Below are 46,101 nucleotides of genomic sequence, written 5' to 3'. Positions count from 1 at the left end.
GGTTGTTCTCGCCGACGAAGGAGGCGACGAAGGGGGTGCGCGGCTCGGCATAGACGGAGCGCCCGCCACCGACCTGCTCGATCACCCCGGCATTCATCACCGCGATGCGGTCCGACATGGTCAGGGCTTCGCCCTGGTCGTGGGTGATGTAGATGAAGGTGATGCCCACCCGCTTCTGGATGGCGCGCAGCTCCGCGCGCATGTGCTGTCTGAGCTTCAGGTCGAGGGCGGACAGCGGCTCGTCGAGCAGCAGCACGGACGGCTCCACCGCCAGCGCGCGGGCGATGGCGACGCGCTGCTTCTGGCCACCGGAGAGCTCGGAGACCAGCTTGTGGCCGTGCTCGGGCAGCGCGATCTGGATGAGCAGGTTCTTGACCTTCTCATCCCGCTCGTGGCGCGGCACGCCGCGCACGCGCAGGCCGTAGCCGATGTTCTCGGCGACCGTCATCATCGGGAACAGAGCGAGGTTCTGGAAGATGAGGGCGGTCGGCCGCTTGTTCGGCCCGATACCCTTCATGTCCGCCCCGCCGATGCGCACCGTGCCGCGGGTCGGCTCGATGAAGCCGGAGATGGTGCGCAGGAGCGTGGTCTTGCCGCAGCCGGAGGGGCCGAGGAAGGAGAAGAACTCGCCCGGCTCGATGGTGAGGTTGGCGTCGCGCACCGCGACGAAGTCGCCGAAGGTGACGTTGACGCCCTCAAGCTCGACGGCTGCGGCCATGCGTTTTTCCTGAACTGACCTATGGGTGGGCCTCGCCCACGCGTTCGATAGGGAGCACCGTCATGCCCGGGCTTGGCCCGGGCATCCACGATGTGGAGCGGAGCATCGACGCACAAACGGGCGCGGATGGCCGGGCCAAGCCGGCCATGGCGACCTTCCTGCACCGCGCAACCGCGCCGGATCAGGCCGCCTTGAACTTCTCGGCGTATTGGGTGCGCAGCTCGGCGTACCACGACGGCTCCGGCGGGCGGCTCCACAGCTTGGAGAGGGCGTCGCCGGGATAGGCCTCGGAGAAGTTCTTCTTGGCGACCTCGGAGAGGAACGCCTCGGCGCCCTTCACTACCGGGTTGTAGCCCGAACCTTCGGCGACGGCGGCCGAGGCTTCCGGCGTGTGGATGTAGTTCAGCCACTCATAGGCCTGGTCGATGTTCTTCGCGCCCTTGGTCATCGCCCAGCCGTCGACCCAGGTGATGGCGCCTTCCTGCGGCGCCATGTAGGTGACCGGCTTGCCCTGCTTCTTCAGCGACAGCGGCGGGCCGTCCCAGGTCTGGCCGATGACGCAGCCATTCTCCATGAAGCCGGACTTGGTGTTGTCGGCCGAATCCCAGAACTGCTTGACCTGCGCCTTGTTGGCGATGGCGAAGGCGAGGATTGGATCGTAGATCTTCTTCATCGTCTCCTCGTCCTTGAACGCATCGAGCATGCGGTTGGACGGGAGCTTGCCGGTGGCGTCCATCCACAGGCCGATGCCGAGGAGGAGCGAGTGCGGGCGGCCCTGCATCTTGCCCTTGAACTCGGGCGCCCACAGCGTGCCGTAGCTCAGCTTGTCATAGGTGAGGGTGGCGAGATCGGTGCGCCAGGAGATCGCCTCCGAGCCCCAGCAGTGGGGCACGTGATAGAGCTTGCCGTCCCAGGTCCACACGCTGGTGGAAGCCTCGAGCATCGACGGCAGCAGGTTGTCGAGCTTCATCTTGTTGGTGTCGAACGGCGCGAGGACGTCGAGCTCCTTGAACTGCGGGGCGCGGTCGCGGGTCGGCTCGCACAGGTCGAAGCCCTCGCCGCCGGTGGCCTGCAGCTTGTTGATCTGCTCCTCGTTCTGCGAGAACGGGGTGGTCTTCACCTTGATGCCGGTCTTCTTCTCGAAGTTCGGGATCACCGGGTTCGGCAGTTCGTCGTCCCAGTTGAGCAGGCTGAGCTCGCCGGACGAGGAGAAGGCGTCCTTGACGATCCACGGGCCGGTGGCCGCGATGGTGCCGGCGGCAACCGCGCCCTTCAGCAGCACACGGCGGCTGAAGCTGCGCGCCGCCAGCAACGTTTCAACGGAGGAGTTGGAGGAATGGGTCTTCTTCGTCACGACACGGCTCCTCGGGCTGTCCCGCCCCCGGCGGGCGACATGGTCCGGTCTCGAAGAGCAGGAAGTATGCCAGAGCCATCAGCCTGCGAGATGGGTTCATTTCGAAAGCTGATGTAATGCGCGGCCCCCCGCCCGTCGCATCCCGGAGCAGCATCGAGCATATGTTGTGGCGCCGTTTTGATCAACGTGCCCGAGCATGAGGCAAACGTTTTCGGCGCGTTTTGGCGGCAGGCGAAATGCATTCGACTTTCGTCTGCCCGATAAACGCAAGTCATTCGCATGCACATCATCCGGTGGTGGCGCGCTAGGGTTGAACCGGCCTTCGCCTGACGTAACGTCGCCTCCCTCGGGAGCAAACGCGGAGGCAAGGATGTTCGGCGAACCGCAGAAGGAGCACGAGTGGCTGATGCAGCTGGTCGGCGACTGGACCTATGAGGGCGAATGCGACATGGGCCCCGACCAGCCGCGCGACCATTCCACCGGACGCGAGAGCGTCGAGGCGCTGGGACCGTTCTGGGTGATCGCGAAGGGCGAGGGCAGCATGCCCGGCGGCGGGCAGGCGCAGATGCGCATGACCATCGGCTTCCAGCCGGGCAAGGGCTATGTCGGAAGCTGGATCGGCTCGATGATGCCGCTGCTCTGGGTCTATGAGGGCACGATGTCCGAGGACGGGCGCAGCCTGCACCTCGCCGCCGACGGGCCGAGCTTCAAGGACGACGGCGGGATCGTGCGCTACGAGGACATCGTCACCGTCGTCGGCCCCGACGAGCGCCTGTTGACCTCGCGGGCGCGGCAGGAGGACGGCTCCTGGAAGGAGTTCCTCTGGATGCGCTACACGCGCGTGTGACGCCCCTCACCCCAGCGCCGCGGCGATGCCGGCGGCGAGCGCGTGCAACTCGTCGCGGTAGCCGCTGCGCCCCGCCGGCTGGTCGGTCGCCGACAGCATGGCGATGGTCAGCGCCCGCTCGGGGATGACGTAGATCATCTGCCCGCCATAGCCCCAGCCGTAATGCGCCGGGGAACCGGCGATGTCGCGGCCGAACCAGCCATAGCCGTAATCGTCGCCGGTGAAGCGCGAGCGGGTGCGCGGCTGCCAGGACTCTGCGATCCAGCGCGCGGGGATCACCTGCCGGCCGTCCGGCGCGCGCCCTCGGTTGCGGTAGAGTTCGCCGAAGGCGACGAGCGAGGAGGGGCGCATCGCCATGTCGTTGCCGCCGAAATAGATGCCCTGCGGGTCGCGCGCCCATGAGGCGATGGAAAAGCCCTCCACTCCGCCGAGCCAGTCGCGCGCCAGCGCCAGCGTCGGGCGCTTCGCCTGCCGGGTGAGGATGGCGGAGAGCAGATGCGTCGAGCCGGTGGAATAGAGCATCGCCCCGCCGGGCTCGTCGTCGAACGGCTCGGCGAGCGCCGCGCGCACCCAGTTGCGCGAGGAGATCCAGCGCCCGTAATTCGGCCCCGAGGTGCGCCCGAGCCCGGCCTGCATGGAGAGCAGGTTGCCGATGGTGATCTCTTTGAGCCGCGGGTCCGGGTCAGCCGGCAGGTCGGCCTCGAGCAGCGGCGCGATCTTCTGGTCGGGTCCTTCCAGCACGCCCTTCTCGATGGCGATGCCGATGAGCGCCGAGATCACGCTCTTGGAGGCCGACTTGATGTTCCCCGCCCCGTCCGCCGCATGGCCGTGATAGCCCCGCGCGGCGATGGTGCGCCCGTCATGGGCGACGCGGACGGCGTGGAGCGAGGGGAGGGATGCGGCGCGGTCGAGGATGGGGGCGAGAGCGTCCGCCGGGGCGGCTTGGGCTTGGGCGTCGTCAGGCGCGCCGGCGGGCGGGGCGGTCGCTGAGGGGGTCTCAGCCGCCGCACCCTGTGGGAAGGCGAGGCGCGGGGTCAGCAGCAGGAGCGGAGCGGCAAGCAGGGAGCGGCGGTGCATGAAAGGGAGGATAGGCAAGGACGGCCAATTGGGGTGGTCACGATCGGGGGAAACGGGTATCTCGGTGGACAGAACCATGCTATAGAACATAACGAGAACATGCAATTTTCGCGATTTGACGACTTGGGAGGGGACTTCGAATGACTCGCGATGCCAGGGAAATCGCCAACGCGATCCTTGATGTCGCTCAGGATAACAAAATCTTTTTGACGAATTTATCTTTGAATAAGATTCTATACTTTACGCATGCTTGGTATGTTGCTCTTTATGACATACCGTTGGTTGATTCGTACTTTGAAGCTTGGCAGTTCGGCCCTGTCCATCCTAAGATATACCAACAGCTTAGAGGTTTTGGAGATCGGACGATTGCCGTCCGCCTGACGCGTGTTGATCCCACAACTGGGGAGGACATTCCTTATCCCGTTGCACTTTCGCGCGAAGAACGAGAACATATCGAGAAGATGACCCGATTCTATGGCGCGAAGTCGGCCAGATGGCTGGTAAATGCCTCTCACGAGGTGGGAGCGCCATGGGATCAGGTATGGTTGGCATCTGAAAGCTCTGCCCAACCGGGGATGAAAATTCCCGACGATATGACAAGGGATTTTTATAGGGCGAAGCTGAAGAGGCGATTGTAGGACACCAGAAATGGCCGATCTGCGCCGTACGCCGTCACTGCAACATGCTGTTTGGCTCATAAAGAGCAATGTAGAAGACACAGTGGTCGAGATGCGGAAGCTTGACGCCGCACGGATCACGATATCGCTTAATCCTGCCAGGCAGGCGCTCAAGCTCCTGATGCAGGGTCACGATGTAGAATGGATAGTGAGGCAGTTCTCTCTGCTTTCCTACAAGAAGAATATCAAGCCAAATACCGATGTGGTTCGCACATTTGCGCCATATGCTGCCGAAAAATCGGTAGAGTGGTTCCGGGAATTTCGTCCAGCATCGTATCGTATCGGCCGAGGCGTATTCATACCGGTTCAACCTTCGGGTTATTGGTCCGAGGGTGGACGGCTGCACGTCTTATGGGCGCAGTGTTGGAAAGGGCGCACTCTCGACCCGCTTCAGCTCGCCATCCTGAACACGATTTTGTTGGACTCAGTCCTCGTTGATGATTTCCGAGGCGCAGAATTCGAATGGCTGGATCTGTGTGAGGTCATCCCGAAAAAGGGCAGGGAGCGGCACGTCACCTACGGCGACCAAATTGGAACGGTCACTGAAGCCGAATTGAAAACTTACTTGGACATACTCCTGACGGCATTCGAACAGTTCTCGGCTGAGAAAGCTGCGCGAAAGGCAGCCGAAAAAGCAGAGAAGAGGAAAATTATCGACCCCTCCGATTTGCCTCTCTTCAAGGAACCACCAAGCGACCCTGTCTAAGCTCACCCGCCCCCGCCCAGCACCAGATCATCCCGGTGCACCATCGCGGCGCGACCCTCGAAGCCGGTGATGGTGGCGATCTCGTCGGATGAGTGGCCCTTGATGCGCTCGGCATAGTCGTGGTCATAGGCGACCAGGCCGCGGCCGACCTCGGCGCCGTCGGGGCCGCGCAGGATCACCGCGTCGCCGCGCTCGAACACCCCCTCGACCCGCTTCACCCCCGCCGGCAGCAGCGAGGAGCCGCGGCGCAGCGCCGCCACCGCGCCGGCGTCGAGATGCAGGACGCCGCGCGGCTCCAGCGAGCCGGCGATCCAGCGCTTGCGCGAGGCGACCGGATTGGCGGGAGCGAGGAACCAGGTGCAGCGGGCGCCCGCCTCGACGGCACGCAGCGGGTTCTTCACTTTGCCGGAGGCGATCAGCATGTGGGCGCCGGCGGTGGTGGCGATCTTGCCGGCCTCGATCTTGGTCTTCATGCCGCCGCGTGACAGCTCGGTGCCGGCGCCGCCCGCCACCGCCTCGATCTCGGCGGTGATGCGCGGCACCACCGGGATGAGCTGGGCGTCGGGGTTGTCATTGGGCGGGGCAGTGTAGAGCCCGTCAATGTCGGAGAGCAGCACCAAAAGGTCGGCGCTCGCCATGCCGGCGACGCGGGCGGCGAGCCGGTCATTGTCGCCGTAGCGGATCTCGGAGGTCGCCACCGTGTCGTTCTCGTTGATGACCGGGACGACCTTCAGCTCCAGCAGCTTCGCCAGCGTCGAGCGGGCGTTGAGGTAGCGCCGGCGCTCCTCGGTGTCACCCAGCGTGATCAGCACCTGCCCGGCGGTGACGCCCTCATGGGCGAGCGCCTCCGACCAGTTGCGGGCGAGCGCGATCTGCCCGACCGCGGCGGCGGCCTGGCTCTCCTCCAGCTTCAGGGGGCGCTTGGGCAGCTTGAGGATGGTGCGCCCCAGCGCGATGGCGCCGGAGGAGACCACCAGCACCTCGCGCCCCTCGCGGTGAAGCTGCGCGATGTCTTCGGCGAGCGCGGCGAGCCAGGCATGGCGCAGCCGCCCGCGCGCCGAATCGACCAGCAGCGCCGAGCCGACCTTCACCACGATGCGGCGGAAGGAGGAGAGCTTCGGCACATCGGAGAGCGGCGTGCCGAGGGGGGCGGTGACGGCGGTCGGGCTGTTCATGGCGGTCGATTCAACGCGAGGACGGACGATGCGCGCTTATAGAGCAAAGCGTGCCGATGGTCGCGCCTTGGAGCCCATTCCGGTCAGGTGGAATCACCTGATCGATAGGAACATGCTCTAGACGCGCCGGGCACGCGGCTGCGCCGTCACGGTCGCCAGGGCTCGCGCGCCTCGATCTCGACCTCTTCCTGACGGCCCTCGTCAATGATGGCGAGCAGCGCGCGCAGGGCCTTCTGGACGCCCTCGCCGGACTGCGCGGAGAGCACCAGTGGTGTGCGCTTGGCCGCGCGCTTCAGCCGCGCGACCTGTTCTTTCAGCGTTTCGGGATCGAGCGCGTCGGCCTTGGACAGTGCGACGATCTCCGGCTTCTCCGCCAGATCGTGGCCATAGGCCTCGAGCTCGGCGCGCACCACCTTGTAGGTCTTGCCGGCATGCTCGCTGGTGCCGTCGACGAGGTGCAGCAGCACCCGGCAGCGCTCGATATGGGCGAGGAAGCGGTCACCGATGCCGACGCCCTCATGGGCGCCCTCGATCAGGCCGGGAATGTCGGCCAGCACGAATTCGCGCCCGTCCACCCGCACCACGCCGAGGCCGGGATGCAGGGTGGTGAAGGGATAGTCGGCGATCTTCGGCTTGGCCGCGGTGGTGGCGGCGAGGAAGGTCGACTTGCCGGCATTGGGCAGGCCGACGAGACCGGCGTCCGCGATGAGTTTCAGCCGCAGCCAGATCCATTTCTCCTCGGCCTCCTGGCCGGGATTGGCGCGGCGCGGCGCCTGGTTGGTGGAGGTCTGGAAATGCGCGTTGCCGAAGCCGCCATTGCCGCCCTTCAGCAGCCTGATCCTCTGGCCGACATGGGTAAGGTCGGCGAGCACCGTTTCGCCGTCCTCGTCCAGCACCTCGGTGCCGGTCGGCACTTTCAGCACCACGTCGTCTCCCTTGGCGCCGGCGCGGTTCTTGCCCATGCCGAAGCCGCCCTTCTTGGCCTTGAAGTGCTGCTGGAAGCGGTAGTCGATCAGCGTGTTGAGGCCGTCGACGCATTCGATCCAGACGTCACCGCCGCGCCCGCCGTCGCCCCCATCCGGGCCGCCGAACTCGATGAACTTCTCACGTCGGAACGACAGGCAGCCGGCGCCGCCGTCGCCGGCGCGGACATAGACCTTGGCCTGATCGAGGAATTTCATCGGTTCGGACTCACGGAAAAAGCCTCCCGCCAGGCGCAGGAGGCTGCAAGGTTACATCATTGGCGCGCTAATGGCGCCGTCCGGTGTCGTGGCGGACCGGATGGGCACTCGCGCCCCAGGCGCGCAGCGAGGCCCACAGCCGCCGCTCCAGCCGGAAGCGATCGACCGGCACCGAGGCACTGAGCGCCCGCACCCGCGTGAGGCCGGCGCCGGTCCACTGGAAGCCGCACTTCTCGACCACCCGGCGCGAGGCCGGATTGACCACCCGCGCGGCGGCGACCAGCGCCTCGAGGCCGAGCTCGCCGAAGGCGTAGTCGATCAGCGCCCGCACCGCCTCGGTGGCGATGCCCTTGTCCCAATAGGGCTCGCCGAGCCAGTAGCCGATCTCGGGGGCCGCCTCGTCGCGCCGGACGAAGCCGCACATGCCGACCGGGATGGGCGGGCCGATGGGGTTGGTGCCGTCGTTCTTCAGGAAGATCGCGAAGGTCGCGCAATCCCGGCCCGAGGGCAGGTTGGCGACGAAGGAGGCGGCGTCCGCCATGCCGTAAGGGTGAGGAATGTTCGCCGTCATCTCGGCAACCTTGCGGTTGTCCGCGAGTTCGGCGATCCAGGCCATGTCCTCGATGCGCGGGGCGCGCAGCACCAGCCGCTCGGTCTCGAGGACGGGGGTACTGCTCTCGGCAAGGGCGGACCCTAAGGTCGCTTCGACGATGGTCATGACGGTCTCCTGGTGCCTGAAGTGAAACCCTGAACGACGAAGGGGAGGCGGTTGTCTCGCCTCCCCCGGGATCACAGGGCACCTGGATTTCGACCAGGGGCACCACCGGTTCTGACGAGACCGGTGGGACCCTTGGATCTCACCGTCTTATTCGGCGGCCTCGGCGGCCGGAATGACCGACACATACGTGCGGTTGTTGGCTTTAAGGCGGAACTCAACTCGGCCATCGGCCACGGCGAAAAGGGTATGGTCCTTGCCCATGCCTACATTCGTGCCGGGGTGCCACTTGGTGCCGCGCTGACGCAGGATGATGTTGCCGGCGACGACAGCCTCGCCACCGAACTTCTTCACGCCGAGACGGCGGCCGGCCGAGTCGCGGCCGTTGCGGGAGGAACCGCCTGCTTTTTTATGAGCCATCTTGCTCTCCTATTCCTGCTGGCGGTCTCAGGCGCCGGTAATCGACGTGATGCGGACGACGGTGAAGTCCTGCCGGTGGCCGATCTTGCGGCGCGAATTCTGCCGGCGGCGCTTCTTGAAGGCGATGACCTTGTCGCCGCGGGTCTGCTTGACCACTTCGGCGGTGACCGAGGCGCCGTCGACGAGCGGGGCGCCGACCTTCGGCTGCTCTCCACCCAGCATCAGCACCGGGAAGGTAACGGTAGCGCCGTCCTCGGCGTCGATCTTGCCGAGGGTGACGACCTCGTCGGCGGCGACGCGGTACTGCTTGCCACCGGACTTGATGACCGCGAACATGTTATGTCCTTTCGTTCGAGCCCGGACTCCACGCTTTCCGCGCGGGACCGGCTTCTTTCGGTCGGTTGAGGGGTGCGCGAAATCGACACGATATCTTTCGCGCGCGAGCCGCCCTTATAGTCGCGAAGCCAGTTCTGTCAAGGAAAAGGCATCGGCGCGCGAACGCCGGATGCCTTCCACCCGGCCTCCCCTGTCGCGAGATGTTCCCGCGGCTCCACGCGCGGGAGCTGGTCCCCGACCTTGCGCGAACCAAGCGCGGGCCGGCGCGTTGTCTCGTCAGACCGCCAGGCCATAAGGAGGACATCCATGGACAGAAACCGCATAACCGGCGCCGCGCGCCAGACCGCCGGCCGCCTGAAGGAGGTGGCCGGCTCGGCCGGGCAGGACGCGGCGCTCCGCGCCGAGGGATTCTATGACGAGGCGGTGGGCCTTGGCGGCCGCATGCTCAACCGTGCGCGCGACCAGGCTGCCGATTTCGCCGACGATGCCTATGAGGTCGGCCAGCGGGTCTATGGCCGGGGCATGACAACCTTGCAGCGCCAGGCCGGCGCGCATCCTCTGGCGCTGGTGCTCGCCGCCGGGCTGGCGGGGGCGGCCATCGCCTGGATGCTGACATCCCCCTCGCGCCGCTGAGGGTGCCTTACTATTGAGGAGGCTGCTTGTAATGGCGCCGGCCTTGCCGTGAGGCGGATGGCCGCTTCGACCCTTTCTCCCGTTCTCATCGGTCTTGTCATCGCGAAGCACGGCAGGAGGTTCGGATGTGGCCGCCTGCCTGCTCGCCGAGGCTATCGTTCGGCGCCGGATCGGGGGCATCGGCGCGCTTGCGACAGCGATGATGTGCGGGAGCCGCGGCAGGAAACGGAATGGTGTGGCGCCAGGCACTTGTGTGTTGGCGGCGCCTCGTCTATTTCAGCCCGGCTCCACGGTTGCGGCCCTTGCCGCACCGAGCGCGCGGAGAGGTGCCGGAGTGGTCGATCGGGACGGTCTCGAAAACCGTTGTGCGTGCAAGCGTACCGTGGGTTCGAATCCCACCCTCTCCGCCATTCCTTCCTCTCTCAGCATCTCAGACTCTCCAGGCGACCTTTGGAATCGCTGGGTTTGCTGCCTTCCGTCCTCTTGCCCTTTCTCAAGCCCTCTCCCGCTATCCCACTCCGGAAGTGGGGCTTGATGTGGGCCCGGTAGCGGGCGCCCCACTATGGCGGAAGGACGCGCGGGATGGCTCGGAACCGCAACGAGCTCACGGCGAAGGGAGTCGCGGCGGCGTTGACGGAGCCTGGCCGGCATTCAGAGGGCGGCGGGCTCTACCTCGTCATCGGCGGCGAGGACGGGAAGGGCCCCGGCCGGTGCCGGTGGCTTTATCTCTTCCAGTGGAACGGCAAGCGGCGTGAGATGGATCTGGGCGGCTATCCCGCTGAGCCTCGCCGACGCCTGCCGGGCGCGTGACTCTCTCGATCGAGCGCGTGCGGGGCGTCGAAGGCGTTTCCGCACGGGGCGCTGGAATTCGCCATCCTGACCGCCGCGCGCTCCGGGGAGGTGCGTGGCGCACAATGGAGCGAGATCGACCTTGAAGCCGCCGTCTGGACCGTGCCGGCCGGACGCATGACGGCCGGCAGAGAGCATCGTGTCCCGTTCGGCAAGCGCGCCATCGAACTGCTTGGTGAAGTGGCGGGGTTCCGGCAAAAGAGCGAGGCCGCCGATCTGGTTTTCCCGGTTTGAAGGCTGGTCGGCCGTTGTCGGTCATGGTGCTGGATATGCTGCTCCGCCGGCTGACGATGTGACGGCCCGTGGCTTCAGGTCCGCCTTCCGCGACTGGTGCTGTGCGGCGCGGCGTAGCGTGGCCGCGGCGATCGCATCCGCCGCATTGATGGCGATCACACCCTCCCAGAACGGAAACGCCACCGGCGCGTCAGTTCTTGCAGTTCGTCTATCGCGGGGGGCTTGGCTGCCCGATGCAGAAGCGGACATGCTAAGCAAAATAGCGAGCGGAGACGTTCCATCCTTACCGAGGAAGGATCTTGCGCGGTTTATGTCAAACGGCATATCGCAGCAGTCCCGGGTGTTCACGATCACCAAGGAACGCGTGCTTGAAAATCTTGCTGCTCGAAGATCACGTCGCACTGCGCGAAATCGTGGCCGACCATCTCACGCAATGCGGCTTCGTGGTGGATGCCGTTCAAACGGGGGACGAGGCGCTCGCGGCTGTTGCTACCGGATCATATGACGCAATGGTCATCGATCTCGGGCTGCCGGATATCGATGGCATGGACGTGCTACGACAGGTGCGTGCGCATACGGGAGATCGGTTGCCCGCGCTCATCGTCACCGCCCGCGACAGCTTGCAGAGCCGTTTGCTGGGCCTCAATTCAGGTGCCGACGACTATATCCTCAAGCCTTTCGAACTTGATGAGCTGGAAGCGCGCTTGCGTGCGGTGCTGCGACGTCCCGGCCAGCGCGGTTCCGGGATCTATTCGTTCGGCGCGCTTGTGTTCGATTCCGTGGCGCGTCAGGCCTTCGTCAACGGCGCCTCCATTGAACTGGCCCGTCGTGAACTCGCACTGCTGGAAGAACTCTTGCGCGCAGCGGGGCGTGTCGTCGTGAAGGATTCCCTCGAAGACCGGCTTTATTCGATCGATCGGGACGTCAGCAGCAACGCCATCGAGGCCGTTGTATCGCGGCTGCGCAAGAAACTCGCTGCCGCTAAGGCTGGCGTGTGCATCAATACCATGCGCGGCATCGGATACCGCATGGTCTTGGGAGACAATGGTGAGGCGTGAATACAGCTTGCGTCGTCGCCTCGTGGCGGCGATGTCGCTAACGTTCCTTCTCGGCCTCGGCGGGGCCATGATCTATTATTATTTCGAGGCTTATGCTGTCGGCGATCATTTGGAAGAGCGCACACTGCAAAGCCAGGCGCGCGAACTTATCGGTTCGTTGACGATGGCCGACGACGGGCAGGTGCTGATTTCGCTGCCCAGCAATCTGGCGCCGCTCTACTCGGGCGAGGAGTCGACCTCCTTCTACACAGTGTACGACAAGGCCGGCCGCGCCGTTGCGCGATCGCCGAACCTGAACGTCGATCTTCCGCTCATCGACGCGCCGAGCTCTGGCGATTTCGGCGACCTGCTCTTCGTCAATGCGTCGCCGGGACGGGTCGCCGCTCTTTCCGTCCTGACCACCGGCGACCACACTCTCATCGTCGGCCGAAGCAAGCCCGACGAGGACGCGCTGGCCTTTTCGCTGATCGAGGAGGGCCTGGAGGGGTTTTTCATCGTACTGGTTCCGTTCGTGCTGCTTTCGCTTCTCATCATTTGGCTGATCACCGAGTGGAGCCTGCGGCCGGTGGCGCGTGCCTCTGATCAGGCGAGAGCGATCGGACCCGGCAACGCGGCGGCGCGAATAGAAACCGACTGGCTGCCAACTGAAATTCATCCGTTGGCCGATGCCGCAAATGGCGCGGTGGAACGGCTGGCGAAGGCCTATGCGATGGAACGGCGACTGACCGCCGATGCAGCTCATGAGCTGCGAACGCCGCTGGCGGTTTTGAACCTGCGGCTCCAGCAGGCGAAGAACAAGGGCGTGGTGGACTGGCCGACGCTCGAACGGGAGGCCGCGGTCCTGAACAAGCTGGTCAATCAGTTGCTCGATCTCGCCCGCAAGGAGAACGCGGAGAACGATCCGGAGGAAGCCAGGACGTCTCTGATCAATTTGTCCCGGATCGTACGCGAGGCGGCCGCGTCGGTTCTGCCGCTGGCGGAAGAGCTAAACCGCACCATCGAGATCGAAGGACCCGACAATGCGCGCATGCGCGGAAACCCCGAAGATCTCAGAGACATGATGCGCAATCTGATCGAGAACGCGCTCTTTCATGGGCGCGGTCGCGTTCGGATCAGCATCGGCACTGTAGCCACGCCATCGCATGGTTTCGTGATCGAGGTCGAAGACGAAGGCACGGCTCGGCTGGGGGACGAGCTTTTCACACGCTTCCGAAAGGGCAATCCGGCGTCCAGTGGCACTGGCCTTGGCCTCGCCATCGTTCGGCAGGTGACGCGCAACCACGGCGGAGATGCGGCGTTCGTTCCGACAGCACCGAACACTCGAATACGAGTCTATCTGCCGACCAGCCACCGCGAGCGCTGAAAGCCACGGCACAGGGGCTGTTCACGCTGGCGCCCGTGTGCCCCCCGTCACCGAATGATACTCGACAGCGGCGGGTCCGTACGTTTGGCATCGTGGAGCCGCGCGACATTGTCCTGTGTCGGCTGCTCATCGATCGGCGCGGGCGGCCGTTCGCCGGCCAGAAACCCGTAACCCACCCGATAGAAGAATCGGCCGGCGGGTTTGCCATTCTTGGTGAGTGTCTTCTCGATCGGTGCTTCCAGCGAAGTGAACTGGTCCTGGAGACCCGGATTTTCGAGCTGTTTTCGCTCCAAGGCGAACAGAATGGCCGGCCGGCCACGAACCGCACCGGCACTGAACCATTGGTCGTACATGAGACTCGCCTGACCCAATATGCCGCGTCCGACCGAATCGGCAGCACCCTTGCCATTGTAGAAGGCCAACTGGCTTGTGACCTTGTAGGTGTCCATGCCGATCAGCAGCGGCTCGCCGCCGGTCGTGCGCTTGACGGCCGCGCTGATCGATCCGGCTTCGCGACCGAACTCCTGCCACGCGGTCGGCATGTTCGCCACGTACCCCAGTTCAGGCAGGCCGAAGACCAGATAGTTCAGGCCAAGTCCATAGAGCACCAGCGTCACTGCAACGGTGGGCACCCAAAGCCGCTGTACGACCATGTCGAAGCGGGAAGGCTTGGCAACAACGGCGACGATGGCGGCGGACATGGCCGGGAGCACCGCGAGCCAGAGAGGGCCGGTCCAGTTTATCTTGACCGTGTGCGACACGCTGAACACGACAAAGACGGACAACGGCACCAAAGTGTAGATCGCAATGAAGCGCGCGCGGCGACCGGCCGAGGACGGAGCCACCAGCTCCCTTCGCGTTCCACGCCCCCCGAGAACCATCAACGCCACCGACAGCCCAATGGGGGTAAGCAGCGCCACGGCACCGACAATCAACGCGGGAAGCGCGAAGCGGGCGGGGGCTGCGATACGGCGCGAGCTCTGGAACGCGAATGATGCCCAGTCATGCTGCAGGTTCCAGTAGATGACCGGCGAAAAGATCAGCAGAGCGATCGCCGCCGCCAGATAGGGCTCGGGGCGCCTGAACCACGCCCGAGCGCGGCCATCGATCATCATGAAGACCAGCGTGGCCGGTCCCAGAAGGGCAATGGTGTATTTGGAGAGCATGCCCAGCCCGATGCATATGCCGAGACCCCACCAGGCCCGGCGGCTCTCCGCCCGCATGGCCCGCTCCAGAAAATAGAGCGCGCCCGCCCAGGCGGCCGTCAACGGCGCGTCCGGCATCATCAGCAGCCCGGTGGCGAAATAGAAAGGCAGCGCCGCGACCAACAGCAGGCAGACGAAGGCCGCCGATTTGCCGAACAGATTGCGCGCCAGTTGGAAACTGAAGAACGCGGTCGCGAACCAGCCGACATATGCCCCGATCCGCACTCCGAACTCGGTGTCGCCGAACACGCTGGTGCCGAGCCAGATCAGCCAGGCGACCATCGGCGGGTGATCGAGATAGCCGATGTCCAGATGCTGCGCATAGTTCCAGTAATAGGCCTCCTCCGGAAGCAGGTCGGCCTGTCCGAGAAACAGCAAACGGAGCACGACGACATACAAGGCCACACCGATCGCCGCGACGCGCCAGTGAATGTCGCGCGGCACGCGGGGATTGACCGAAGGAAACACGAAGAAGGCGGAGCCGAGATAGCTGACGATCGCCGCCGCGCCTATGGCGAACAGGATAGCGACCTGCGGCGGCAGCGCGAAGCCGTTGGTCGCCCCGGCCAGCACACCGCCGCGGATGGCGAGCGCGAGGAGGCACACCGTCAGGAAACGGGCGTAGTGCCCTCGCGAGCGTTCCTTTCCGGCTCCCGATGCGGGCGCGAATGCCCAGCGGGAATTCAGCAGATAGTTCGAGACCGTGGCGACGGCGAAGCTGCCGACATGGGCCGTCAGCAAGCTCGCGTTCAGGCCGAAGAACAGCTCGAATGCCAAAAGATCGACCAGCATGCCGATCAGGCCGACGGCGGCAAAACGCGCTGCGCCTCCCGCCGACACCGCGCCGCCGGCCAGAACCAGCAGGCGGCGCAGATAAGCGAGCATCTGCGCCATGCCGATCTTGGACTGGCCATAGATTCGGTCGCGGAACGTGATCGGCACTTCCGTGACCCTCAGTGCGCCACCGCCGTGGGCGACCACCTCAAGACCGATCTTGAATCCCGCCGCGTGCGGATCGATCGCCAGGAGACGCTCACGGCGAACCGCGAAGAAGCCCGACATCGGGTCCTTCATCTCCGTAAGTGGCCAAGCAAGGAGGCCACCAAGTCGCGACAATCCTCGCCGCCGCGCGGGCCAGTCCGGGGTAGACCCGCCGGAGACGTATCGGCTGCCGACGCTCATGTCGCTGGTGCCGTCGATCACCGGCTGCACGACATCGCGGAGCCGGGCAGGCGGATGACTGAGATCGGCGTCCATGACGACGACGACTTCGCCTTTGGCCGCCTTGGCCGCGGTCAGAACGTCCCCTGCCAGGCCTCCGCTGCCGCTTCCCGGGACGAGCCGTACATTGGCTGCATGCTCCCATTCGCGGACCCGATCGAGGGTGCCGTCCGTGGATCCGCCGTCGGCGACGAGTATTTCGAACTCAATCCCATCGCCGCTTTCCGCGACTGCCGCCGAAAGCACGAGGTCGATATTGTCGACCTCATTCAGCGTCGGGATTATTACCGTAACAAGAACGTTCTGCTGATCAGGTGCATGCAAGGTGGCGCAGCCTTAGCCGGACATGGAAGAGGGTGACGACCGTGGAGTCATCGCCCCGACCATTACGGCTGGACCTGACCGCAACCTGACACACGCAGAACCGGACGTTTTCCCCGGGCACTGTGCAACTCGTTGCGCGCACTCACGCTCGCCGGCAAGATTGGGGTGCCCGTGCCTCGGATTTCCGGAATCCTGGATGTCTCAGTGAGTCGGGGCGCCTCGCACAGCGAGGGCGTTTACCCTAGAGACGCGCACGGCCAATGAAGCCGGGGCTTCGCCATTGCGCGAGACGAGGACCGTGGCTCGATCAACGTCCAGCCAATGTTTGAGTAACTGTCAGCTCGTAGGCGTCGCAAGGCCCGCACCAGCAGTCGACAGGCGAGCATGGTGGGATCGTCCAATGGAGCGAGAATGACCTGCAGGCGAAGCTCGGAGCATCCTGTTGGGCATTTCGCCGGATTGGCCTCTTCGGCGAGGATGGACCGATTGCCGAGCATCGGCTTTGCGGCCGCAGCCCGGTGCAAGTGGACATGCTATCCCTGCTACCTCGAAGTCCGCGCGACGTGGCAGTGGCGAGTCCGGTGATGCCGATGCAGAAACCTGACCGACTTTCTATAGCGCGGCCGAGACGCCACGGCCGAGCCGCCGGCGCAGGACTTCGCCTGCCACGCCGATTGAGACGACGACTATTACGATGACGAGGCCTGGTAGCGTGGCGATCCACCAGGCATTGGCGAGATAGTTGCGGCCGGAGGCGATGATGCGGCCCCAGGACGGCACGTCGATCGGCGTGCCGAGCCCGAGGAAGCCGAGCGAGGCCTCGGCCAGGATGATGAGGCTGAGCTCCGCGGACATCAGGATCAGCAGCGGGATCCACAGATTGGGCAGGATGCAGTCGCGCACGATCCGCCAGGTGCTCTCGCCCGAAATGATGGCCGCCTCGACATAGCTCTTGGCGAGGGTGCGCGCGGTGATGGCGCGGGCGACGCGCGCCACCACCGCCCAGCGCGTGACGGCGAGGATGAGGATGACGGAGAGCAGGCTTGGTTGGATGAAGGCGGCGAGGAAGACCGCAATGAGGATCGAGGGAAAGGCGAGCTGGATATCCACGATGCGCATGAGGAATTGCTCGGTGCGCCGGCCCGCCCATCCAGCCCAGACCCCGATCACGATGCCGAAGGCGGTGGCGACCGCCGCCGAGGTGAAGCCCACGACGAGCGAAACCCGCGCCCCGTAGATCACCTGTCTGGCGACGTCACGGCCCACGGCGTCGGTGCCTAACCAGGCGATGCTGCCATTGGCAAGCGTCGTGAAGGGCGGCTTCAGCCGGGCGGCGGTGTCGGTCGCCGCCGGGTTGAAGTCGACCAGATAGGGGCCCGCGACCCCGACCACGACGAACAGCGCGACGAAGGCCAGCGCTAGCATCTCGGTGGGGGCGAGGCGCAACATCGCTTTTGGGGAGGGGAGGGTCGTTGCCGTCACGTTCAACTCCGCCGCAAGCGCGGGTCGACTAGCCGATAGCCGAAATCGACCGCGAAGTTCACTGCCACGACCAGGAAGGTCATGACGAATATGCAGGTCTGCACCACCGCATAGTCGCGGTAGCTGATTGCCGTGATGAGCTCCCTGCCGAGCCCCGGCCAGCCGAACACGGTCTCGACGATCACCGCGCCACCTAGCAGGTGGCCGAACTGCACGCCGCCGACGGTCAGCACCGGCAGCAGTGCATTGCGCAGGACGTGGTGGCTGACGATGCGCCCCGTCGGCACGCCTTTGGCGCGCAGTATCTTGACCATGTTGGCGTTCAGCACGCCGATCGCCTCGTTGCGCATCAGCCGCATATTGACCGCGATCAGCGGCAGCGCGAGCGTGATCGCCGGTAGTACGATCGCACTCGGCGACGACCAGCCCGAGCTCGGCAGGATCTGCAGCCAGCGGGCGAAGATGAGGATGAACACCAGCCCGAGCCAGAAATCCGGGATGCCCAGTACCACGAGCGAGGTGCTCGAGGTCGCACGGTCGAACCAGCGGTCGCGCCACAGCGCAGCCGCAAGGCCAAGCGGCACCGCGACCGCGATCACCAGGGCGAAGGTCACCGCGCCGAGAGTCAGCGTCGCCAGCATGCGCTGCGCGACGATGTCGATCGCCGGCCGCCCCTGAATGACGGAATTGCCGAAGTCGAGCGTGAAGGCCTTGCCGACATAGATCAGCAATTGCTCGTAGATCGGCCGGTCGAGGCCGTATTGTATGCGTCCAGCTGCGATCTGGTCGGGCGTGGCAAGGTCACCGAGCAACACCAGCACCGGATCGCCGGGTGCGATGCGGATCATGATGAAGGTCGCGATCACCGCCGCGACCAGGGTCGCGAACGCGTTGAACAGCCGCGTGCCGATGAAGGCGATCATGATGCGGCCTCCGCAGGCGTCGGGGCAAGGCGACGTCGCGCGTGCTCCAGCAGCGCACCGCGATGCTTCAGTCGCGGCGAAGCCGCGATCAGCGCGGCGGTATAGGCCTGCTGCGGCGTGGCGATGAGTTCGCGCGCCGGGCCGACTTCGACCACGCGGCCACGATGCATCACCGCGATCGTATCGGCGATATGGCCGAGCACGCCGAGATTGTGGGTGACGAAGATGAAGGCCCGGCCCTCCCGCTTCAGCCGCCCGAACAGATCGAGGATCTGCGCCTGGATCGAAACGTCGAGTGCGGACGTCGGCTCGTCGCAGAGCAGCACCGAGGGATCGCAGGCCAGGGCCCGCGCGATCGCCAGCCGCTGCAACTGGCCGCCCGAGAATTCCGAAGGGCGCCGGTCCAGGGCGGAGGCGTTCATGCCGACCTGATGGAGCAGGGCCTCGAGCTCCTCGGCGCCCGCCCGCGGGGAGGGCGAGCGCGCCAGCGCGGCGCTCAGCGTCCGGCGTATCGTCTTGAACGGATTGAGGCTGCCGCCCGGATCCTGGAAGATCATCTGGACGCCCGCGACAAACGCCGCGCGTCGGGCAGGGCGCGCCGCGTGGTCGACCGCCTCGCCCCGGTAGCGGATCGTGCCGGTGTAGCCGCGATTGAGGCCGACGATGGTACGCAGCAGCGTGCTCTTGCCGCTTCCGGATTCGCCGACGATGCCGAGGACGCGGCCGGGCTCGACCGACAGCGAGACATCATCCAGCGCCTTGACCGCGACGCCGGTGCCGGAAATCAGCCCGCCGATCGGGTAGCCGAAGTTCAGATGCTCGACGGCCAGAACCGCGGTCATGACGGGCTCTCTTCCACGCGCCGCCATTCGAAACAGCGCACCAGCGCGCCGCCGCCGAGCGTTTCCATTTCGGGCGCCTCGGCGGCGCAGCGCGGCGCCTTGAACGAGCACCGGGGCTGGAAGGCGCAACTGCCGTCCCAGCTACGCTCCGGCCGCGGCGGCTGGCCGGGGATCGCCACCACGGGGCGATCGAGATCGTCGAGGTCGGGAATCGAGGCGATCAGCCCGCGCGTATAGGGATGGCGTCCGCTTTCGGTGATCTGCAACGTCGCCCCGCCTTCCACCAGCTTGCCAGCATACATCACCATCACGCGGTCGGCGCACTGGTACACCACGCCGAAATCGTGCGTGATGATCAGCACGGCCATTTGCATTTCCCGACGCAGATCGTCGATCAAGGCGAGAATGTCGGCCTGTACCGTCACATCCAGGGCAGTGGTCGGCTCGTCGGCGACCAGCAGGCGGGGCGACAGCGCGACGGCCATTGCGATCAGCACGCGCTGCTTCATGCCGCCTGAGAATTGGTGCGGATAATCGTCGATGCGAGCGCCAGCGTCGGGAATGCGCACGCGGTCGAGCATGCGCGCCGCTTCACCCAATGCCGAGCGACGGTCCATGCCCCGATGGACGACGAACATCTCGGCGATCTGGCGGCCGACGGTCATGGTCGGATCGAGTGCCGATGAGGGGTCCTGCATGACATAGCCGGTGAGCTCGCCGTGGAATCCCCTCGGACGGCTCTGTCCGTCGAAGCCGAGCGCCTGGCCCTGGAAGGTCATTGCGGTGCCGGCGACGGCATAGACCTCGCGGTTGAGCAGGCCGAGTATGGCCTGTGCCGTCAGGCTCTTGCCGCTACCGGACTCGCCGACGAGCGCCGTCATCGTCCCCGGCTCGAGGTCGAAGCTGATTTCATGGACCAATGGCAAGGCGCCGGCGCGGACCGAGAGGTCGCGTACCGAAAGGAGCGGCGCCGTTGGCGCGGCGGCGCTGATGATCTCTTGCGCAGTCACAGGCTGCGTTCCTCCCCCGGCATGATGAAGGCCGGCGACACGCTGGCCGGGTAGCAAGGCCAGTCAACCCCGATCCCGCGCCGTGCGCCAAGCCGCATAGTCTGCCAATCCCGCCTCGTCGAGCGGATAGGTGCCGTAGATCGAGGCGCCGTCGCGCAACCGTTGCAGGATGAACTCCTCCTGCTGCTCATAGGCGAGGGCTTCGCGGGATACCTCGTCCGCGATCTCTTGCGGGATCACCATGACGCCGTCCGGGTCGGCGGCGATGAAGTCGCCGGGATAGACCGCCGCGCCGCCGCAGGTGACCGGCACATTGAGATCGATGAAGCGGTGGGCGAGCGTGCTGTTGGGTGGGCACACGGCGCTGGCGTAAACCGGAAATCCGCTCTCGGCGATCTCCCACGCATCGCGCACCCCCCCGTCCGAGACCACGCCGGCGCAGCCGCGCACGCGCATCCGCTCGAACAGCATCAGCCCGCCGCTCGCGCCGTGCACGTCGCCACGGCAATCGATCACCAGCACCTCGCCGACCCCGCATTCTTCGGTGGCGCGGCGTTGCAGGTTCAGCCGCGGATCCATCGCCTTGTCGGCTGCGAGCTTGTCCTCGCGCATGGCGACCGAGCGCATGGTGAAGGCGCGCCCCACCATGCGCGGCCGGGAGCCGGGCAGCGGCGAGACGCCGTACATGAACGCGTGGTTCAATCCGCGCTTGGTCAGGACGGTCGAGATCGTGGCGGTGCCGCAGCGTTTGAGGCGATCGACAATGGCCTGGTCGGCTTCGTTCATCATCGGGCTTCCCTGAGAGGCGGAAGATGCTGGAAGTACGAAGATCGGGGGTCAGTAGATCTTGGGCTCGGGCGTCTCGCCGGCCGGGCCGAGGAAATCAAAGTCGCAGCCCTCGTCGGCAGAGGTCACGTGCCTGGCGAACATCGCGCCATAGCCGCGCGAGTAGTAGGGCTCCGGCTCGCGCCATGCGGCACGGCGGCGCGCCAGCTCCTCCTCCGGCACGAGCAGGTCGAGCCGTCGCTCGGCCACGTCGATCTCGATGATGTCACCGTCCTCCACCAGCGCGAGCGGACCACCGCGCGCGGCCTCCGGCGAGACGTGCAGCACGCACGCTCCGAAGCTGGTGCCGCTCATGCGTGCGTCGGAGATGCGCAGCATGTCGCGCACCCCTTTCTTGAGCAGCTTCTTCGGAACGGGCAGTGCCCCCCATTCGGGCATGCCGGGAGCACCCACGGGACCTGCTCCCTTCAGGACGATCACGTCGTTCTCGCTGATGTCGAGGTCGGGATCGTCGATGCGCCGGGCGAGGTCGTCGCGGCTGGCGAAGGTGACGGCCCGGCCACGATGCTTCATCAGGGCGGGCGTCGCTGCCGCCGGCTTGATCACCGCGCCGCGGGGAGCGAGCGAGCCCTTGAGCACCACCAGCCCGCCCTCGGCGAGGATGGGGCGGTCGAGCGGCCGTATGATGTCCGCATCGAAGCAGTCCGCATCGGCGACATTCTCCGCGAGCGTCCGGCCATTGGCGGTGAGGCTGTCGCCGTTGAGCAGCTCGAGCATATTGCGGATCAGCGCCCGCAATCCGCCGGCGTAATAGAAATCCTCCATGAGGAACTTGCCGGACGGGCGCAGATTGGCCAGCACCGGCGTGCGCCGCGAAATGCGGTCGAAGGTTTCAAGATCCAGCGGGATGGCCAGCCGGCGCGCCATGGCGATCAGGTGAATGACCGCATTGGTGGAGCCGCCCAGCGCCATCACCACGGCCACCGCGTTCTCGAAGGACCGCATGTCGACGAAGGTCTTGGGCCGCTGATCCTCCCACACCATCTCGACGACGCGACGCCCCGAATCGGAGGCCATGCGGGCATGGTTGGAATCCGCTGCCGGGATCGAGGCGGCTCCCGGCAGCGTCATGCCGAGAGCCTCGGCCGCACTTGTCATTGTCGAAGCCGTCCCCATCGTCATGCAATGACCAGGTGAGCGGGCGATCGATTCCTCCATGCTCTGCCATTGGGCGTCGGTGATGTTGCCTGCGCGCTTCTCGTCCCAGAACTTCCAGTTGTCGCTGCCGCTTCCGAGCGTGTGGCCGCGCCAGCGCGCGTTGAGCATGGGGCCGGCTGGCACGAATATGCAGGGCAGGTTCATGCTGAAGGCGCCCATCAGCAGGCCCGGAGTCGTCTTGTCGCACCCGCCCATCAGCACCGCGCCGTCGACCGGGTGCGCCCGGAGGACCTCCTCCGTCTCGATGGCGAGCAGATTGCGGTAGAGCATGGTGGTGGGCTTCATCATCGGCTCGCTGAGCGAGATGGCCGGGACCTCGATCGGGAAGCCGCCCGCCTGCCACACCCCGCGCTTCACCTCCTCCACACGCTGCTTGAAGTGCGAGTGGCATTGGTTGAAGTCGCTCCAGGTATTGACGATGGCGATAACCGGTTTGTTCTCGAAATCGGCCTTGGAATAGCCGATCTGGAAGGTGCGCGAGCGGTGGTTGAAGGTCCGCATCGCCGGCGCGTTGTACCAACGCTGGCTCCTGAGGTCCGAGATCAAGATCTTCTTCAAGGGGGGCCTCGTCCGCAGATGCCATAACAAATTCACCGCCAAATTACGGACATCAGACGGGCTGTCAATTAACTTGTTTCATATTTGTTGAAGTGCTTGCCCAATTTACACAAAATGTGTTAGCGGTTGCCGCATGGATTCAAGGCCGCCCGTGGTCGTGACAGACCTTCCGAACGTTGCACCCCCGCTGCGCGAGGGGAGCCGAAGCGACGCCGTGTATCGTTCGCTGCTCGCCTGGATCGAGGAGGGCCGCATCCCCTTCGAGGGCAAGCTGCCGACCGAGAATGAGCTGACCCAGCAATTCCAGGTGTCGCGTTCGGTTGTCCGCTCGGCGATCGCCAAATTGCGCGACAAGGGACTGGTGCGCTCGGTTCAGGGGTCCGGCACCGTCGTCATCCATGAAGGCGAGAGCGGGGTGACGAAGCGCAAGGAGGTTCTGCAAGGTGCAAGTGTGCGCGACCTGCAGCGCTGCTTCGAGTTTCGTCTGCTGATCGAGAGCGAGGCGGCCTATTTCGCAGCGCTGCGCCACGGCCCCGCTTCGCTGAAGCGGATCAGCGAATGCGTCTATCCCGCGACCTACGATTTCCCGACTTTCAGCCAGCAGCCGCTCGAGGCTTTCGACTTCCACCAGGCGGTGGTGGCCGCGGCCGACAACCCGTTCCTGGAAAAGTCGATGCAGATGGTCATCTCGCAGCCCGGCTTCCAGGTTTATCTGCGGCTGTGCAGCGCCACCAAGGCGCCGGACCCGGTGGCCCATCGCACCCGGATCAATGGCGAGCATCGCGAGATCCTGCGCCTGATCGAACGCCGCCTCGCCGACGACGCGCGCGAATACATGCGCTATCACATTCAGAGCGCTTACGAATATATGATCAACCGGATCCCCGTGAGCGGCGACCTGTAATCGAGGCTCCGTGCCCCGGCCGCGCTAGGCGTCTCCGCCCAGGCGCTCGACCAGCGCTTCCACCATTGCTTGGGCCATGGCGTCACGGGTCTGCCGTGTCGCGCTGCCGATATGCGGCAGAACCATGGTTTTCGGGTTGTCGAGCAGCGCTGGGTGCGGGTGCGGCTCCTGCTCGAACACGTCGAGGCCGGCGCCGGCGATTGCCCCGGTCTGCAGCGCTGCCGCCAGCGCCGTCTCGTCGACGACCGAGCCGCGCGCGACATTGATCAGGAAGCCGTTCGGCCCCAGCGCGCTCAACACCTCCGTACTCACGAGGCGATAGGTCGACGGTCCGCCGGGACAGCACAAGGCGAGGAAATCGCACCAGGTCGCGAGGTCGATCACGCTCTGGAAATGCTGGTGCGGCGCGTGCGGCACCACCCGGCGGGTGTGGTAGCCGATCGCCATGCCGAACGCCTGCGCGCGGCTGGCCAGCGCGCTCCCGATCGCGCCGAGCCCCACGATGCCGAGCCGCGCTTTCCCGAGCGAGCGCGCGAGCGGATATCTGGCGGTCGACCAGGCCCCCGACCGGACAAAGCGATCGGCGCCCAGGAGATCGCGCGCGGTCGCGATGATAAGGCCTGTGGCAATGTCGGCGACGTCGCCCGCGAGCACGTGCGAGGTCGTCCGCACCGCGATGTTCCGTTCCCCCGCCGCTTCAGTGTCGATGCCCTCGGTGCCCGCGCCGAGGCAGGAGATGATCTTCAGTGCCGGCAGGCATTCCAGGAGAGGAGCGCCGATCGTCGCCTTGCCGCTCGTTGCCAGCCCTTGCACGTCGGCGAGCTCGGGTGCGGCGGATATGGCCGCTGCTTCATCAGCGAAGGCGACCAGGTCAAATCGGGTCCTCAGGGCCGCAATCGCGTTGTCCGGCAATGCCCCGAGTTGAAGCACGCGACCTTTCTTCTGCATCAGTCACCCAATTTGTCATGGCAGGTCAGGGAAGGCTGCGCCGCACTGCGGCAAAATATCGTTGCGAGGCCGCATTTTGCGGCTTCTGCATCATATTGTTTGCCTAGGAGATAGCCATATTACAAATAACAACCAAATTTTAGCCCATAGCTTGACACCTAAGTTACAAATACGTTTCAGTGCGCTCCTCGCCGAACGAAGGCGACAAGAATCCGCTGGGAGGAGCAAGATGAGGAGGCTTCTGTTCGCCTTGGTTGCGGCGCTGGTCTCGACCACCGCCACTGCCCAGGTGGTGAAGGTGTCGCCGCCGCGAACCATCATCGACATCGATCCGCATGGACCCAATGCACTGCTGCGCGAGTCGGTCCTAGTCGCGCGCCAGATCTTCGAAACGCTGGTGAAATTCGACGGCGACCAACCGGTCCCCGTTCTGGCCGAGAGCTGGCGGCAGATCGACGACAAGACCTGGGAGTTCAAGCTGCGCGCAGGCGTGAAATTCCACGACGGCAGCGAGTTCGATTCCGCCGACGTCAAAGCCTCGGCAGAGCGTCTGTCGCGCGCCAAGGGCGGCCTCGCCAGCCAATGGAAGGTACTGGAGAGCATCGACACGCCGGACAAGCAGACCGTCGTCATCCATCTCAAGAACCCGGTTGGCCCATTCCTGCGCATCACCTCGTTCCTGTCGATCGCGCCGTCCGAGGCGGTCGGCGCGAAGGTGCCGGACGAATATGGCGCAGGCGTCGTGCTGCCCGGAACCGGCCCGTTCAAGATCAAGAGCTTTGCGCCGGGCGACAGCCTGACCGTGACGGCGAACCCCGACTATTGGGGTACGAAGCCGAAGATCGAAGGCCTGCAGTTCGTCAATATCCCCGAGCAGACCGCGCGAGTGACGGCGATCCTCAATGGCGAGGTCGACATCGCCTGGGCGTTCTCCGACGACGAACTCGCCCAGTTGCGCGGTGACCGTGCCGTGAAGGTCGACGTCGTGCCCAGCGCCACCTACGGCTACATCTGGTTCAATGCGGCGCGCAAGCCGTTCGGCGATGCGCGCGTGCGCCGCGCCATGTGGCATGCCATCGACACCGCGAAGGTGCTGCGCGATCTGAAGCCGGAGACGGGCACGCCCGCGCGCAACGTGATCCCTGAGACCGTCTTCGGTTTCACCCCGCTCGATCCCTATGCCTATGATCCCGCCAAGGCGAAGGCGCTGCTCGCGGAGGCCGGGCTGCCGGAAGGCTTTCAGACCAGCATCCTGTTCGGCCAGAACTTCTTCCCAGGCATTTCCGACTTCGCGCAGACCTTCATCTCCTATTGGGACGCCATCGGCGTGAAGGTGCGGCCGCTGGAGCAGGAGCGCGCCATCTTCACCCAGAACTTCCGCGAGATGAACTGGGACATGGTGCTGTCGTCGAACCCGGCGCTGACGCTGGATGCCGACTACACGGTGGGCCGCCTCTATTACTCGGCGAACAAGGAGATGAACTACGCCAATCCGGAGCTCGATAAGCTGCTGCTGGCGGCCAAGGCCGAAAGCGACCAGAACAAGCGCAAGGAGCTCTACGCGAAGGCCACCGAGATGATCTGGGACGATGCCGTCGGCATTTTCTGGGGCGATCTCAAGATCGTCTATGTGACACGCTCGAATATTTCCGGCCTGCAATTCTCGCCGATCGAGGCCCCCTACCTTGCCCCGATCAAGGTGAACTGAGCCGCGCCTGCGTGTTGTCCGGCGGCGCGCAGGGGACAGCCCTGCCCGCCGCTCCGGCATCGCCAGCGAGCGTCCGCGCGCCGTGGAAGCCGTGGCCGGTCCCAATCACACAGGAGTTCATCGTGGCGACGCAGAACGTTCTCGTCGACGAAACCAAGCTGCACGACTTCGTCGTCGACATCTTCCGCGCCGCCGGCTCGTCCGAGCGCGAGGCGTCGCTGATCGCGCAACATCTCGTCGCCTCCAATCTGCGTGGTCACGACTCCCATGGGGTCGGTTCGATCCCGGTCTACATCCGAAACCTGAAATGCGGAGACCTGCTCGCCAATCAAGTGCTTAGCCGGGTCAATGAGACCGACAGCTTCCTGATCTGCGATGGCAATGGCGGCTATGGACAGGTGATGGCGCACGACGCCATGGAAATCGGCATTGCAAAGGCGCAAGAAAACGGCGTCGCGCTCATCGGCCTGCGCAACAGCCACCATGTGGGTCGCATCGGTCACTGGGCGGAGCAGTGCGCCGATGCAGGGCTGGTGTCGATCCATTTCGTCAATGTCGTGAGCGATCCCTCGGTCGCGCCCTTTGGGGGCGTCGCCGCGCGGGTCGGCACCAACCCGTTCGCGGTGGGCATTCCCCGCGATGGCAAGCTACCCGTCATCCTCGACTTCGCCACCAGCAAGCTCGCGGTCGGCAAGGTGCGCGTCGCCATGAACCAAGGCAAGCCGCTGCCGCCGGGCGCGCTGCTCACGGCGGCGGGCGAGCCGACCACCGATCCCTCGGTCCTGTTCGGCCAGCCCAAGGGCATCCTGCTGCCGTTCGGCGACCACAAGGGCTGGGGTCTGTCCTTCGCCTGCGAATTGCTCGGTGCCGCCCTGACTGGCGGGAAGACGCAATCCGGTCCGAAGCGGCGCAACTCGACCATCAACTGCATGCTCTCGATCCTGATCTCGCCCGAGCGACTCGGCACAGCCGACACGCTCTCCCCCGAGATCGACACCTTCGTCGGCTGGGTGCGAAGCGGCGGCAATGCGGAGGTCCTGCTGCCCGGCGATGTCGAGGCCGCGACCACGAAGGAGCGTCGCGATCATGGCATTCCCATAGACGCCAAGAGCTGGTCGGACATCGTCACCGCCGGACGTGAGGTTGGCGCAGAGCCGCTATCCTCCATCCTGGAGCCGGGGGCGCCGGCGCATGCGAGGTCGGCCTGATGAAGATCGTCGATCTCACCGTTACCCAGTTCGAGCAGCGCGGCATCCGCACCCTGACCTTTGGCCCGCACAACGCCCCCACCCGCGGGGTAGCGACGCTCGGGCTCGTCACCATCAGCACCGACGCGGGGTTGGAGGGGCACGCCTTCCTCGGCTCGATCACCAAGTCGTCCGAGCTCGATGCCCTTTCGCTGGTGCAGACCCTGAAGCCGATCCTCCTCGGCCGCGATCCGCTTGATCGCGAGGCGCTGCACCAGGCAATCTGTAAGCGCTTCCGTTCCACCACCTGGCGCTGCATCGGCGCGGTCGACGTGGCGCTGTGGGACCTCGCCGGCAAGATCGCCGGCCTTCCCATCTACCGGCTGATCGGCGGCCATCGCACCGTGGTACCGGCCTATGCCAGCTCGCCGGGCCACAACGAGATTTCCGAGTATGTCGAGGAGGCGCTCGAGACCAAGGCGCGCGGCTATCACGCCTACAAGATCCACCCGCCGCGGAAGGGCTGGCAGGGTGACATCGCCGTCTGCGCCGCAGTGCGCAAGGCGGTCGGCGACGACTACCGGCTGATGCTCGATTCAACCTGGATGTACACCTATACCGAGGCGGTGCGGGTGGGTCGCGCGATCGAGGAAATGGGCTTCTACTGGTTCGAGGATCCGCTCGCCGAGGAAGACCTCTACAACAGCGCGAAGCTGCGCCAGAAGCTGGACATTCCGATCCTCGCGACCGAATTCTCGCCCGGCGGCTTCCACGCCTACGCGCCGTGGATCACGGCCGAGGCGACCGACTATTTGCGCGGCGACGTTGCCGTGAAGGGCGGCATTACCGCCTGCGTGAAAGGCGCCCATCTCGCCGAAGCGTTCCGGATGTCCTTCGAGATCCACCATGGCGGCAATTCGCTGAACAATGTCGCCAATCTGCACATCATGTGCGGCATTCCCAATGCGGAATTTTTCGAGGTGATCCTGCCCGACGATGTGCAGAAGTACGGCTTGGTCGACGATCTCGTCGTCGACCCGACAGGCATGGTGCGCGTCCCGGATCGGCCAGGTCTTGGCGTCGAGATTGACTTCGAACGGATCCGCGCGACGACTACGGGCCTGCTAAGCTGAGCCGTAGCTAGATCGGCCGGCTCATACAGGAGATGGTTCGGCTCTATGCGCTGGACCAACTGATACGGCAATCACCCGACCAGCAGGTTTCGTTGACCGATCCGGACGCACGCTCCATGGCGACAAGCGGACGAAGCTGGCGTCGTGGGGTACAACGTCCAGGTCGCGGTGGAGACGGAGCGTCATCTGATCGTGACGCACGAGGTGACCAACATCCGCAATGACCGCGCCCAGTTGGCGCCTATGGCCAAGGCCGCGCAGTAGACGCTCGGCACCGATGGGCTCCATGTCATTGCCGACCGCGGCTACTTCGACGGAGAGCCGATCAAGGCGTGCGCGGATGCCGGCCTCATCGTGACACTGCAGGAAGGGAACGGCGGCTTGGACGATGCCACTCGGGCTCCAGCCGCATCATGACCCATCAAAACGGCGCGTCATTTCGCTGGTGTCGATACCGGCAGCATGATCGCACCGATATCTTCAACCCGAATAGGCACCCCCGCCGCCAGGGCGATCGGGCGGAGACAGCGCTAGAAGACGTTCGACTTCCGGGGGCGAGCGTCCCGCTGCTTCGCGGCGCTTCGGCATTCCCGCAATGAACGGTATGAGCTGCAATCGGGCGATTTCCAGAATCCTGCGCAGCTCCTGCACCGGCGAGGGGTGTTCATCGGCGCGCAGGTCCACCAGCAGATAAGCTTCCTCGGCCTGTACGCGCAGAGCGGCGGATTGCTTGCCGCGCTTGTCGCCGCCATGCGCGTCGCCCGCCTCCAGCGCGCGGATCAGCCGCTCGTCCAGCGCCTCGCCCTCGCTGCCCTCGAAGGCCGCGACCATCGCCTCCAGCGTTTCGGGTCCGGTCAGCATATTGCCCTGAACCGCATAGCCCGGCCCGACATGCTGTCCGTACCAAGGTGTGCACTGGTCGCCCGACCAGGCTGCAGCGATTCCGGATGCGTCGACCACGCCGATCTGGCGCACCTCCTTCGCCGGATCGCAGGCTATGATCCTGGCAAGAGCCGTCTCGGCGTCGAGGCCGGAGGCGATCGCGTCCAGCACGTCCATCGCGAGATAAGGGTTGATCCAGGATTGCGTCGACGCAGCTCCAACGCCCGCCCGCGTATGGGGGCAGGTCGCTCCGACCGCCGGGACGGCGGTCGCGACCGCCACGCCGAGATTGCCGGTTCGTGGGCAGCGGGCAACGATCGAGAATGTGTTGAGCTTGAGCATGGGCGACCTAGAGGCTGAGATATTTGGCGATTTGACTCGATGCGCCGGATTCGCGGCAGTCTCCCGAGAGGATGATTTCGCCGTTCTGGATAACGAGGTAGCGATCGGCAACGTCGAGAGCGAAGCCGAGATGCTGCTCGACGACGAGGAAGCTGGCGCCGTGGACCTCGCGCGCCTGCCGGACAGCATCGCCGATCCGTGCCACCATCTTCGGCTGTAGCCCTTCAGTAATCTCGTCGACGAGCATGACCCGGGCACCCGTTGCGAGCGTGCGGGCCATGAGAAGCATCTTCTGCTCACCGCCGCTGAGTGTTCCCGCACGCTGCGAGCGGCGCTCCAGCAGGAAGGGGAAGACCTTCTTCACCGCATCGAGCGCTTGCGCATAGGAGCGCCCATGCACTGCGAGACGGATATTCTCCTCGACCGTCAGGTCCTGGAACAGGGCCTTCTCTTGCGCGACATAACCGACGCCGAGCCGCGCGATCCGGTATGGTGCCGCCACACTGATATCCCGCCCGTTCAGCTCAACCCGGCCTGTCTGCTTGCGCAGGAAGCCCATGATCGTGCGAAGGAGAGTCGATTTTCCCATGCCGTTCTTGCCAAGCACGGCGAGGATTTCCCCATGTGCGAGATCGAACGAGAGGTCTTGAATGACGACGGACTCGCCATAGCCGCAGGTCAGGTCCGAGACATGGAGCGCCGCGCTCATGCGGTGTGCTCCAGATTGACCGCGCCGGTGTAGACGCTGGCGACGAGTTCGGATGACACCACGTCATCGACCGAGCCGTCGAGCAGAATCCTGCCCTGATGCAGCACGATGACCCGTGAACTGATCTCCCGGACAAAACCGAGGTCGTGCTCGACGAGCAGAACGCACAGCCCCCGCGTCCGAACGATGTCGGTAAGGATGCTGCCGATCTGCGTTCGCTCGGCCTTGGTCAGCCCGGCAGTGGGCTCGTCGAGCAGCACGACCCGCGGTTCCAGAGCCAACACCATCGCCAGCTCCAGCGCCTGCTTCAGACCATGCGAGAGCAGACGCGCCTCTTCCCCGAGCCGCGAGGCCAGCCCGGTCACCCGCACGACATGCAGCGACGCCTCCGGCAGATGGAGCACGTCCCTGCGGCGCCAGAGCGAGGGCCGCTCATGGCGGGAACGCGCGAGCCGCAGGCATTCGGCAACGGTGAGCGTGTCGAATACGTTGGCGGTCTGGAACTTCCGGCCGACGCCGAGCGCCACACAGCGTTCCGGAGTGGCGCGTCCAAGATCGTGGCCGTTGACCACCACCTCGCCGGATGTCCTTTCCGTGCCATCCGCGATACAGCGCATCAGCGTCGTCTTGCCCGCGCCGTTGGGGCCGACAAGGCTGACGAGCTCTCCCGCATGGGCGCGGAAATCGATGCCGTCCAGCACCGTGAGGCTGCCGAAGCTCTTGCGCACGCCGGAGACCTTCAATGCCGGGCCGCTTCCTGCCTCGGTGCCCTGCGCATCGGAGACCGGCAGGGCGAGCAGGCGCGGAACCGACACGGCCCGCTCCCCAGTTCCGCCCGGCAGCACATGCCGACCGATCCGCGATGCCGCGCCGGAGACCAGTGGCAGCAGGCCGCGCGGAAAAGCGACGATGACCAGAACGAAGGCGCTGCCGATGATCAGCTTCCAGACGAACGGGTAGTCTCCGCTCAGTTGAGCGCTCTCGTAGTCGACGAGAAGCGTGCCGAGCACAGGCCCTATCAAGGTCGCCCGACCTCCGAGCGCGGTCCATATGACGAGTTCGGTGCCGAACACGAACCCCGCAAGCTCCGGCGAGACGACCATCGCATATCCCGCGAAGATGTAGCCGGCGATCGCGCCGATGACGGCGCAGAGCAAGAAGATCAGCGTCTTCACGCGGGGCGTGTCGATGCCGAGATATTGGCATCGCTGCTCGTTCTCCCGGATTGCCACGAGGACGCGCCCCGCGTCGCTGTTGACGAGCAGCCACGCCATGGCAGTGATGGCGGTCAGGAAACTGCCGCTCAGCCAGAACCAGGCCTCCATGGAGAGGTCGAAGCTCTCGAAGCCAGACAGGCCGCTGCTGGAACCCGTGAAGTTTCCGCCGGAGAAGATCAGCTGAGTGCAGACGATCGGCAGGACGAGCGTGATGACTGACGCATAAAGGTTGGTGGCGCCGTGCCAGAAGGCGAGCCATCCGACGATGCCGGCCAGCACCAGCGCGACCACGACGCCCCCCACCAGGGCAAGCGGCGCGGTCGCCGGGCTGAAGCCGACATGGCTGAAGATGAGGCCTGCCGCATAGGCGCCGGCGGCAAAGAAGGCAGACTGCCCGAAGGTGAGGATGCCCATATAACCCCAGAGCAGGTCCACGGTAAGCGCGACAGCGGCATAGAGCAGCGATCGCGTCAGCACGCTAAGCGAATAGGAATCGAGCACATAGGGACCGATGCCGATGACGGCGGCGCCAACGAGAGCGATGGCGATCGCCGGCGCCAGTGCGCGCCACGTCTCGCCTGATGCGCGCGCCTTCGGCCGGGTGACGGTCTCGGTGTTCTCAAGCACGGGCGAATCCTTCCGGCCTGATGCGCAGGATGATCGCGGCCAGCACGGCGATGGTGAGCCCGCCGAGAATGGGATTGACGTAGGCGCTCACCAGGACCTGCGCGCCGCCGAGGACGAGACAGGAGACGACGAGCGTCGTCAGGGAGTGACCCGAGACGAGGACGAGCATGAAGGCATTGACCAGCCAGGGTACGCCCATGTTCGGGTCGATGCTGGAGATCGGCGTGATCAGCATGCCGGCGATGCCGGCAAGAGCGGATCCCAGTGTGAAGGTGAGGAACCTTACCAGCCGGCTGTTGATGCCAAGGCCGCGTGCCAGATCCTCGTTCATGATGACCGCCCGCGTCTCCAACCCGAGGCGCGTGCCGCGCAGGATCAGCGTCAGCACGCCGCCGAGAGCCGCTGCGACGGCGACGACGCTCAGCCGATAAATCGAATAGCTCTCGCCCAGCACATTGACCGTGCCGGTCAGCGGCGCCTCGGCGAATTGCACGCCGCGGCCGAAATAGAGGGTGATCAACTGTCCGATGACGATGCCGAGACCCCACGTCGCCAGAATGGCGTCGAGCGGGCGCGCATAGAGCGGGCGTACCGCCAGCCGCTCGACCAGGATGCCCGCGAGGCCGCCGATCAGCGCGGCAAGAGGCAGGCCCAGCCACGGGTTGAGGCCGGCCTTAGTGCACAGCAAGGCCGCATAGCCGCCCAGCGTCAGCATCGCGCCATGGGCGAAGTTGATGATCTTCATCACGCCGAACACGAGCAGCAATCCGCTCGAGACGACATAGAGGAAGGCTGCGGTGGTGATGATATCGAGAAACTGCGCAACCATGTCCGCCACTCAGCAATAAATGCGCCGCGCCCGATTGCCGGGCGCGGCGGACTTCATGATCAGCCGAGATTGGGGCACTGCGGACCCGGATCCACATTCTTGAACTCGGACATGATCTTGACGCTGCCGTCGGGCTGGACCTGACCGAGATACATGGTGAGCGGCGCGTGGCGCTGCTTGTTCATGATGATGGTGCCGCGCGGCCCTTCGACCGAGACGGTCGCCAGCGCCTCGATCACCTTGTCGGTCTGGGTCGTGCCGGCCTTCGCCAGTGCCTTCGCATAGGCATGGACAGCCTCGTATTCCGGCGCGGAGAGATCGTTCGGCGTCTCCAGCTTGTCGCCGAACTTCTGCTTCATCGCCGCGAGGAACTTCTTGTTCGCGTCAGTATCAAGGCTCGTGTAGTAGGAGCCGGCCAGATAGGTGCCCTGCGCATCCGCGCCCATGCTCTTGGCGGTGCCTTCGTCGAGGCCGAGATTGCCGTAGTGGGCGGTGATGCCCGCCGTGCGGAGCTGCTTGGTCAGGGTGACGTTTGGCGCACCGCCGGCGGTGGAGATCAGCAGCGCATCCGGATTGGTGGCGCGGACCTTGCTGATGACGGCCGTCCAGTCGGTCGCGTCCATCGGATTGTACTCTTCGCCGAGCACCTTGCCACCGGCCTTCTCGACATAAGCGCGGGTGAACTCCAGCATGCCGCGGCCGAAGGCATAGTCGCTGCCGATCAGGAAGAAGGTCTTGGCGCCCTTCTCCTTCATGAAGAAGTCGACCATCGGTGCCACCTGCTGGTCCGGCACCCAGGCGTTGATGTACATGTACTTGTTGCAGGAACGCCCTTCGTAGAAGGACGTGTAGATGAACGGCACCTTGCCGCGCGAGACGATGGGCAGGCCGGCATTGCGCGCCGCGCTGGTCTCCATCGAGATGAGCGCGTCGACCTTCTTCTGGAAGATCAGAGCATCATACGCCTTCTGGGCGCCGGCCGCGCCCGAGCCGTCATCGGCGACTTCGAGCCTGAGCTTGCGGCCGAGGACGCCGCCCGCCGCGTTGACCTCGTCTACCGCGAGTTCCGCCGCCTGGACGACCGAGGGCGCGACGACGCTGTTGGCGCCGCTGAGTCCGACCGGCACGCCGATGACGATGTCATCAGCGGCATGCCCGATATGTACAGCGCCGACAAGAAAGGCCGCGCTCGCCAGCAACACAGGTATCCGTCTCATCTGTCACCTTCCTCAGATCGTGGGGTTTACGGGTTGTCGGTCCTGTCGAGACCCAGCATCTCCGCGTAGATGTCGGTGCGACGGTCGGAGAGAACGTCGTTGTCGGCACCGATGCCTTTGCGCGGCTCCAGCGTGATGTCGGCAAGAATGATTTCTTCGTTGGTTCTGCTGGCCGGCCCCGCGAGCGGCCAGCCGGTCTTGTCGACGATGAGGCTCTGGCCTTCGAAAGGCTGGCCCCGTTCGACTCCGACCCGATCGGCGCAGGCGATGACCAGGCCATTGGTGTGGGCTGCCGCCATCACCAGCGTGTTGGCCATGGCGGAGCGGTCGTCCGGCTGGCCGGGCATTGGCACCCAATTGGTCGGTACGCAGACCAGCCGCGCGCCGTTAAGCGCGTAGAGCCGGTAGGTTTCCGGGAACCAGCCGTCGTAGCAGATCGCCATCGCGATCTGGCCAATCGGCGTGTCGTAGACGGGAAACGGCAGGTCGCCGGGCGTGAAGACCTTCTTCTCGTCGCCCCACAGGTGCATCTTTCGGTAGACGCCAACGCAGCCGCCGGGGCCGATGAGAACTGCACTGTTGAAGAGCTTGTCCCCGGCCTTCTCGGCGATACCGGCCACCAAATGGAGGTCGAGTTCTTCGCACAGCCGGCTCCAGGCCGCGACGGTCGGGCCGGATGGAACGGTCTCCGCAAGCGCTTCCGCCTCGGCTCGGGTCTCGAACACATAGCCAGTATTGGCAAGCTCCGGCAGGACGACGAGCCTGGCGCCGCGCTCCGCCGCCTGCCTCGCGAAATCGAGTGAGCGAGCGACGTTCCTTGCCGTCTCGCCGATCAGGGGTTCCATTTGGATGCAGGCGATGAGCACGAATTTCCCCAGATAAAAACGAAAAAGCCCCCGACGGCGTCCAAGGACGCTATCGAGGGCTTCGTAGCCGGATGTAACGGCAATGCTGCCGTCAGGTGCCGCGTGGCACCGTTGCGGGTATCAAAGACGAAGACGGCACCTGCCGTCAAGCAGCTTCGATGAGAAAATATGCAGCGCTTGTTCTGCCTATGAAACAGGCGGTTACGCGATCATCCCGCGGTCTTCTGGAGATCAAGGCCGTCAAGGATTTCCTGCGCGCCGATGATCGAGTTGGCGATCACGCTGACGGCAACACGCTTGGCGGTCGCCTGCTTGCGGATGAATTGATAGGCATCGGCCTCGCTCATATTGCGCAAGGCCATGATGATCCGCGTCGCTTTCTCGATCTCGCGGCGCGCCTTGAGTGTCTCCTCGATCTTCGACGCCTTGCCGATCAGCCGAAGTTCATAGGCGCGCAGCGAAAGCGCCAGAACCAGGCTGGACAAGACGCCCGCCGCGCGCAACGGCCGCACGAGGACGCTGTGCGCATTGCTGTCGAGCAGGGCCTTGAGCAGCGTTGGGCTTTCCGAATCCAGGATGGCGACGAGCGCGGCATCGATGTCGGAGCTGATCCAGGAAATGTCCGGCGGATCGCCGATCAGGAAGAACACGGCGTCGGAAGGCGGCAGGACGGCGGTCGGCGGCCAGGCGAATTCGGCCTTGCAGCCGATACGCTTCAACTGCCGCACCAGATCCTCGCCATCCATGTCCCGCGGATGAACGACGATCACGCGCATGTTGCGTAGATTCTGGATGAAGCCCTCGCTGCTCAATGCGGCATTCTCCCTTCGATGCCGCCATAGTCGAAGGAGTGGCTGATCAGATAGGGATCCGGCTTCACAGCCGCACCGGCCTCCCACACCACATCGAAATCGCCGCTGGCGTTCAACCTGCCGATACGCGAGTGAAGCCAAGTGTGATTATTGTCAGCGTCGATCATGATCCGTCCCTGTGGGGCATCGAATTCGATTCCCCCCGCGGCAGCAACCAGACGCTCCGGCGCGTCGGTGCCGGCCCGCTCCAGCGCTGCGGCGAACAGGTAGACCTGATTGTACGCGCCCTCGGAATAGTAGCTGCTCAGGGACTCATTGCCGAACCGCTTGAAGAACCGGTTGCGGAACTGCCGGCTGACGGGCGTGTCGACGCTACCGAAATAGGTGGCGGCGGTGAGGTGCCCGGCGCAATATTCCGGCCCGATCTTGCTGGCCTCGGTCTCGGCCAGCGACAGGCTGCCAACCGGCAGGACACGGGGGTCGAGGCCCGCATCGCAATAGCGCCGATAGAACAACTGGGTGCCGCGGCCGATGATGGTCGAGACCACGGCCGCGGGCTGGTCCCGCTTGATGACGTCGACAGCGCGGCGGATCGCGATCTCGTCGGGGTCGATAGGCACATAGATTTCCTCGACGATGCGGCCTCCGGCGCTCTCGATCAGATGGCGCAGCAGCCGATTTGTCTCGCGTGGAAAGACGTAGTCGGACCCAACTAGTGTGATGTCCCTGCCTATCCGCGACAGGATATAGCCTGCGAGCTGCATCGTGTGCTGGTTGGGGGCTGCTCCCGTATAGATGACGTTCGGCGAATACTCGAAGCCTTCGTAGTTGCCGGGATACCAGAGCAGTCCGTTGCGGCGCTCCAAGCTGCCGAGCAGCGCCTTCCGGCTTGCGGACAGCATGCAGCCGAAGATCACGTTCACCCCGTCTTCCGTCAGCAGCCTGTCGGCGAAGCGGCGATATTCGGCGGATATGGATTTCGGATCGTAGCAGACCGGCACGATCTCACGACCCAGGACGCCGCCTGCAGTATTGATCTCTTCGATGGCAAGCGCCGTGCCGCGAAAATACTCGGACTCCGTGACCTCGGCCACGCCAGTGCGTGAAAAGAGAATGCCGATACGCCATTCGCCCTTCATGCCGCTCTTTGACCGTTTCAAGGTTTTAAAGCACAGTTTTAAGCAATATCCGTGCCGAGCCAGGGCCCATCCCCGCGATCCCGACCAGCTCATTCCCGCCATATGTCCCCATGCCCTTGCGCGAAGGGTCGAGGCCAGCTCGATCGCGACAAGGCCGACGACGAACATGCTCGCAGATGGGGCGAGCGCCACAATCGCGCGCGGCGGCACCGCCCACCGATCCGAATGCGATCACCTTGGCTGCGTCATGCCGATCGATGCGGCTGCCCGCAAACGGCGCGACGATGCCGCCCGCGAGAAGCGCAAGTGACAACGCCCCGTAGACCCATGCTACTGGCCAACCGAATTCGGCGCTGATGTCCGGAACAAGAATAGCGAAGCCATAATAGAGCGTGCCGTAACCGATGATCTGCGTGAGGCCGAGCAGCCACACCATCGCGCCCGACTCTCATCAAATCCGCAGCGGCCTGATCAGCGCGCCACGCTGTCATAAGCCGCTTGACATTGATGCGATTCCGGGTGAGCCTAATTTTCAAGCGCGGAGCAGGGCTGCTCATAAACGCGCCATCTCGATATATTTTTCCAACGGCTGCGCGCTTTGGTGCGAGGTTTGGTTGGTGGCAGCGACGCCCACGGCCTATCGGCCGGCGGGCGTTTTTCGTTTTGGTGGACCTGAAGAGCATGGCCTCGAAGCACTATCGTGTTGGCGTGATGTTCTCGACGGACGGCCCCTACAGTGTGGTGGCCGGCTCGATGGTGAACGGCGCTCTGCTCGCCTTCCGCGAAGCCTGGGCGATGGCCGGCATCTCGCTGGAGCCGGTCGTGGTGAATCCGGGCGGTAATCTCGCGCGTTACGCCAGCCTGACGCAGGAGCTTCTCGACTCGGGTATTCGGCATGTAGTTGGTTGTTATACATCCTCAAGCCGGAAGGAAGTGATCCCGTATTTCGAGAAATATGACGCTCTTCTGTGGTATCCGTCTCATTATGAAGGGTTCGAGAGCTCGAACAACGTTGTCTATACCGGCGCCGCTCCGAATCAGCATGTGCTTCCGCTGGTTGATCATCTTCTGAGGCACGTTGGCTCTCGGGCCTATTGCGTGGGATCAAACTACATATGGGCGTGGGAGAATGTCCGCATCTTCCGCGAGGCGATCACCGCACGCGGCGGGCAGGTGCTTGCGGAGCGCTATTTCCCGATCGGCGATACCGAGTTCGACCAGTCGATCGACGCCATTCTCGCGGAGAGACCGGATGTCGTCTTCAATAATCTGATTGGTAACAGCGCCTATGCGTTCTTCCGCCGGTTCCGTGCTGCGTGCAAGGCGGCCGGAATCGATCAGCCGCGGCAGATCCCGGTGGCGAGCTGCACTCTTTCCGAGCCGGAGCTGGAAGAGATCGGTGCCGAGGCGGTGGACGGACATCTCACCTCGAGCGTCTATTTTTCCTCGCTCGACCTGCCCGCCAACCGTGTGTTTACCCGTGCCTACGAAGCAGCGTTTCCGAATGGCCCGGCGACATCGGCCGATGCCGAAGCCTCCTACAATGCGGTGAAGCTGCTGCTGGGCGCGTTGCAGCGCGCCGGCACCGACGAGGTCGCAGCGGTCAAGGAGGCGGCGGTGCATCAGCGCCTGCAGGCTCCACAAGGCGATGTGTGGCTCGATCCTTCGACCCTTCACGCCTATCTGACGCCGCGGATCGGTCGTTCGACCGCCCAGGCCCGCTATGACGTGCTGATGGAAGAGGGCGCTCCGGTGAAGCCGGATCCCTATCTCGTGCAATCTTCGCCCCGCTATGCGGTGTCCCCGCGTTCCCCCAATCTGAGGGTGGTGAAGTAATGGCTCCCCGGCTGCTCCAGAATTTCAACGGTTCGCGTGCTCTTGTCGTGACGAACCAGGCCGGTGCCGTGGAGGCGCTGGAGATCACGCTGGCCAAGCTCGGCGTGAGCGTGGGTTATCCGGCCATCGTCGAAGGCCGGGCCCAGCTCGATTTGACGGAGCTCAATCCCGAGAGCGACATCGTCTTCATCGACGGAGATCTCGATGGGGTGCTCGCCATGGAGGTGGAGGAGGTCTCCCGCCAGCCGCTGGTCCCGGTGATCGGCCTGGTCGGCGTCGAGGCGCCTAGCCGTTTGAAAAATCTTATCAATCTCGGTGCCACGGCCTTTCTGCGAAAGCCGGTTCACGGGGCGGCGGTCTATACCGCGCTGTTCCTTGGCATCAACCAGTTCCTGCTTCGCGGCGACCTGAAGGCGCGCCTCGAAGGGATGGAGCGTCGTCGTCGGGGGCGCCGTGCGGTCATTAAGGCGATCGTCGACCTGATGCACCACGCCGGCATCGATGACGATGAGGCCTATGACCGGCTCCGGCGCGAGAGCATGCGCCGCCGGCAGGGGCTTGAAGAATACTGCGAGGAATATCTCGTCAGGAGGGCGGAAGCGCCCGAGCGGCCGGCGTCGGCAAGGGATCTGTACCTGCGCGTCGACCGAAAATAAAACCACAGAGGAGAAGACCACATGTCTGCGAAGATATTGCGGGGGCTGCGTGCCGCAGCCCTCACGGGGACGCTTTTGCTCAGTGCTGGGGCTGCCTATGCCGCCGATCCGATCAAGCTCGGCGTCCTGGAGGATCAGTCCGGCGACTTCGCCGCGGCCACCATCGGCAAGCTGCACGCCATCCAGCTCGCCGCCGACGAGATCAACAAGGCCGGCGGCATCAATGGCCGCCCGCTCGAGCTCGTCATCTACGACACCCAGTCCGACAATACGCGCTACCAGGAGTTCATGCGCCGCGTGCTCCAGCGCGACAAGGTGGACGTCGTGTTCGCCGGATTCTCCTCGGCCTCGCGCGAGGCCTACCGGCCGATCGTCAACCAGTTCGATGGGCTCGCCTTCTACAACAACCAGTACGAAGGCGGCGTGTGCGATGCCAACATGATCGTCACTGGCGCGGTTCCGGAGCAGCAGTTCTCCACCCTCATCCCGTGGATGATGGAGAAGTACGGCAAGAAGGTCTACACGCTCGCGGCGGACTACAATTTCGGCCAGATCTCGGCCGAGTGGGTGCGCAACATCGTCAAGGAGAACGGCGGCGAGATGGTCGGCGAGGATTTCATCCCGCTCGGCGTCTCCCAGTTCTCGCAGAACATCCAGAACATCCAGAAGGCCAAGCCCGACTTCGTGGTGACCCTTCTCGTCGGCACCGCCCAGGCCTCCTATTACGAGCAGGCCGCCGCCGCCAGCGTGAACCTGCCGATGGCCTCCTCGGTCAATGTCGGCCAGGGCTATGAGCACAAGCGCTTCAAGCCGCCATCGCTGAAGGACATGTACGTCACCACGAACTACATCGAGGAGATCGACAGCCCGGCCTCCAAGGCGTTCTTCGAGAAGTTCAAGGCGAAGTTCCCGAACGAGCCCTATGTGAACCAGGAGGCCGAGAACTCCTATCTTGCGGTCTATCTCTACAAGCAGATGGTCGAGCGGGCGAAGTCGACCAAGCGCGACGACCTGCGCAAGGAGATCGCCAAGGGCGACGTGTGCATGGACGCGCCTGAGGGCAAGGTCTGCCTCGATCCGAAGAGCCAGCACATGTCCCACACCATCTATCTGGCGAAGGTCGGCGCGGATCACTCGATCTCCTTCCCGAAGGTCTGGCAGGACATCAAGCCCTACTGGCTCGGCGAGGCCGGCTGCGACCTGACCAAGAGCGATCCGAGCGCGCAGTACACGCCCTCGAACCCGCCGCCGAAGCCGTGACCGGCGCGCCGCCCGCGAAAGCTGGCGGCCGAACGGGATGCCGCCGGCCCAGGGCGGCATCCCAGAGCGTTGCCCCGGCCGGGCCCCCCTCGAGTGCCGGGGCAACCCTTCCCAGTTGAACGCACGGATCGTCGCCGATGGATGTCGGAACACTTGCCTTCTCCGCACTCTACCAGTTCGGCGACGCTTTCGCCTTCCTGGTGCTGTCCGCCTGTGGACTCGCGGTCATCTTCGGCATGATGGGGGTGATCAACCTCGCTCATGGCGAATTCATCATGTGCGGGGCCTATGTGACGGTTTCCGCCGCCCATGCGGGCCTGCCGCTGCCCCTTGCCATCGCGATCGGTGCGGTCGTCTCGGGGCTTGTCGGCGCGCTGGTGGAGATCCTCGTGATCCGCCACCTCTATGAGCGACCGCTCGACACCATCGTCGCCACCTGGGGGTTGAGCCTCATCGGCACGCAGGGCACACTGATCCTGCTCGGCTCCACCATGGCCGGCGTCGGCACGCCGTTCGGTAGCTTCCAGATCGGCGCCTATTCCTATTCCGTCTACCGGCTCGTGCTGTTCGTCATGGCCGTAGTGGTGCTGGCGGGGCTCTATGCCCTGTTCAACTGGACCCGCTTCGGCGTCATGGCCCGCGCCACCATCCAGGTGCCGCACATGGCGGCCGCGCTCGGCGTCGATACGCGGCTCGTCTACAGCCTCACCTTCGCGCTGGGGGCCGGGCTCGCGGGGCTGGCCGGCGGCCTCTACGCCCCGACCATGACGCTGGTGCCGACCATGGGCACCACCTTCATCATGGAAGCTTTCGTGACGGTGGTGGTCGGCGGCGCCGACGTCTTTCTCGGGACAGCGCCGGCGGCAGCGGTGCTCGCCGTGGTGAAGGCGGCCATGACCTCCTGGTACGGCCAGCTTGCCGGCCAGATTGGCCTGCTGATCGCCGTCATCATCGTCATCCGCGTCCTGCCGCGCGGCATTTCCGGCTTCCTCCTGCGCGAGCGCGTCTGATCCGCGAGATGAGAACCTCACAATGAACGCACTCACCCGCATCTTCCGCCGCCTGGAGGGTCCGCAGACGCTGGGCCGCGGCCCATTCTTCTGGGTTGGCTTCCTCGTCGTGCTTGTCGGCGCCTGCGCCTATCCGCTGCTCTCGGATGGCTACACGGTCGGCAACACGGTGTATTTCTTCACCTGGATCTTCATGGCGCTCGGCCTCTGCCTCATCTGGGGCTATGGCGGCTCGCTCAGCTTCGGCCAAACGGCGTTCTTCGGCATCGCCGGCTACGGCTACGGCATCCTCACCATCAATTTCGGCGCCGCCTATGGCTTCACTTTCGTGGCGCTGGTGCTGGCCATGGCTCTCGCCGCGCTGTTCGCGGCGCTGCTCGGCTACTTCCTGTTCTTCGGCCGCATCTCCGGCGTGTTTCTCGGCATCGTCACCCTGTCGGTGACGCTGGTGCTGGAGCGCTTCATGGCGCAGACCGCCGGCCCGGAATGGCGCATCGGATCGGCCCGGCTCAACGGCTTCAACGGCATGAGCAACATGCCGCCGTTGACCATACCCTGGCCCGGCGGCGACATCGTGCTGTTCCCCGACGTCCAGCTCTACTACGTCGTGCTCGGGCTGCTGGTCGTAGTCTATCTGGCCTTGCGCATCCTGGTGAATTCGCCCTTCGGCAACGTGCTCGTCGCCATTCGCGAGAATCCCGAGCGCGCCGAGATGCTCGGCTACGACATCCGCAAGTACCAGCTCGGCACCTTCGTCATCGGCGCCGCGCTCGCCGGCCTGTCGGGCGTGCTCTACACGAGCTGGGGGCAGTACATCACGCCCTCCAGCATGGGCATGACCGCCGCCGCGCTTCCCATCGTGTGGGTCGCCGTCGGCGGACGCTCCGATTTGACGACGACGCTGATCGGCACCCTCACAGTGCTCGCGGTGTTCCAGGCGCTGACCATCTATGGCAGCCAGTATGCGCTGGTAGTGATGGGCGCGATGCTGGTGCTCACTGTGCTGCTGGCGCCGAGCGGCCTCATCCTCGCGCTCGCCCGCCTCATCGCCCGCCCCTTCGCCAAACGCCAGCCGGGGGACGCGTGATGCCGCTTCTCGAAACCCGCGCGCTGAACAAGCGTTTCGGCGGCCTCCACGTCACCAACAATGTCGACCTCGTGCTGAAGACCGGCGAGGTGCACTGCCTCATCGGCCCGAACGGCGCCGGCAAGTCGACGCTGTTCCGTCTGATCCTTGGCGAGCACCTGCCGAGCTCGGGTTCCATCCTGTTCGGCGGCGAGGACATCACCGCGCTCAAGCCGTTCCAGCGCATCCGCCGCGGCATGAGCGTGAAATTCCAGGTGCCGGGCATCTTCAAGGCGCTGAGCGTGCGCCAGAATCTCGAAATCGCGATGCAGCACCACTATGAGCCGGCGACGCTCGGCGATGAGATCGGCAGGCTGCTCGATTTCCTCAATTTGTCGGTGGACGCCGAGCGCCTCGCCGGCAATCTCAGCCATGGCCAGAAGCAGTGGCTGGAGATCGGCATGGCGATCAGTCTCAAGCCGCGCCTGCTGCTGCTCGACGAGCCGACCGCCGGCATGTCGCCGGAGGAGACCCACGCCACCGGTGAGATGGTCAAGCGTCTCAACGCCGAGGGGATGACGGTGCTCGCGGTCGAGCACGACATGGCCTTCGTGCGGCAGGTCGCCGACCAGGTGACAGTGCTGCACCTCGGCGGGGTGTTCGCGCAGGGGTCGATCGACGACATCGTCGCTGACGAGCGCGTCGCCGCGATCTATCTCGGCCAGTCGACGGCCCATGCCACCGCTCACGAACAGCCGGGGGGCGTCCATGCGTAGGGAAGTCATGCTCTCGACCCTCAGCCTGCGTGCCGGCTATGGCGGCAAGCCGGTGCTGCAGGGGCTGGACCTTGAAGTGCGCGAAGGCGAGATCGTCGCGGTGATCGGCCGCAACGGCGTCGGCAAGTCGACGCTGATGAAAAGCCTCATCGGCCTCGTGCCGACCATGGATGGCTCGATCATCTATCGGGATCAGCGCGTGGAACAGCTTTCCGCCTTCAGGCGGGCGCGGCTCGGCATCGGCTATGTGCCGCAGGGCCGCGACGTGTTTCCGCGGCTTTCGGTCGGCGAGAACATCGCGGTGGGGGGCATGCGCCAGGGCGGCGTCTCGCCGGGCGACCGCTCGCGGGTGCTCGGCTACTTCCCGATACTGCAAGAGCGCTGGTCGCAGCGCGCCGGCACCATGTCGGGCGGCCAGCAGCAGCAGCTCGCCATCGGCCGCGTGCTGGTCGCCAATCCGCAACTCATTCTGCTCGACGAGCCTTCCGAAGGCATCCAGCCCAACATCGTGCAGGACATCGCCCGCATCATGGTCCAGCTCAACAAGGACACCGGCGTCACGGTCGTTCTCGTCGAGCAAAACATCGACATGATCCGGGCGATGGCCCAGCGCTGCTACGTCATGGACAAGGGCCGGATCGTCGCTGAGCTCGACCGCGACGCGCTCGCCGATGGCGAAGCCATGCGCCGCCACCTCGCCGTCTGACCGAGATCCACCGCTTCAAGATAGCCAGCTAAGGAGAACACCATGTCCTGGCTCGAAAACTCCATCATGGCTCGCAAAGGCCTCGCCAAGGGCCAGGCGGGCACATCCCACAGCCTCACCGAGGCGGAGCAGGGGACGTATCACTATGTCTACGGCCCCTATGTGGAGCCGGTGCTGAGGGTGGACCCCGGCGCGGTGGTTGCCGCCGAGACGCATGACGCTTTCGAGGGAAAGATCAAGAGCGAGACCGACAACCCGCTGGAAATCCTGAACTTCCCCTATCTCAACCCGCAAAACGGGCCGATCTTCGTGAACGGCGCCGAGAAGGGCGACACACTCGCCGTCTATATCAAGAGCATCGTGCCGCGCGGCGAGCAGCCGCGTGGCACCACCTTGATCATGCCCGACTTCGGCGGGCTTGTGCCGACCAAGGACACGGCGATGCTCAACGCGCCGCTGCCGGTCCGCGTGAAGAAGCTTCACGTTACCGCCGAGACCGGTACCAAGTGGAACGAGAAGATCACCCTGCCCTATGTGCCCTTCATCGGCACCATCGGCACCTCGCCGGAGATCGAGGCGATCACCTCGCTGCAGCCGGACTATTACGGCGGCAACATGGACCTGCCCGATGTCGGCGTCGACGCGGTCATCTACCTGCCGGTGAACACTAAGGGCGGTCTGCTCTATCTCGGCGACTGCCACGCCACCCAGGGCGACGGCGAGCTGTGCGGTGTCGCCCTGGAGCATCCGACCGTCACCACGGTCCAGATCGATCTCATCAAGGGCTGGCCGGTGCACACGCCGCGGCTGGAGACCAAGGACTTCATCATGTCCATCGGCTCCACCCGCCCGATGGAGGATGCCACGCGCATGGCCTATCGCGACCTCATCCGCTGGATGGCCGCCGATTACGGCTTCGATGAGATCGAGGCCTATATGCTGCTCACCCAGTGCGGGCGCGTGAGGCTCGGCAACATCGTCGACCCCAAATACACGATGGGCGCCTCGATTCTGAAGAGCTACCTCGGCTGAACCTGCTTGCCGTCATCCCCAACGCGCGCGCGGCGCGAGCCGGGATCGCTCGCCAGATTGCCCGGGCGATCCCGGATACGGCCTGACGGCCGTTTCGGGAGGGCGGCTGCTTACACCTTTTCCGGAGAAACGCCATGCAGAGCTCCATCAAGGTCGCCACCGTGCAATTCGAGCCGACCATGTTCGAGAAGGAGCGCAATATCGCGCGCCTCACCGAGCTGTGCGGCGAAGCTGCCCAGGCCGGCGCTCGGCTGATCGTCACTCCGGAAATGGGTACCACCGGCTATTGCTGGTTCGACCGCGAGGAGGTGGGGCCGTTCGTCGAGA

The 46,101-nt window shown here is 64.9% G+C and carries 45 protein-coding genes, 1 tRNA gene and 1 pseudogene (1 of these 47 cut by a window edge); 22 read left to right on the top strand and 25 right to left on the bottom strand.

Annotation, left to right across the window (positions count from 1 at the left end; translation table 11 throughout):
• The coding region (locus U742_RS0116755) for an ABC transporter ATP-binding protein (RefSeq protein ID WP_029349154.1) at positions 1 to 718 on the bottom strand (718 nt) is incomplete at its 3' end.
• 181 nt (positions 719 to 899) lie between these two features.
• Positions 900 to 2,072, bottom strand: a complete 1,173-nt coding sequence (locus U742_RS0116750) for an extracellular solute-binding protein (protein ID WP_081853058.1) — start codon at positions 2,070 to 2,072, stop codon at positions 900 to 902.
• A gap of 370 nt (positions 2,073 to 2,442) precedes the next feature.
• Between U742_RS0116750 and U742_RS0116745 the strand changes: the two genes are divergently transcribed.
• Positions 2,443 to 2,919 carry a DUF1579 domain-containing protein gene (locus U742_RS0116745; RefSeq protein WP_029355075.1) on the top strand — a complete coding sequence of 159 codons (477 nt, stop codon included), beginning with the start codon at positions 2,443 to 2,445 and terminating at the stop codon, positions 2,917 to 2,919.
• Between the two features lie 6 nt (positions 2,920 to 2,925).
• Here the strand turns inward: U742_RS0116745 and U742_RS0116740 are convergent, their stop codons facing one another.
• The gene (locus U742_RS0116740) at positions 2,926 to 3,996 is read right to left on the bottom strand and encodes a serine hydrolase domain-containing protein (RefSeq protein ID WP_029355074.1); all 1,071 of its coding nucleotides are present in this window, start codon (positions 3,994 to 3,996) and stop codon (positions 2,926 to 2,928) included.
• Between the two features lie 140 nt (positions 3,997 to 4,136).
• On the opposite strand from U742_RS0116740, the gene U742_RS22990 reads away from it, so the two are divergent.
• Both U742_RS22990 and U742_RS23255 read left to right on the top strand, forming a co-directional pair.
• Positions 4,137 to 4,634, top strand: a complete 498-nt coding sequence (locus U742_RS22990; RefSeq protein WP_081853057.1) for a Panacea domain-containing protein — start codon at positions 4,137 to 4,139, stop codon at positions 4,632 to 4,634.
• Positions 4,635 to 4,644: 10 nt separating this feature from the next.
• Positions 4,645 to 5,379 (top strand): hypothetical protein, encoded by a 735-nt coding sequence (locus U742_RS23255; RefSeq protein WP_156034254.1) that lies wholly within the window; start codon positions 4,645 to 4,647, stop codon positions 5,377 to 5,379.
• Between the two features lie 2 nt (positions 5,380 to 5,381).
• On the opposite strand, the gene proB is transcribed toward U742_RS23255, so the two are convergent.
• The 5 genes from proB to rplU all read right to left on the bottom strand — a co-directional run bounded on the left by proB (position 5,382) and on the right by rplU (position 9,206).
• Positions 5,382 to 6,554, bottom strand: a complete 1,173-nt coding sequence (proB, locus tag U742_RS0116730; protein ID WP_051661260.1) for a glutamate 5-kinase — start codon at positions 6,552 to 6,554, stop codon at positions 5,382 to 5,384.
• A gap of 146 nt (positions 6,555 to 6,700) precedes the next feature.
• Positions 6,701 to 7,735: a GTPase ObgE gene (gene obgE / locus U742_RS0116725; protein WP_029355068.1), complete on the bottom strand. Its 1,035-nt coding sequence runs from the start codon at positions 7,733 to 7,735 to the stop codon at positions 6,701 to 6,703.
• Between the two features lie 67 nt (positions 7,736 to 7,802).
• Entirely contained in the window at positions 7,803 to 8,453 is a 651-nt protein-coding gene (locus U742_RS0116720) for a GNAT family N-acetyltransferase (protein WP_029355066.1), read from the bottom strand.
• 147 nt (positions 8,454 to 8,600) lie between these two features.
• On the bottom strand, positions 8,601 to 8,870 hold the full coding sequence (rpmA, locus tag U742_RS0116715; RefSeq protein ID WP_029355064.1) for a 50S ribosomal protein L27: 270 nt from the start codon (positions 8,868 to 8,870) through the stop codon (positions 8,601 to 8,603).
• A 27-nt stretch (positions 8,871 to 8,897) separates the two neighbouring features.
• Positions 8,898 to 9,206: a 50S ribosomal protein L21 gene (gene rplU / locus U742_RS0116710; protein WP_029355062.1), complete on the bottom strand. Its 309-nt coding sequence runs from the start codon at positions 9,204 to 9,206 to the stop codon at positions 8,898 to 8,900.
• A 306-nt stretch (positions 9,207 to 9,512) separates the two neighbouring features.
• On the opposite strand from rplU, the gene U742_RS22645 reads away from it, so the two are divergent.
• The 5 genes from U742_RS22645 (at position 9,513) to U742_RS0116680 (ending at position 13,343) form a co-directional block, all read left to right on the top strand.
• The gene (locus tag U742_RS22645; RefSeq protein WP_051661259.1) at positions 9,513 to 9,839 is read left to right on the top strand and encodes a CsbD family protein; all 327 of its coding nucleotides are present in this window, start codon (positions 9,513 to 9,515) and stop codon (positions 9,837 to 9,839) included.
• 320 nt (positions 9,840 to 10,159) lie between these two features.
• Positions 10,160 to 10,249, top strand: a tRNA-Ser gene (locus U742_RS0116700).
• A gap of 490 nt (positions 10,250 to 10,739) precedes the next feature.
• Positions 10,740 to 10,922, top strand: coding sequence for a hypothetical protein (locus U742_RS22985; RefSeq protein WP_029355058.1), 183 nt, complete (start codon positions 10,740 to 10,742; stop codon positions 10,920 to 10,922).
• Positions 10,923 to 11,290: 368 nt separating this feature from the next.
• Entirely contained in the window at positions 11,291 to 11,980 is a 690-nt protein-coding gene (locus U742_RS0116685; RefSeq protein WP_029355056.1) for a response regulator transcription factor, read from the top strand.
• Entirely contained in the window at positions 11,970 to 13,343 is a 1,374-nt protein-coding gene (locus tag U742_RS0116680) for a sensor histidine kinase (RefSeq protein ID WP_197028278.1), read from the top strand. The genes U742_RS0116685 and U742_RS0116680 overlap by 11 nt, the downstream gene beginning before the upstream one ends.
• 47 nt (positions 13,344 to 13,390) lie before the next feature.
• On the opposite strand, the gene U742_RS0116675 is transcribed toward U742_RS0116680, so the two are convergent.
• The 7 genes from U742_RS0116675 to araD all read right to left on the bottom strand — a co-directional run bounded on the left by U742_RS0116675 (position 13,391) and on the right by araD (position 22,912).
• Positions 13,391 to 16,093, bottom strand: coding sequence for a glycosyltransferase family 39 protein (locus U742_RS0116675; protein WP_081853055.1), 2,703 nt, complete (start codon positions 16,091 to 16,093; stop codon positions 13,391 to 13,393).
• A gap of 612 nt (positions 16,094 to 16,705) precedes the next feature.
• Positions 16,706 to 17,575, bottom strand: a complete 870-nt coding sequence (locus U742_RS0116670) for an ABC transporter permease (RefSeq protein ID WP_156034252.1) — start codon at positions 17,573 to 17,575, stop codon at positions 16,706 to 16,708.
• A gap of 2 nt (positions 17,576 to 17,577) precedes the next feature.
• Positions 17,578 to 18,498, bottom strand: coding sequence for an ABC transporter permease (locus U742_RS0116665; protein ID WP_029355046.1), 921 nt, complete (start codon positions 18,496 to 18,498; stop codon positions 17,578 to 17,580).
• Positions 18,495 to 19,340 carry an ABC transporter ATP-binding protein gene (locus U742_RS0116660; protein WP_051661255.1) on the bottom strand — a complete coding sequence of 282 codons (846 nt, stop codon included), beginning with the start codon at positions 19,338 to 19,340 and terminating at the stop codon, positions 18,495 to 18,497. The genes U742_RS0116665 and U742_RS0116660 overlap by 4 nt, the downstream gene beginning before the upstream one ends.
• Positions 19,337 to 20,407, bottom strand: coding sequence for an ABC transporter ATP-binding protein (locus U742_RS0116655; protein WP_156034250.1), 1,071 nt, complete (start codon positions 20,405 to 20,407; stop codon positions 19,337 to 19,339). Before U742_RS0116655 ends, U742_RS0116660 begins: the two co-directional genes overlap by 4 nt.
• 6 nt (positions 20,408 to 20,413) lie before the next feature.
• The gene (locus U742_RS0116650; RefSeq protein WP_029355040.1) at positions 20,414 to 21,136 is read right to left on the bottom strand and encodes an RraA family protein; all 723 of its coding nucleotides are present in this window, start codon (positions 21,134 to 21,136) and stop codon (positions 20,414 to 20,416) included.
• 51 nt (positions 21,137 to 21,187) lie between these two features.
• Positions 21,188 to 22,912, bottom strand: a complete 1,725-nt coding sequence (gene araD, locus U742_RS0116645) for an L-arabinonate dehydratase (RefSeq protein ID WP_029355038.1) — start codon at positions 22,910 to 22,912, stop codon at positions 21,188 to 21,190.
• Between the two features lie 151 nt (positions 22,913 to 23,063).
• Here araD and U742_RS0116640 point away from each other — a divergent pair, with 151 nt between their 5' ends.
• Positions 23,064 to 23,816: a FadR/GntR family transcriptional regulator gene (locus tag U742_RS0116640; RefSeq protein WP_197028277.1), complete on the top strand. Its 753-nt coding sequence runs from the start codon at positions 23,064 to 23,066 to the stop codon at positions 23,814 to 23,816.
• 24 nt (positions 23,817 to 23,840) lie between these two features.
• Here the strand turns inward: U742_RS0116640 and U742_RS0116635 are convergent, their stop codons facing one another.
• Entirely contained in the window at positions 23,841 to 24,764 is a 924-nt protein-coding gene (locus tag U742_RS0116635; protein WP_029355034.1) for a 2-hydroxyacid dehydrogenase, read from the bottom strand.
• Between the two features lie 229 nt (positions 24,765 to 24,993).
• Between U742_RS0116635 and U742_RS0116630 the strand changes: the two genes are divergently transcribed.
• The 4 genes and pseudogenes from U742_RS0116630 to U742_RS23615 form a co-directional block, all read left to right on the top strand.
• Complete coding sequence (locus U742_RS0116630; RefSeq protein ID WP_051661252.1) at positions 24,994 to 26,472, top strand: ABC transporter substrate-binding protein; 1,479 nt, start codon at positions 24,994 to 24,996, stop codon at positions 26,470 to 26,472.
• A 122-nt stretch (positions 26,473 to 26,594) separates the two neighbouring features.
• Positions 26,595 to 27,680 carry a malate/lactate/ureidoglycolate dehydrogenase gene (locus tag U742_RS0116625; RefSeq protein WP_081853052.1) on the top strand — a complete coding sequence of 362 codons (1,086 nt, stop codon included), beginning with the start codon at positions 26,595 to 26,597 and terminating at the stop codon, positions 27,678 to 27,680.
• Entirely contained in the window at positions 27,680 to 28,792 is a 1,113-nt protein-coding gene (locus U742_RS0116620) for an enolase C-terminal domain-like protein (protein ID WP_029355028.1), read from the top strand. Before U742_RS0116625 ends, U742_RS0116620 begins: the two co-directional genes overlap by 1 nt.
• Positions 28,793 to 28,863: 71 nt before the next feature.
• A pseudogene (locus tag U742_RS23615) lies at positions 28,864 to 29,143 on the top strand (transposase); the annotation flags it as partial.
• Between the two features lie 129 nt (positions 29,144 to 29,272).
• Here the strand turns inward: U742_RS23615 and U742_RS0116610 are convergent.
• From U742_RS0116610 to U742_RS22180, 9 genes are all read right to left on the bottom strand, one after another.
• Positions 29,273 to 30,016 carry a DUF1028 domain-containing protein gene (locus tag U742_RS0116610; protein ID WP_029355026.1) on the bottom strand — a complete coding sequence of 248 codons (744 nt, stop codon included), beginning with the start codon at positions 30,014 to 30,016 and terminating at the stop codon, positions 29,273 to 29,275.
• A gap of 7 nt (positions 30,017 to 30,023) precedes the next feature.
• Positions 30,024 to 30,725, bottom strand: a complete 702-nt coding sequence (locus U742_RS0116605; protein WP_029355023.1) for an ABC transporter ATP-binding protein — start codon at positions 30,723 to 30,725, stop codon at positions 30,024 to 30,026.
• Positions 30,722 to 32,491: an ABC transporter permease subunit gene (locus U742_RS0116600; RefSeq protein ID WP_248310398.1), complete on the bottom strand. Its 1,770-nt coding sequence runs from the start codon at positions 32,489 to 32,491 to the stop codon at positions 30,722 to 30,724. The genes U742_RS0116605 and U742_RS0116600 overlap by 4 nt, the downstream gene beginning before the upstream one ends.
• A 70-nt stretch (positions 32,492 to 32,561) precedes the next feature.
• The gene (locus tag U742_RS0116595) at positions 32,562 to 33,398 is read right to left on the bottom strand and encodes a branched-chain amino acid ABC transporter permease (RefSeq protein WP_029355020.1); all 837 of its coding nucleotides are present in this window, start codon (positions 33,396 to 33,398) and stop codon (positions 32,562 to 32,564) included.
• A gap of 59 nt (positions 33,399 to 33,457) precedes the next feature.
• Positions 33,458 to 34,615 (bottom strand): substrate-binding protein, encoded by a 1,158-nt coding sequence (locus tag U742_RS0116590; protein WP_029355018.1) that lies wholly within the window; start codon positions 34,613 to 34,615, stop codon positions 33,458 to 33,460.
• A gap of 26 nt (positions 34,616 to 34,641) precedes the next feature.
• On the bottom strand, positions 34,642 to 35,481 hold the full coding sequence (locus U742_RS0116585) for a nitrilase family protein (RefSeq protein WP_081853051.1): 840 nt from the start codon (positions 35,479 to 35,481) through the stop codon (positions 34,642 to 34,644).
• 209 nt (positions 35,482 to 35,690) lie between these two features.
• Positions 35,691 to 36,293 (bottom strand): ANTAR domain-containing response regulator, encoded by a 603-nt coding sequence (locus tag U742_RS0116580; protein ID WP_029355014.1) that lies wholly within the window; start codon positions 36,291 to 36,293, stop codon positions 35,691 to 35,693.
• Positions 36,290 to 37,432: a transporter substrate-binding domain-containing protein gene (locus tag U742_RS0116575; RefSeq protein ID WP_029355012.1), complete on the bottom strand. Its 1,143-nt coding sequence runs from the start codon at positions 37,430 to 37,432 to the stop codon at positions 36,290 to 36,292. The genes U742_RS0116580 and U742_RS0116575 overlap by 4 nt, the downstream gene beginning before the upstream one ends.
• 25 nt (positions 37,433 to 37,457) lie before the next feature.
• On the bottom strand, positions 37,458 to 37,868 hold the full coding sequence (locus tag U742_RS22180) for an MFS transporter (protein ID WP_038361834.1): 411 nt from the start codon (positions 37,866 to 37,868) through the stop codon (positions 37,458 to 37,460).
• 245 nt (positions 37,869 to 38,113) lie between these two features.
• Between U742_RS22180 and U742_RS0116565 the strand changes: the two genes are divergently transcribed.
• The 9 genes from U742_RS0116565 to U742_RS0116525 form a co-directional block, all read left to right on the top strand.
• Entirely contained in the window at positions 38,114 to 39,268 is a 1,155-nt protein-coding gene (locus U742_RS0116565; protein ID WP_029355010.1) for a transporter substrate-binding domain-containing protein, read from the top strand.
• On the top strand, positions 39,268 to 39,924 hold the full coding sequence (locus U742_RS0116560) for an ANTAR domain-containing response regulator (RefSeq protein WP_051661250.1): 657 nt from the start codon (positions 39,268 to 39,270) through the stop codon (positions 39,922 to 39,924). The genes U742_RS0116565 and U742_RS0116560 overlap by 1 nt, the downstream gene beginning before the upstream one ends.
• Positions 39,925 to 39,945: 21 nt before the next feature.
• Complete coding sequence (locus U742_RS0116555; RefSeq protein WP_029355006.1) at positions 39,946 to 41,184, top strand: urea ABC transporter substrate-binding protein; 1,239 nt, start codon at positions 39,946 to 39,948, stop codon at positions 41,182 to 41,184.
• 137 nt (positions 41,185 to 41,321) lie between these two features.
• The gene (locus U742_RS0116550; protein WP_029355004.1) at positions 41,322 to 42,194 is read left to right on the top strand and encodes an ABC transporter permease subunit; all 873 of its coding nucleotides are present in this window, start codon (positions 41,322 to 41,324) and stop codon (positions 42,192 to 42,194) included.
• 22 nt (positions 42,195 to 42,216) lie between these two features.
• Entirely contained in the window at positions 42,217 to 43,281 is a 1,065-nt protein-coding gene (locus U742_RS0116545) for a branched-chain amino acid ABC transporter permease (RefSeq protein ID WP_029355002.1), read from the top strand.
• Positions 43,281 to 44,036 carry an ABC transporter ATP-binding protein gene (locus U742_RS0116540; RefSeq protein ID WP_029355001.1) on the top strand — a complete coding sequence of 252 codons (756 nt, stop codon included), beginning with the start codon at positions 43,281 to 43,283 and terminating at the stop codon, positions 44,034 to 44,036. Before U742_RS0116545 ends, U742_RS0116540 begins: the two co-directional genes overlap by 1 nt.
• Positions 44,029 to 44,742: an ABC transporter ATP-binding protein gene (locus U742_RS0116535; protein WP_029354999.1), complete on the top strand. Its 714-nt coding sequence runs from the start codon at positions 44,029 to 44,031 to the stop codon at positions 44,740 to 44,742. Before U742_RS0116540 ends, U742_RS0116535 begins: the two co-directional genes overlap by 8 nt.
• A 42-nt stretch (positions 44,743 to 44,784) precedes the next feature.
• On the top strand, positions 44,785 to 45,774 hold the full coding sequence (locus U742_RS0116530) for an acetamidase/formamidase family protein (protein WP_029354996.1): 990 nt from the start codon (positions 44,785 to 44,787) through the stop codon (positions 45,772 to 45,774).
• A 134-nt stretch (positions 45,775 to 45,908) separates the two neighbouring features.
• Positions 45,909 to 46,101: the beginning of a nitrilase-related carbon-nitrogen hydrolase gene (locus U742_RS0116525; RefSeq protein WP_029354994.1), read on the top strand. Its footprint extends 1,535 nt past the window's final position; the window shows 193 of its 1,728 coding nt (coding positions 1–193); its start codon is at positions 45,909 to 45,911; the stop codon falls past the right edge of the window.

Source organism: Allobosea sp. 117, from assembly GCF_000702305.1.
Classification (GTDB): domain Bacteria; phylum Pseudomonadota; class Alphaproteobacteria; order Rhizobiales; family Xanthobacteraceae; genus Ancylobacter.
Note: the sequence above shows the minus strand (reverse complement) of the source record. Positions and strands in the feature narration are given on the sequence as shown.

Excerpts from the sequence above, each read along its gene's own strand:
- U742_RS23255 (WP_156034254.1), top strand. The coding sequence starts at position 4,645 with ATGGCCGATCTGCGCCGTACGCCGTCACTGCAACATGCTGTTTGGCTC.
- U742_RS0116740 (WP_029355074.1), bottom strand. The coding sequence starts at position 3,996 with ATGCACCGCCGCTCCCTGCTTGCCGCTCCGCTCCTGCTGCTGACCCCG.
- obgE (WP_029355068.1), bottom strand. The coding sequence starts at position 7,735 with ATGAAATTCCTCGATCAGGCCAAGGTCTATGTCCGCGCCGGCGACGGC.
- rplU (WP_029355062.1), bottom strand. The coding sequence starts at position 9,206 with ATGTTCGCGGTCATCAAGTCCGGTGGCAAGCAGTACCGCGTCGCCGCC.
- U742_RS0116630 (WP_051661252.1), top strand. The coding sequence starts at position 24,994 with ATGAGGAGGCTTCTGTTCGCCTTGGTTGCGGCGCTGGTCTCGACCACC.
- U742_RS0116590 (WP_029355018.1), bottom strand. The coding sequence starts at position 34,615 with ATGAGACGGATACCTGTGTTGCTGGCGAGCGCGGCCTTTCTTGTCGGC.
- U742_RS0116530 (WP_029354996.1), top strand. The coding sequence starts at position 44,785 with ATGTCCTGGCTCGAAAACTCCATCATGGCTCGCAAAGGCCTCGCCAAG.
- U742_RS0116535 (WP_029354999.1), top strand. The coding sequence starts at position 44,029 with ATGCGTAGGGAAGTCATGCTCTCGACCCTCAGCCTGCGTGCCGGCTAT.
- U742_RS0116745 (WP_029355075.1), top strand. The coding sequence starts at position 2,443 with ATGTTCGGCGAACCGCAGAAGGAGCACGAGTGGCTGATGCAGCTGGTC.
- U742_RS22990 (WP_081853057.1), top strand. The coding sequence starts at position 4,137 with ATGACTCGCGATGCCAGGGAAATCGCCAACGCGATCCTTGATGTCGCT.
- U742_RS0116660 (WP_051661255.1), bottom strand. The coding sequence starts at position 19,340 with ATGACCGCGGTTCTGGCCGTCGAGCATCTGAACTTCGGCTACCCGATC.
- U742_RS0116610 (WP_029355026.1), bottom strand. The coding sequence starts at position 30,016 with ATGCTCAAGCTCAACACATTCTCGATCGTTGCCCGCTGCCCACGAACC.
- U742_RS0116555 (WP_029355006.1), top strand. The coding sequence starts at position 39,946 with ATGTCTGCGAAGATATTGCGGGGGCTGCGTGCCGCAGCCCTCACGGGG.
- U742_RS22180 (WP_038361834.1), bottom strand. The coding sequence starts at position 37,868 with ATGGTGTGGCTGCTCGGCCTCACGCAGATCATCGGTTACGGCACGCTC.
- proB (WP_051661260.1), bottom strand. The coding sequence starts at position 6,554 with ATGAACAGCCCGACCGCCGTCACCGCCCCCCTCGGCACGCCGCTCTCC.
- U742_RS22645 (WP_051661259.1), top strand. The coding sequence starts at position 9,513 with ATGGACAGAAACCGCATAACCGGCGCCGCGCGCCAGACCGCCGGCCGC.
- U742_RS0116605 (WP_029355023.1), bottom strand. The coding sequence starts at position 30,725 with ATGAGCGCGGCGCTCCATGTCTCGGACCTGACCTGCGGCTATGGCGAG.
- U742_RS0116650 (WP_029355040.1), bottom strand. The coding sequence starts at position 21,136 with ATGAACGAAGCCGACCAGGCCATTGTCGATCGCCTCAAACGCTGCGGC.
- U742_RS0116665 (WP_029355046.1), bottom strand. The coding sequence starts at position 18,498 with ATGATCGCCTTCATCGGCACGCGGCTGTTCAACGCGTTCGCGACCCTG.
- U742_RS0116545 (WP_029355002.1), top strand. The coding sequence starts at position 42,217 with ATGAACGCACTCACCCGCATCTTCCGCCGCCTGGAGGGTCCGCAGACG.
- U742_RS0116595 (WP_029355020.1), bottom strand. The coding sequence starts at position 33,398 with ATGGTTGCGCAGTTTCTCGATATCATCACCACCGCAGCCTTCCTCTAT.
- rpmA (WP_029355064.1), bottom strand. The coding sequence starts at position 8,870 with ATGGCTCATAAAAAAGCAGGCGGTTCCTCCCGCAACGGCCGCGACTCG.
- U742_RS0116550 (WP_029355004.1), top strand. The coding sequence starts at position 41,322 with ATGGATGTCGGAACACTTGCCTTCTCCGCACTCTACCAGTTCGGCGAC.
- U742_RS0116575 (WP_029355012.1), bottom strand. The coding sequence starts at position 37,432 with ATGAAGGGCGAATGGCGTATCGGCATTCTCTTTTCACGCACTGGCGTG.
- U742_RS0116565 (WP_029355010.1), top strand. The coding sequence starts at position 38,114 with ATGGCCTCGAAGCACTATCGTGTTGGCGTGATGTTCTCGACGGACGGC.
- U742_RS0116620 (WP_029355028.1), top strand. The coding sequence starts at position 27,680 with ATGAAGATCGTCGATCTCACCGTTACCCAGTTCGAGCAGCGCGGCATC.
- U742_RS0116635 (WP_029355034.1), bottom strand. The coding sequence starts at position 24,764 with ATGCAGAAGAAAGGTCGCGTGCTTCAACTCGGGGCATTGCCGGACAAC.
- U742_RS0116720 (WP_029355066.1), bottom strand. The coding sequence starts at position 8,453 with ATGACCATCGTCGAAGCGACCTTAGGGTCCGCCCTTGCCGAGAGCAGT.
- U742_RS0116560 (WP_051661250.1), top strand. The coding sequence starts at position 39,268 with ATGGCTCCCCGGCTGCTCCAGAATTTCAACGGTTCGCGTGCTCTTGTC.
- U742_RS0116540 (WP_029355001.1), top strand. The coding sequence starts at position 43,281 with ATGCCGCTTCTCGAAACCCGCGCGCTGAACAAGCGTTTCGGCGGCCTC.